The following is a 57,671-nucleotide window of genomic DNA, read 5'->3' as shown; positions in this document are numbered from 1 at the left end:
TCAATAGCTCATCAAGGGGTCCCATATTTCGAACTTGACCTAACTGTTCTAAAAAATCATCAAATGTAAAGCTTGCCGTTCTCATTTTTTGCTCAAGCTCTTTCGCTTTGTCAGCATCAACATTTGATTGGGCTTTTTCAATGAGAGAAAGCACATCGCCCATGCCTAAAATCCGTGAAGCCATTCTTTCAGGATGGAATGCTTCTAGGGCATCAAGCTTTTCTCCGAGACCAACAAATTTAATAGGAGTTTCCGTCACTGAGCGAATGGATAAAGCTGCACCGCCTCGCGTGTCGCCATCTAACTTTGTCAGGACAACTCCTGTTAATCCAAGCTGTTCATTAAAGCTTTGAGCTACATTGACAGCATCCTGCCCAGTCATGGCATCAACAACAAGGAATATTTCATCAGGTTGACTAATATCCTTTACTTGCTGCAATTCGCCCATTAGAGTTTCATCTATGTGAAGACGCCCTGCAGTGTCAATTAACACATAGTCATGATGCTCTTCCTTTGCCTTTTCAATTGCTTTTTTGGCAATCTCCACAGGGCTTACTTGATCACCGAGTGAAAAGACAGGCATGTCAAGCTGCTTCCCTAATGTTTCCAGCTGTTTGATTGCAGCAGGTCGGTAAATGTCGGCAGCAACCAACATCGGTTTACGATTATGCTTTTTTCTAAGTAAGTTAGCCAGTTTGCCAGTGGTCGTTGTTTTCCCTGCCCCCTGCAAACCTACCATCATAATAACTGTCGGAGGCTTTTTTGCAACAGCAATTTTACTTTGCTCTCCGCCCATTAAAGCAGTAAGCTCTTCTTTAACGACTTTGATGACTTGCTGTCCTGGTGTTAAGCTTTGCATAACCTCTTGTCCAACAGCGCGTTCACTCACACGTTTAACAAAATCTTTGACTACCTTGAAGTTAACGTCAGCTTCTAAGAGCGCGAGACGTACTTCCCGCATCATCTCTTTTACATCTTGTTCATTTACTTTTCCTTTGCCGCGAATTTTAGAGATGGTGCTTTGCAGTCGGTCGGCTAATCCTTCAAATGCCATACATTGCCGCCTCCTAATCTAATTTCTTAAGCGCATCAAGCAAAGTGAAAAGCTTATCTTTCGATGCATCATCTGTTATCGTTCGTTCCAATTGAGCAATAATCTGACTGCGTTCTTGAAACTTTTGAAAAAGCAGCAGCTTTTCTTCATATTGTTCAAGCATAGCCTCAGTTCGTTTTATGTTATCATAAACTGCTTGACGGCTAACCTGATATTCTTCTGCAATTTCTCCAAGGGAGTAATCATCCAAATAATATAAGGACATATAACTTTTCTGCTTTGAAGTTAACAACGATTGATAAAAATCAAATAGGTAATTTATTCTCGTTGTTTTCTCTAGCATCATGCTGAGCTCCCCTTTGTTAAGTAAATTACCTTTACAATTACTTAGTGTACTGTTTTACCAAACTTCTGTCAAGTTTTTATCTTAACATAGAATTTGATTGTTTTTTAACTATCTGTCATCTTTAGGGCAGAGTAAAAATAAAAGAAAAATAGGATCATAGATTTTGCGAACCGAAAAAGATTGCAAAGTTATGCCTATCCTTGCCAGGCATAAAATTTCCCCTGGTGAGTGAGAAAATTTAGAAAGGTAAGGAACTCGTTTTTTCGAACAATTGATAGGAGAAATTATTATAATTTAAAAATAACGCGCTAAAAGGCGCGTTATCCATTATTCTACATGTTCTTCATCTACTGCATCTGCAAAAAGGCCATATACATATTGTTCTGCGTCAAATTGCTGCAGGTCATCTACCTTTTCACCAAGACCAACCAGTTTCACTGGTATGCTCAACTCGTTTCTAATGGCAAGAACAATCCCGCCTTTTGCGGTACCATCAAGCTTGGTTAAAACGATACCAGTGACTGAAGTTGCCTGTGAGAATTGCTTTGCTTGCAGCATAGCATTTTGGCCGGTAGTCGCATCAAGAACCAGAAGTACCTCGTGCGGGGCTCCAGGAATTTCCCTTTCAATGACTCGTTTGACTTTTTCCAGCTCTTTCATTAGATTCACTTTGTTTTGCAAACGGCCAGCCGTATCACATAACAAAACATCTACTTTTCTTGCTTTTGCAGCTTGGACAGCATCATACATGACAGCTGCCGGGTCAGAACCTGCTCCCTGTTTAATAACATCAACACCAACACGTTCTCCCCAAACCTCAAGCTGCTCGATCGCTCCTGCACGGAACGTATCTCCAGCAGCAAGCAAGACAGACTTCCCCTCATTTTTCAGCCGATTTGCGAGCTTTCCGATCGTAGTCGTTTTCCCTACTCCATTAACTCCGACCATTAAAATAACATTTAACCTTCCTTCTTCTAGGTTAAGCCTAGGCGATGCATCGTCTTCCCCCTGATAAATTTCAACCAGCTTCTCAGAAATGACAGAATGCACTTCCTTTGTATCCTGAATGTTACGGCGCTTTACTTCCATTTTCAGTGCATCAATTAATTCCATAACTGTCGTGAATCCTACGTCTGCGCCAATTAACACTTCCTCTAATTCCTCAAAAAATTCTTCATCCACTTTCCGGTAACGGGCTACCAGATCATTTACTCTTTCTGAAAAAGAGTTTCTTGTTTTTTCAAGCCCGTCTCTAAATTTGCCTGTTACCTCATCTGTAGACTTCGTGAATTTATCCTTTAACTTTCTAAAAAAGCTCATGATTGTCTTCCCTTCTTTAATTATTAGCGTTTTTGTATCTTTGTTCCTTCTTGAAACAAAGGGAATCACCTCAAAATTTGTGGTATCTTTCTGAGGTGAGCAGTAAAGCTATCTACAATACACCAATTGCCTTTTATTTAAGCACTCTAGTATGTTAAAAGCAAAAATCTCTTAAAATAGATCCCTGTATTATTTAACTAATTCCTTTGTTTCTTCAAGACGGACGGACACTAATTTTGATACCCCTGATTCTTGCATTGTCACTCCATACAACCCATCAGCTTCTTCCATTGTCCCTTTACGGTGGGTAATAACAATGAATTGGGTTTCTTTGCTGTACCGTTTTAAATATTGTGCAAAGCGGTGAACGTTTGCTTCGTCTAGAGCAGCCTCTACTTCATCCAATACGCAAAATGGAACTGGGCGTACTTTTAAAATGGAGAATAATAGTGCGATGGCTGTCAGCGCACGTTCTCCTCCTGAAAGCAGACCCAAATTTTGAAGCTTTTTGCCTGGTGGTTGAGCAACAATATCCACACCTGTATTCAATAAATCCTCAGGATTGGTAAGCCTCAAATCAGCTCTTCCTCCGCCAAACAAGGCTTGGAAAACTGCTTCAAAATGTGACTGGATTTGTGTAAACGTATGATTGAACCGTTTTTTCATTTCATCATCCATTTCACCAATCACCTGATAAAGTGTATCTTTAGCTTCTTGAAGGTCATTTTTTTGTTCCGTTAAGAATTCAAACCGCTCAAATACCCTGTCATATTCATCGATTGCTCCAAGGTTAACAGTACCAAGCTCTTCGATTGCAAGCTTTATGAGTTTTACTCGTTTTCTTGCATCGTTTGCTTCAATGTCAAGCGAGTATTTTTCCTTTGCTCCTTCATAGGTCAAAAGATACTCTTCTCGTAAATGATTCAGCCTGTTATCAAGCTCTACGTCAATTCGAGTAAGCTTTACTTCTTCATCCTTTAACCAATCACTCATTTGTTTATATTTCCGCTTTAATTCTTTTACTTCCAGCTCATCTATTTCTAATTGCTGCTGCATTTGAAGACGTTGTTCTCTGCGAGAGGCAATTAATTCAATCGTTTTGTTCTTATCCTTCAGTTTCTTCCCAGCTGCTTCTTCTAACTGCTCTGCACCAGACGAGTTCGTATTCATTTCATTTGATAACAAAGAAAGATCTTCTTTTGTTTCAGAAAGTCTGTTCTTAACCTCATTAAATTCACTATTCAATCTGCGAACTGCTTCTTTTTGATTTTCAAACACTTGTTCCTTCGAAGCAAGCTCAATCTTTTGCTCCGTAATTTGCTGCTGCATGTCTTCTTTAGATGATTGCTGACTAGTTTTTATTTGGGATAGTTCTTCAATGTTTTTTTCAAAGTTTTTCATATCATTTGAAAGGGTGAGGAGCTTCGCCTCCAGCTCTTCCTTTCTCATGATCATTTTATTTTCCTCGTCTCGATAGGTTTGCATTTCTGCATCATATAATGAGAGATGTTCATTTAAGTTTTGTTCATTTAATTCCATTTCCCTTCGTTCGCTGCGGGCATTTTGTTCATCTATTCTTAATTGTTCCCCTTTGGAACGAAGTTTTTCAAGTGTTTTTTCATTTTCCAAAATTGACGCTTTTAACTGTTTTACTTGATGTTCAAGATCAGCTGTTTTTTGTTCCATTTCTGATAGCTTATCACTAATGGTGTCTATTTCACGATTACGGCTTAATAAGGAATTATTTTTCTGCTTAACTGCCCCGCCGGTCATGGAACCACCGGGATTTACTACATCGCCTTCAAGAGTTACTAGACGGAAACGGTATTTTAAAAGCTTTGCCAGCTCATTTGCACCTTTAAGATCCTTCGTAATAATAACCGCTCCTAAGAGATTAAAGATGATTTGATCATATTGCTTATTATAGCTGGTAAGCTCTGCTGCAATCCCTATAAAGGAAGGATGGCTTTTCATGACGTTTTTCTCATGGTCTGAAATATATCTTCCGTTTACTACCGATAAAGGAAGAAAGGTAGCTCTTCCATATGAGTTTTGTTTTAAAAACGCAATAGCCGACCTTGCCGAAGCTTCATCTTTAACCACGACATGCTGTGCTGCCCCTCCAAGCGCAACCTCAATTGCTGTTTCATATGTTTTCTCAGTTGTGATCAGCTCCGCAATTGCCCCGTAAATTCCTTTAAGACGATCTTTAGCCTTTAACACTTCTTTTACACCTTGAAAGAAGCCAGCATAATCCTCTTGCATTGCTTCAAGCATTTCTTTTCGAGCTCTTGTTTGCTGTAAAAATTGATAAGCTTGATAAAGAGAAGATTCTTTTTTCTGGTATTGATTTCGTTCTCGATCTAACTTTGTTTGAAACTCTCTAAATGATTTTATTTGATCATCTAGTTGACTCGAAAGCAAAGTATGCTTTGCTTGAATCCTTACTTTGCGTTCATCAATGTTCTTCCGTTCAGAAAGATATTTCTGATTGTTTTCGCCTAGTCTGTCAAGCTTGTGTTTTTGCTGCTGCAATTGATCGCGTATGTAATTAATCTCATTTCTTGCTGTAGCTTGTTCATTCAATTTTTCAAAGTATTCACTTTTCAAATCTTCAATTTTACTTCCTAAATCTTCACGATATGAACTCAACTGGCTAAGCTTTTCTTTTAAGCTTCGTTTAATCTCTTCAACTTCCATTTGCAAATGTGAGAGTGTTTCTTCTTCTTTCCTCTTTTCTGTTACAAGGAAATTTTCTCTCACTGTAAGTTCTTCAATCAGATTTTCTAGTTGTTCTCTATTTTGATGGGCATTTTTTTTTCGTTCTTTTAGTACTTCTTTCCGGCCTTCAAGCTTCTCCAGCTCTTCACTAGCCAATAATAAAACTTGTTGAAGTTCATCAATGGACTCATCAAGCGCTGACAACTTGTCCCTCGTCTGTTCAACAAAGGCTTCCTTTTTTTGCAATGTGGATGAGAGATCGAGCTCCTGTTCCTTTCCTGTCTTAACAGTATTTGAGAGGTTTTCCCATTTTTGATGAAGCTCTTCAATTTCATATACAGTGAGAGCAACTTCAATTTGTTCGAGCTCTTCTTTTTTCTCTAAATAGTCTATTGCAATCGAGGCCTGGATTTTTAATGGTTCAACTTGTCCTTCTAATTCATGAAGGATATCTTGGACACGATTTAAGTTTTCTTGTGTTTCTCCTAGCTTATACTCCGCTTTTTTCTTACGGGTTTTATACTTTAAAACCCCAGCAGCTTCTTCAAAGATTGTTCGTCTTTCTTCGGCCTTGCTGCTGAGAATTTCTTCTACCTTTCCTTGGCTGATAATTGAAAACGCTTCTTTCCCCAGCCCAGAGTCTAAAAACAAATCTATTATATCTTTTAGTCTGCAAGATTGTTTATTAATAAAAAATTCACTTTCACCTGATCGGTATACACGTCTAGTGACACTTACCTCATGATAATCAATTGGTAAAAAGTGATCATCATTATCTAAAGTTAGCGTGACCTCGGCAATGTTAAGGCCTTTACGTGTATCACTTCCTGCAAAAATAATATCTTCCATTTTTGCGCCGCGCAATGACCTGGCCGATTGTTCTCCAAGCACCCAGCGAATCGCATCAGTAATATTGCTTTTTCCACTTCCATTTGGACCAACTACAGCTGTTACACCATTATCAAAATCAACACTTACACGTTCTGCAAATGATTTAAAACCAATGATATCCAATCTTTTGAGGAACATCATGATCCCCCTTGCTTTCTAAAAAGTCTAAACTATTTTACCATAAAAACTAAATCCTTTTCATTTGAACAAAAAATAAGGCCGACTCAGGGAACAATTGATTCACTCTAACATGGATAGCCAGAGGTTCAGTAAAGTCTAGAGTCAGCCGTCGATTATGATTTTACGTTTTGCTTTTGCAATTTTGCCAGCGCTTCTTGAGCCGCATGTTGTTCTGCCTCTTTTTTGGAGCGGCCTGTTCCAACTCCGAGAACATCATGATTTAACGAGACATTCGCTATAAACTCTCTGTTGTGAGCTGGCCCTTTCTCTTCGACAATCTTATATTCAAGAGTTCCTTTAACATCACGCTGAACTAATTCCTGAAGCTGACTTTTAAAGTCCATTACATGAGAGAAAGCACCTGAGTTGATTTTAGGAATAACATACTTTTCGAGAAATTCTTCTACAATTGGTAATCCTTGATCTAAATAAAGGGCTCCAATAAAAGCTTCAAATACGTCAGCTAAAAGAGCAGGCCTTTCCCGTCCGCCTGTCATTTCCTCCCCTTTTCCAAGCAATACAAGCTTTCCGAAAGCTAGCGTATTTGCGAACATAACAAGTGAAGGTTCACATACAATTGCAGCCCGAAGTTTTGTCAAGTCCCCTTCGCTCATTGTTGGATACTTTTGAAAGAGAAATTTCGAAATAGTCAGCTCCAGAACAGCATCACCTAAAAATTCCAGTCTTTCATTATCTTCATATGGTTTTTTACGATGTTCATTCACATAGGAGGAATGTGTAAAGGCTTGATAAAGAAGTTTCTCATTATCAAAATGCACGCTTACTTGCTCCTGAAATTTCTTGAATTCTTCAGCTTTTTTGTGAAATAGTCTTTTTTCCTTATAATTGATACGTCTTGGCATCATAACCTCCGATTATCCAACAAACTTTCAAATAGGCTTCTATCATCAGATTTGTTCCAGTCATGTGTAAATATAATCCTAATGAAAGTTTGGAAGTTTCACTTTATCCCACTCTTGACGGGCAGTAACCCACCTTCAAGATTCTGAACACGAAAAGGTTATTGGTAGGGATAACTGCCCTGCAAGGTCCGGAAAAGTGGAACACAGACTATAAGTGCCACGTCTGTGGCAACGTCTGTGTGACTCGCATTCTGTGGGCCTCAGCTAACCAACAGTGGGGCATCCTCCACTGCCTAAAAGTTTCACTTTATAAATGATTAAAAATAGGCTTTTAATGATTTATAAAGGGATAAAGCCCCGCTATTAACGGGACTTTAAACAATTTTACGCTTGGTTTTTTATGTAGTTAACAGCATCTCCAACTGTAGAGATATTTTCTGCATCTTCGTCAGAAATTTCCATATCGAACTCATCTTCAAGTTCCATTACTAACTCAACTACATCTAGGGAATCAGCACCAAGATCATCTTTGAACGAAGATTCTAGTTTTACCTCTTCAGCGTCAACACCGAGACGATCAACAATAATCTTAGTTACACGATCTAAAACTTCTGCCATAACCATTCACCTCCCCTCAAAGTATTATAGTAGATTTTTATTAAAAAAACTAGAAAAAGTGAAACTTACCCGCCTATCTTCATTGATACCTCAGAAAATAAAGAAAGGGGTGTTCATCCATTAAATGGTATTATTTTTTTTGAATAGCTTAAAATTTCCTATTTAACAAACAAAAGCTTTACATGACCATTCCGCCGTCAACATGTAATGTTTGGCCAGTCATATAAGATCCTTTTTCCGAAGCAAGAAATACTACAATATGGGCAATGTCTTCCGGCTGCCCAAATCTTGCAAGAGGAATTTGCTTTAACATTTCGTTTTGGGTCTCCTCATTAAGCTCCCCTGTCATATCTGTTGTAATAAAACCAGGTGCCACAGCATTTACTGTAATATTACGGCTTGCGAGCTCTTTTGCAGTTGTTTTAGTCAAGCCGATTACACCAGCTTTCGCTGCTACATAATTTGCTTGTCCTGGATTACCGCTTACTCCGACGATAGAAGCAATATTAATAATTCTCCCGTATCTTTGTTTCATCATTTGACGTGTGACTGCTTTACTGCAGTTGAATACACCTTTTAAGTTAGTATTAATAACATCATCCCATTCCGATTCCTTCATTCTCATTAATAAATTATCTCTTGTAATGCCCGCATTATTGACAAGAACATCAAGGCTTCCGAAATTTCCAACTGTATCCTTAACCATTTGCTGCACTTCATCAGCAATTGCTACATTTGCTTTATAAGCAATTGCTTCTCTTCCTAATGCTTTAATTTCCTCAACCACTTCACTGGCTTTCGCTTCATTGCCTGCATAATTGACTACTACATTTGCTCCTTGCTTTGCAAGCTCAATCGCAATTGAACGGCCGATCCCGCGGGATGCTCCTGTGACAAGAGCAGTCTTATCAGTCAGCATCTATTTTTCCTCCTTTAACGTTGCTGCTGCAGCTTCGATTGTCTCTAAATCAGAGACAGCAAGAACTTTGATTTTTCGATCCACTTTCTTAACTAAACCTGACAACACCTTACCCGGGCCAATTTCGATAAAAGTTGTAACCCCAGAATCAATCATTACCCTTACAGATTCTTCCCAGCGGACAGGAGAATATAATTGTTCGATCAACTTCTCTTTAATATCTTGTGCATCAGTAATCGGTTTAGCTGTAACGTTTGAAATAACAGGCACCTTTGCTTCACGTAGGGAAAGCTGGTCAAGAACTTCCCTAAGCTGTCCGGCAGCAGGCTTCATAAGTTCCGAGTGAAAAGGTCCGCTCACTACTAATGGGATAACCCTTTTTGCGCCTTTTTCCTTAGCAAGTACTGATGCACGCTCTACACCCTCAGCCGATCCTGAAATAACAATTTGTCCAGGACAGTTTAAGTTTGCTAATTGAACAATGTTTCCTTCATTTGTAACCGTTTTAGTCACATCATCAAGCAAATCCGCTTCCATTCCAAGTACGGCAGCCATTGCTCCTTCTCCGGTCGGAACTGCCTCTTCCATAAACAAGCCGCGCTTATGTACGGCATGAACAGCATCTTCAAAAGCAAGCACACCTGACGCAACTAGCGCCGTATACTCTCCTAAACTATGACCTGCAACATAATCTGGTGTGATACCAGCTTCCTTAAACTTTTCAAGAATAGCCATACTTGTGGTTAACAAAGCAGGCTGTGCATGATAGGTAGCCGTTAACTCATCCTGGGGTCCTTCAAAAATGATGCGGGACAAGCTTAACCCAAGGCGGTCATCTGCTGCTTGAAAGATATGTTTCGATTGTTCCACTTCATCAAATAATTGTTTTCCCATACCTACAGCTTGGGATCCTTGACCAGGAAAAATAAATGCAATTTTACTCATATTATCCCCCTTAATGATGATTTATTAATAATTTTATTCCATTTCTGCGACTGTTTCACGTATCTTTACTGAAACTTGGTGTAAGGCCATTTCTCTTGCTTGCCGGATCGCATTATAAACAGCATTTTGATCGGAGGAGCCATGAGCTTTAATAACAGGTGCTGTTAAGCCAAAAAGGCTTGCTCCACCATATTCTGAGTAATCCATTTTCGTTTTAATTTCTTTAAGCTGGGGCTTTAATACTGCTGCTGCTAATTTAGATGAAAGCGAGCTTGTTAGGGCCTCTTTTAACATCGAAAATACTGAAAGAGCTGTACCTTCAATTGTTTTTAATGCAATATTTCCGGTGAAACCGTCAGTAACAACAACATCAGCTATTCCTTCTAATAAGTCCCTTGATTCAACGTTTCCAATGAAATTCAAATTGGACTGTTTGAGTTTTTCGAAAGCTTGCTTTGTTAGCTCGTTGCCTTTTTTATCTTCTGTTCCGACATTTAATAAACCTATTCTTGGATTTGCTATACCCCGAACTTTTTCTGCATAGATAGAACCCATAATAGCGTATTGCATGAGATGTTCTGGCTTTGCATCGACATTTGCCCCAACATCCAAAAATAAAAAACCTTTTCCATCTAATGTAGGAAGAGTCGGCGATAAAGCTGGACGGTCTATTCCGTTAATTCTTCCAACTACAAATAACCCGGCAGTCATTAAAGCGCCTGTATTACCTGCCGAAATACAAGCATCGGCCTTCCCTTCTTTTACTTCGTTCGCCATTAGAACCATGGATGCTTGCTTTTTCCTTCTAACAGCTCGTACCGGTTCCTCAGTAGCCTCTATTATTTCATTCGTATGTATAACGGTTATTCGTTCATTTGTAGATAAGTATTTGTTAATCTCTTCTTCTTTTCCAATTAACGTAACTTCCAAATCGGAAAAAGTTTGAATCGCTTTTATGACACCTTCCACGATCGCTTTTGGAGCATTGTCCCCTCCCATAGCGTCAACAGCTATTCTCATTCTTTAAATCATCCTTTTTTAGGTTGCTTGGAACGGTACATTTCAAATTCACCCGAAAAAACGAGTTCTGTGCCTACATAGCTAAGAACATCTACAACCGTTCGATCTTTCCCAGAATCAACCTTTTTTACTCTAGCTTTTGCAACAACCCGTTCGTTTTGTTTAACCTGTCTCGTAAAATGAATACGAGCTTTAGCTGTTAGGGCTAATTCATCATTGATAACAGCAACTGCCAATGAATTGGCTTGGGCAAATAAATGATGACCGCGGGCAATTTGATTTCGGCTAAATACATGTTCTTCATTAATTTCCAGCATTGAAATCGCACTCTTGTCCAATTCTATATCAATAATTTCACCAATAATTTCATCTACCGGCAGTGATTTAACTTCATCCTCCATCTTCTTCTCAGCAACGTGCTTTATCCGCTCCCTTAACTCTAGAATCGAGAGCTCAAGACGGTCTAACCGAATTGTTTGAATACTGACCTGGAACTTTTCGGCTAACTCTTCATCTGTAATAAAAGGCGTTTTTTCGATTGTTTCCATCAACATCCGCTGTCTTTCTTTTTTATTCCTTCTCATTTTCGACCACACCGATCAAATTTAATCCCTTTTAATCAAAGACAAGACTTCATACAGGGTTCCTCTATTATCCCTAAAAAAGAGCAGTAAAGCTTTTAAGACTAGGTACTAATAGTAGTATATAGCCAATAAAAACAGATTGCAACAAGGATTTGCAATCTGCTCTTTAGTCTAATTTTTCTCCCTCCAGCACACCTGATTCTTGTAAATAGTTTCGAAGCAGGGCATAATCAGAGGCTTTCCAAAAGGCTTCTGAATGGATAAGCTTGGCCGCATCACTTCTTGCAACTTCGAGTGCTCTGTAATCGTGGACCATATCTGCCACTTTAAATTCCGGCATACCGCTTTGCTTTCTTCCAAAAAAATCTCCAGGCCCTCTTAGTTCAAGGTCTTTTTCCGATAGGACAAATCCATCGGTTGTTTCGGTCATTATTCTCATTCTCTCTTTGCCTGTCTCAGACTTAGGATCAGCCAGCAAAATACAATACGACTGATCGCTTCCCCTGCCAACCCTTCCTCTTAGTTGGTGTAATTGTGACAATCCAAATCTTTCTGCATCATAAATGACCATAATTGTTGCGTTAGGTACATTTACTCCAACCTCCACCACCGTAGTAGAAACGAGGATTTGTGAATTATTTTCACTAAATTTCCGCATAACCTCTTCTTTTTCATCAGGCGGTAATTTACCATGCATAAGCGCCACTTGCATTTGGCTTCCAAAATAAGAGTTAAGCATACTGTGAACATCAATCGCATTTTGTACATCGAGCTTCTCTGATTCTTCTATTAAAGGGCAGATTACGTATGCTTGTCTTCCTTTCCGAACTTCTTTTTCAATAAAGTTTAAAATTCTCTCCAGCATTTGATGCTTTACCCAATATGTTTCAATTTTTTTTCGCCCAGAAGGCATTTCATCGATTATTGACACATCCATTTCTCCAAAAACTGTGATGGCAAGAGTCCTTGGAATGGGTGTAGCTGTCATAAACAAGACATCTGGATTCATTCCTTTTGCTCTTAGCAATCTTCGCTGCCCGACACCAAATCGATGTTGTTCATCGGTAATAACGAGACCTAATTTCAAAAAGTTTACATCCTCCTGAATAAGGGCATGAGTTCCGACTAGGATGTTTATTTCTCCATTCTCAAGACGGCTTACCAATTCTTTTCGCTTTTTACCTTTCACAGAACTCGTAAGCAAGGCGATTTGTATACCGGTATTTTCAAAAAGCGTTGATAGCGATTCTGCATGCTGTTCAGCTAGGATCTCTGTTGGAACCATTAAAGCGCCCTGATGCCCAGATAAAATCACAGCATACAGGCTGATAGCTGCCACTACTGTTTTACCTGAACCCACATCCCCTTGAAGCAAGCGATTCATCCGATATGGAGAAACGAGATCTGATTTAATTTCGTTAATGACTCGTTTTTGGGCAGAAGTAAGAGGAAATGGCAGTTTTTCAATGAAGCTAAGTAACAACGTTTCATCAAAGTGATGAGCGACACCTTTAGAATGTTCACGTTGGATTTTTCTAAGTGCCTGCATTTTTAGCTGAAATAAAAGAAACTCTTCATAGACAAATCTTCTTCGAGACTGTTTCAATTGTTCATGGGATAAAGGTATATGAAGGGTTTTCACCGCTTCTTTTTTAGATTGAAGCTTATAGGTGTGTAAAAGAGAAGCAGGTAAGTTCTCTTGAATTTGCTCTGAATATTGATGAATAGCGGCTGCCACAAACTTTCTCATCATTTTAACAGTCAGCCTTCCTTTGACTGAATATACAGGCTCGATATCATGCTGTTTTTGATGAGGTCCGAAGTTAATCTCTTGAACAGTCACTGTTTGTCGATGCTTGTCCCACTTTCCGCTAATCGTAACAATCGCATTTAATTCTAATTTATTTTTGTAATAAGGACGATTAAAGCATACAGCTTTAATTAAATATCTCCCTGCAAGCAGTCTGAAGGTTAGTCTAGATTTTTTTTTTCCAAAATACGTAAGAGAAGGCTCGCTATGAACCTTCCCTTCTACTGTAACTCTCTCCTCATGTCCTACTTCTGTAAGATCACGAAGCTGATAATCCTCATATCTGTATGGGAAATACCCAAGTAAATCCTGAACCGTGTAGAGCCCCATTTCGTTTAATGTAAGCTGTGTTTCTTGCCCAATCCCTCTTATATTTGATAGGCTATCTTGCAAACTCGTCATTACTTTTGTTCAGCGACACTCCGAAAATCTTCGCTTCAAGCTCCCGCCCAGTAGGAGTCGCTGCTAAACCTCCTTGTGCAGTTTCTTTTAAAGCTGTAGGCATAGATTGACCTATCTTATACATTGCGTCGATTACCTCATCACATGGAATGCGGCTTGTTATTCCTGCTAGTGCCATATCTGCAGCAACCATAGCGTTTGCAGCACCCATGGCATTCCGTTTAACACATGGAACCTCTACTAACCCTGCAACAGGGTCGCACACAAGACCAAGCATATTTTTTAATGTAATAGCCATTGCTTCCGCTGATTGGGAAGGTGTACCTCCAGCAAGCTCGACAATTGCTGCTGCTGCCATACCTGCAGCTGAGCCTACTTCCGCTTGACAACCGCCGGCAGCACCAGAAATGGAAGCATTATTTGCAACAACAAAGCCAAAAGCACCTGCTGTAAAAAGAAATTCAAGCATTTGCTCCTTTGTTGGATTCAATTTATTTTTTACAGCAAATAAAGTACCTGGGACGACCCCGGCTGAACCTGCTGTTGGAGTAGCGCAAATTGTTCCCATTGCAGCATTTACCTCATTTGTAGCAACCGCCTTACTTACGGCGTCCAGCAGTGTTTCTCCTGATAGAAAATTGCCTTTTTCGATATATTTTTGCATTAGGACCGCATCTCCGCCTGTTAAGCCAGAATGCGAGCTTACTCCTGCAATTCCTTTTTCTAATGCCTGTTCCATGACATTCAGGTTTGTTTCCATCTGGCTAAGGACTTCTTTTCTTGACCTTCCGGACACATCCATTTCCTGCTCGATCATGATTTCAGCAATTTTAGTCCCTTTGCTTTCAGCAAGTTCCACAAGCTCCGCTACATTTCTAAACACTCCTATTCCCCCATTCACGTTCGGCGTTAATATTACTCAGTTATTTTTGTTACTTGCAGAATGTTTGGTAAGGTCTTGAGCTCGTCCAAAACAAGAGGATTAATGTTTTGGTCTACTTCTATTGTCATAAGGGCAAGTTGTCCTTTTTCTTTTCTTGATACATCCATGTGGCCGATATTAATCGCATGCTTGGCCAGGACGTTTGCTACCGCAGCAATCGCTCCAAAGCGATCATTATGAACGACCAGAATGGCAGGATGATTGCCTGATATTTTCAATTTAAACCCATTCAACTCAATGATTTCTATTTTCCCTCCGCCAATTGAAATACCAACCAGTTCTAATTGGCCCTGGTCATCTCCAATAATTACTCTTGCCGTATTCGGATGATCAGTAATAGCATCCTCTTCAAAAAAGGTAACCTTAATACCTTGTTCCTTGGCAATTTGCAAGGAGGTTTTAATTCTTTCATCAAATGTATCAAAATCCAGCAATCCCCCGACAATCGCAATATCTGTCCCATGTCCTTTATATGTCTTAGCAAAAGATCCATAAAAAGAAATAGATGCCCATTTAGGCTCCCTGCCAAATAAACTTCTAGCAACACGGCCGATTCTTGCTGCCCCTGCTGTATGTGAGCTTGATGGACCAATCATAACTGGTCCAATAATATCAAAAACTGTTCGATACTTCATAATTTTCCCCTCTCACCTCGTGTCCAATTCCCCTCTAACACTATTTTATCAAAACGTCTTTATAGTTGTAAAAGCTTTCATACAAGGAAAAGCGGAAGCGCCTTGAACAGCCCCGACAAGCGATCTAGAGGGGCTAGGAGCTGGAGCTGGAGCTGGAGCTGGAGCTGGACAATGATACCATTCTTTATTACGTTCATACTTTAATTAACTTAAAATTTCTTAACAGATAAAAATAGAAGGGGAAGCTCCCCTTCTATAATCGCTATTCAATTGCAAAGATATAAGCATAAAGTGGTTGTTCACCATTATGAACCTCAACTTCAATATCCGGAAATTTTTCTTCGATAAAGCTTTCGAGGCTGTCTACTTCGTCATCTTTAGCATCTTGCCCTTGGAGAATAGTAAGGATTTCATCGTCTTCTGTGACCAATTTTTCAAGCAGCTTTTTAGCAGCTTCGAGTTGGTTCTTGTCTTTTGTCACAATCTTCCCATTCGCAATTCCCATAAAATCATCTTTTCCGATATCGATCCCGTCTATATTGGTGTCTCTCACAGCATAAGTGATTTGTCCTGTTTTAACATGCCTAAGGGCTTCTTTCATTGTATGTTCATTTTCTTCAGGACTAGTTTCCGGATTAAATGCCAAAAGTGCTGACATTCCCTGTGGTACAGTTTTTGAAGGGATAACAAAGACATTTTCGTCGACAACAGAAGCAGCCTGCTGGGCAGCCATCACAATATTTGAATTATTAGGAAGGATGATAATATTTTCAGCATGCACATCTTTAATCGCCTGTACAATGTCTTCTGTGCTTGGATTCATGGTTTGGCCGCCTTCAATTACAGAATGTGCACCAATGCTTCTAAATAAATCAGCAATCCCTTTCCCCATCGTCACAGTCACAATACCGTACTGTTGTTTTTCCTTTTTAACAGACTGTTTTTCCTGGGAAGAGGCTTCCCCCACAATGTTGCTGTGCTGCTGCCTCATATTATCAATCTTCATATTGATGAGATTTCCATACTTTTGCCCATAAGAAAGAACTTCTCCTGGGTATTCTGCATGTATATGTACTTTTGCGATCTCTTCATCAGCAATAACAAGTAAAGAATCGCCATACTCACTTAAATCTTCTCTGAATCTCTGTTCATTGAACGTTTCTTTTCCTTCCTCAAAACAAACCATAAATTCCGTACAATATCCAAACTCAATGTCCTCAGTATTTATATGGCTTTGAATATTTTTATGATGTTCTGCGCTTACAAGTTCACTCATAGAAGGAAGGTTTGCTTTTGTTTCAGAAAGCTTTTCCCCTTTTAATTCTGCAAGAAAACCTTCAAATACAAAAAGTAAGCCCTGTCCTCCACTATCAACTACTCCTACTTCCTTTAAAACTGGCAGAAGCTCTGGAGTTCTGTTTAAAGAGGCTTTTGCCTCCTTTACAACAACTTCCATCACTTTTATAATATCTTTTTCATTTTTTGCAGCAGATACAGCGGCCTTTGCAGAATCCTTTGCCACCGTTAAAATCGTACCCTCAACTGGTTTCATCACAGCCTTATACGCTGTATCAACACCTGCTTGAAGTGCATCAGCAAAACCTTTGCTGTCTATCCCTTTTTTTGATTCAATTGATTTAGAAAAGCCTCTGAACAATTGAGACAAGATAACACCTGAGTTGCCGCGTGCCCCCATTAAGAGCCCTTTAGAAAGGGCAGTGCCTACCTTGCCGATATGATCTGTCACGTGTTGTTTTACTTCCTTTGCTCCTGATGACATTGACAAATTCATATTCGTTCCTGTATCACCGTCTGGAACTGGGAATACGTTTAAGGCATCCACAATTTTCGCATTATTGGAAAGATGGCTGGCCCCTTGCAAGATCATTTCAGCAAAACGCTTACCATCTAAAGTTGTAATAGCCACAAATCTTCCTCCTTACTACGGGTTCGCTACTCGAACTCCCTGCACATATATATTGACTGAATCGACAGCTAGTCCGACTGTTTGGTCCAAAGTATATTTTACTTTTGTTTGCACATTATGTGCTATTTCAGAGATTTTCGTGCCATAGCTTACAATAATAAACATATCAATATGCATTTCATCTTCTTCTTGGCGCACAAGGACGCCGCGGCTGAAGTTTTCTTTCCGTAAAATTTCTGTAAGACCGTCTTTGATCTGGTTTTTCGAAGCCATTCCTACAATTCCGTAGCAATCAACTGCAGCACCGCCTGCGACCATTGCAATGACTTCATTTGTAATGTCAATTTGTCCGTACTTTGTTTTTAATTCAATGGACATAGTAGAGCCCCCTCCTGGAAAAAATCACATTGACTATAAATATTTTACTACAAGGCTTCTGCTTTTAAAAGTTTCTGTATCACTTTAGAATATCTTAATTCCTTCGATATTATCTCTTTATAAGAAATTGACGCTTAAAAAGTCTAAAAGAGGACCCCAAAAGCAAATATTTGACCTAATGAATTTCAGCTAGGCTTGGATCTCGACGTTGTGGTAACACTATTTTATACGTTAATTTATTTTAACATTCTGAACTTACTAAAGTAACTTTTCGCTGATAGGGAAGCCTTTCTTTAATTTGATGCATTTGTATAATAATCAGATTAAACGATTAGCGAGATAATTGCAGCTTCCATGAATTATTTGGACCTTTATTAAAATAATTGCACCTTTATTAAATTATTGGCATGCTTAACGAAGTAATTGCATAAAATTCCCCAATCATTCATGTCAAGAGAAAACTCTTGATAGGAAAGAAAAGAAGTATTGCATTAAAATGACAGTTATGATAAATTAGTAAGGTCATGAAGATCATACATGAATTATTTTTGAATGTTGGATGTTGTTGTAGTAAGGAGGGATTCTATTATGGCACGTAAATGTGTTGTTACTGGTAAGAAAACTCGTTCTGGAAACGCTCGTTCTCACGCTATGAACTCAACAAAACGTACTTGGGGTGCAAACCTTCAAAAAGTCCGTATTCTAGTTGACGGTAAACCTAAACGCGTATATGTATCTGCTCGCGCTTTAAAGTCAGGTAAAGTGGAGCGTGTGTAATAAAGTGTCATTACATAAAAAAAGCACCTCATCGGTGCTTTTTTTATGTTAAATCTTCAAATAACATTTTGAACAGGCTTTTTTATAAGCATCACGATATCATGATTTTGAAAACAGAATTTTTACCAGCGATCCCAACACTTAAAAACAAATTCAGTTGTTCACTCTTTTTTGAATGAGCCCAGCATAGCCCGTATAATTCCACCTAAAAACTTTGGCAGCTTAATCGTATAAAATTTCATTGTTTCCCTCCTCAATCCTTCAATCATCATCTTTGTTCAGCTTTAAAGGTGTTTTGAGCAATTTATCCTTAGAAGGACCATTCTGGCATTTTTATATGAAAGCACGATTAATCTTTGCTTCTTATCATCAATAATATGCCAGATGTAAATGAAAAAGTACCTTGAGCATGAATGAGTTCGTTACTAATACATAGTGTGGAACCAAGCTGAATATGACAATTATTTAGAGGGTATTTAAATCCGGTTAATGTAATTCCACTGACCTCTTCAGAGATAGGGATAAACGATATGTATTTATATTCCTCTTTTTTATCTACCTTATAGCAATCAGGCAAAAAAACTTCTGCTTGATTATAACGATCAATCAATTTTATTTGAATGTTTTTATTGTAAAATCTCTTCATTATATGTAAATTGGCAAGTAAATGATCAAGTCTGCCTCCTGTTGCACCAAAAATGCGGATAAGATTTGGGTTTTGTTTAATAGCCCAAGAAAGAGCCAGCTCAGTATCTGTCGCATCCTTCTCTGCTTGAAAGGTAGTAAGCTTGACAGAATGGTTATCTAAAAAAAGCTTCTCTTCAATTGTAACTGAATCAAAATCCCCGAATGCAATGTGAGGGATTATTCCTTGCTCGAGCAAATAAACGGCGCCCTTGTCAATTCCCACCCAAGTAGAGTGACTGTCATGATAATCACCTAATTCAGGCAGCAAATAACTTGGCCCACCTGCAACTAAATTTATTTTCTTCACTAATAATTCTCCTTTCAATCATGGATTTACTATAGCATTCATTACCGAAAATTGAAAAGATAGATCTATTAGTTTACATAATATTATTATGAGTTTTTCTTGACTTTCCTTTAAGAAAAAATAAATGGAAGAAAATCAGGTTGAAAATAATTTCATCATGGAGGTTCCCTACAAGGGCACAGAATTTAAAAAAGTAAAATCAGCTGCACTCCTTTCGTTAATCAAGGGATTTATCTTCGAAAATTTCAATATATCGATTATTCGACATAAATCGCAAAAACAGATTGGTGTACAGGTTTCTTATTTTTTTGATAACATATAAATTTTGAAACTACAAAATAAGACCGATTTCTCGGTCTTATTGTCCTCTTATTTTTTTTATCGCTTCTTTGCGATTTGCTTTATTATAAATCGCAGATCCTGCTACAAGCACGTTTGCACCTGCTTCGACACAGGTTTGAGCTGTTTCGGGATTTATTCCGCCGTCTACTTGAATTTCGACAGAAAGTCCGCGTTCAGTGACGAGCTTTTTAATTTCTTTGATTTTTGGAACTGTATTCTTAATAAATGATTGACCGCCGAATCCTGGATTGACAGTCATCTGCAAAACCAAATCGACGTCATCAATGATATGTTGAATCATATGAACTGGAGTATGCGGGTTTAGTACGACTCCCGCTTTAATTCCCTCCGCTTTAATTTGCTGAATCGTTCTGTGCAGGTGCCTGCATGCTTCAACATGAACAGAAATAATGTCAGCCCCAGCCTTGGCAAAATCTGAAATATAGTTTTCCGGGCTTTCAATCATTAAGTGAACATCCAACGGGAGCTTTGTAATTGGCCTTATCGCCTCAACAATAAGTGGCCCAATTGTAATATTCGGAACAAAGTGTCCATCCATTACATCGACATGTATATAGTCTGCTCCACCATTTTCTACATCTTTAATCTCTTCTTCAAGTCTTGCAAAATTCGCTGATAGAATCGACGGGGCGATCTTAATCATTTTAGTACCTCGGCTTTCTGTCCTTTATTTCTTCCATAAAAGATAAATAGTGTTCATAACGATATGTTTTTATTTCTTCTGCCTCTACTGCGGCTTTTACAGCACATTTAGGCTCTTTCACATGGGTACATCCTCTAAACTTACAGTCTGCACTTTTTTCACTTATCTCAGGGAAATAAGCAGAAAGTTCTTCTGCCTCAATACCGAGAAAATCAAGCGAACTAAAGCCTGGTGTATCTGCAACTAATCCTTGGCCAACCATTAACAGCTCCACATGTCTTGTCGTATGTTTTCCCCTGCCAAGGTGTGTAGATATATTACTTGTTTTTAAATCAAGTTCAGGTTTTAATACATTTAATAAGGATGACTTTCCCACACCTGATTGTCCGGCAAAGACTGATGTTTTGTGTTTAAACAAAGGAAGAAGATCATGAATTCCTTCCTTTGAAATAGTGGAAGTGAGTATCACTTCATATCCGATCGCCTCATAATCTTTTGCAAACTCATAAATGGCTTCTTTCTTTTCTCCATCAGCAAGATCTACCTTACTTATGCAGATTACTGGTGTAATGTTGTTTGCTTCAATCAGGACAAGGAATCTATCTAATAAGAGTGAACTAAAGCCAGGTTCGACTGCAGAAAAAACCAAAATAGCTTGATCAATATTCGCAATAGGAGGGCGTATGAGTTCGTTTTTTCGATTTCCAATTTCTAAAATATAGCCCTCCCGGTCATTTTCTGCCTGGTACACTACCTCATCTCCGACGAGGGGAGTAACCTTATTTTTGCGAAATACTCCTCTTCCCCTGCATTGGAAAACATGATCATTGTCCAAAACATAGTAAAAACCGCTTAAAGCTTTCATTATTTTGCCTTGAGGCATAGAGTTCCTCCTTGATATTATCCATCTTCAGGGTATGGTATCGTTTCTCGTTTCACGATTGTATCTTTAATCATCACTTGATAATAAGCTGTAGAATCCGGGGCAATATTAAATTCAACGGTTCTGGTTGTAGGCTCTGTAATTTTAAATTGTTCATAAGGTGTTGAAACCGAATGCTCAGCATCATCGACAGAAAGGATAACCTCGATTTCTTCTCCTTCTTCTGCTGGTTCGTAAGGAATTTCAATTTCTTTCGTTACCGTTTTAACAGGTTTTTCTTCTACTCCTAGGGAGTATACAACTTCAATGGTGCTCCCAGGGTCCAATTGTTCGCCTGGATTTGGTGATTGCGAAATGACTTGGCCTGCTGGGACTTCTGAAGAGTACTGTGCTTCCCCTTCATTTAATTTAAAACCATTTTCTTCAATATAGGCATCAACAGCATCCTTTGAGTAGCCGCTTAGGTCTCTTAGTGAAATTTTTGCAGGACCAACACTATAAGTGAGAGTAATCTCATCTTCACTTGGAATGACAGCTTCTCCATCTAAAGGTTCCTGATTTACAATAACCCCTTCTCCCTCTTCACTATGAACCTCTTCTATTGTTATCTTTTCAAAACCTCGCCGTTCCAGCAACTCTTTTACCTGTTCAATATCTTGTCCGACATAGTCATTAAGCGTTACTTTTTTCTTTCCGGAGCTTTCATATATCGTAATCGTTGAGCCTTCTTTTGCCATTTTACCTGCGTTTGGATTGGTCTTTACGACAAGTCCTTCTTCTATTTCTTCATCCTCAACTAATGTCGTTTCATCGTCTACCTTAAAGCCAAGCTCGGTCAATTGATTATAGGCAGCCTGATAATTTTCCCCTTGAAGATCCGGTACCATTACATCCTTCGGCAGGAAAATCGCGGGAACAATTGTTACAGCAGCAACCCCGGCAAGAATTAAAATGATGAATGCAGCAATAATAAATTTTGCAAACCTGCTTCTTTTCTTTTTAGGCTTGTCTTTTTTCTTTTTGACTTTTTGTTTTTTGCTGGGAATCGCTGTAGGTGTTTCCGGCGGTGGACCAGGTCCGTGAACAAGTGTGTCATCCCCATTACTAATCTTGTCATCTGTAATGATCGGGATGGCTTTTGTTGCATCTAAATCGTCTGGAATCACAAACTTTTGTTCATTCAGCCGATTCGTGTTAAAAGCTGTTTCGATATCCTCTAACATGTTCTCTGCTGTTTCATACCGATGAAACGGATCTTTTGCCATCGCTTTTAAAATAATGTTCTCCACACTTTGAGGGATCATCGCATTCCATCTCTTAGGGGATGGAGTATCTGATTGTAAGTGTTTTAACGCAATCGAAATGGCTGACTCACCGTCGAAAGGAAGTCTGCCTGTTAAAAGCTCAAACAACACAATACCTATCGCATATATATCCGATTTTTTGGTTGCAAGCCCGCCTCTAGCTTGCTCAGGAGACAAATAATGAACTGAACCTAGAACAGAGTTCGTTTGCGTAATCGTTGTTGAGCTCAGCGCCATGGCAATTCCAAAATCAGTAACCTTTACATTTCCATGATGATCAATAAGAATATTATGCGGCTTAATATCGCGGTGGACAATTTGATTTTCATGTGCGTGAGCAATGGCTGATACAATTTGTTCAATGATATTTAAAGCTTCTCTTGGATGCAATGGAGCGTTCTGCTGGATGTATTGTTTAAGCGTTTGGCCCTCTACATATTCCATTACGATATAATAAATATCCTCTTCTTCCCCTACATCATAAATACTTACAATATTAGGATGAGCGAGGCTGGTAGCAGATTGCGCTTCTCTTCGAAAACGGCGGATAAACTCTTCATCGTTTGCAAAATCAAACCGCAGCACTTTTACTGCGACCTCACGTTCAAGGATTACATCCCTCGCTAAATAAACGTTGGCCATTCCTCCGCCGCCAATTACTTCTTGAATTTTATAACGGCCATGTAGGCGTTTGCCAACTAACACGCCTCATCACCTTTTTCACTGCCTGGTGAATATTCAACCAATACTAATGAAATATTATCTTCCCCGCCGTTTTCATTTGCTAATTGAACTAATGTTTCAGCTTTGTTTAACAATTCTTGTTGTTCACTATTTAGAATCGATTGCATATGTTCCTCTGATACTTTATTTGATAAACCGTCTGAACATAGCAATAGAATATCCGATTGCTCAGCACCAATAGATGTCACATCAAAATGCACCTGCTGTTCAGTACCTAAAGCTCTAAGCAAAACATTTTTTCGTGGATGATGCTCTGCATCTTCTTTAGTTATCTGTCCTGAACGGACAAGTTCATTGACTAATGAATGATCTTGGGTCATTAATTTAAAGCCACTCTCATTATGTAAATAGCAACGGCTGTCACCAATATGACAGATTGTTGCAAAGGCATCAGTACAAATGACACCAACAAAAGTCGTCCCCATTCCCTGACATTCAGGATTATTTAAAGCATGTTTAAACAGCATCATATTAACAAGCTCAAGATGCTCACCAAACCACTTCTCTGCTGAATCAGGTGAATCAAACCCGCCTGTTTCATCCCAAATTTTCTTGAAAGAAGAGATTGTCATTTGGCTTGCAACATCCCCGGCAAGGTGCCCGCCCATCCCATCAGCCACTATTGCTAATACGATACCATTTTTATTTGTAAAAACTCCAACGCTATCTTCGTTATGCTGCCTTACTCTTCCCTTGTCAGATAATTGAACTGTTTTCAAACGTTTCACCTCGTCTCCTCTTTACGCTCCTTCGCACGCAGCTGTCCGCATGCAGCATCAATATCATGGCCTTGCTCACGACGAATGGTCACATTTACTCCGCGATTCTTTAATACTTTCTCGAACCGGAATATTTGTTCTTTAGGTGTTCGAACATAATCTCTTTCTGGTACATAGTTTACTGGTATTAAGTTTATATGACATTTCACATTTTTGACAAGGTTCGCCAATTCCTCTGCATGTTCAATCTGATCATTTACACCGCCAAACAACCCATATTCAAAGCTTACCCGGCGGCCCGTTTTATCAATATAATATTGAACAGCTTTCATTAATTCCGGCAGCTTATAAGCACGATTGATCGGCATTAAACGGCTTCTAATTTCTGTATTCGGAGCATGCAGGGAGATCGCAAAATTGATTTGCAGCTTTTCATCGGCAAACTGATAAATTTTTGGAATAATCCCGCTTGTAGAAACGGTTATATGTCTTGCTCCGATATTTAAACCATCATCATGGTTAATAATTTTTAAGAAAGACAGCATTTCATCAAAATTATCAAAAGGTTCGCCAATTCCCATAATGACAACAGAGCTTACTCTTTCTCCAAATTCATCTAATGCCTTCTGTACTTTTACGACTTGAGCTACGATTTCTCCTGCCTCTAAATTTCTTTTTAGGCCGCCAAGTGTTGAAGCACAAAAAGTACATCCGATTCTGCAGCCAACTTGGGTTGTTACACATACAGAATTCCCATATTCATGTTTCATAAGAACTGTTTCAATTGTATAGCCATCATGCAATTCAAAAAGAAACTTCATCGTTCCGTCTTGAGAGGTTTGCTGAATAGCCGTTTTTAGAGTCGTTAAAACAAAATGTTCGGCAAGCAGCTCTCGTAAATTTTTTGAAAGATTGGTCATATCTTCGAACGCTGTTACCCGTTTTATATAAAGCCAATCAAAAATTTGGCCAGCTCGGAAGGATTTCTCACCATGTTCCTTCAGCCAACTCTTCAGTTCATCCAATTCCATTGAATAGATGGACGGTTTCACTGACTCTTTTTTTTCTGTTTGTCTTGATGATTTTGTTTGTTCCATTTTTTACACCTTCTTTCTCATACTTGCAATATAAAATCCATCTGTATTGAAGTAATGAGGGAGTATTTGTAATTGTCCATTCTTTATATAAGGCTTTATTTTGTCTGGTAGGCGTTTAGCTAATGAATGATCTGCTTCAAACTCTGGATGGTTTTGGATGAAAGTGTCAACCACCTCATTATTTTCTTCCTTGTCAATTGTACAAGTGCTGTAAACAAGGGTACCGCCTTTTTTTAATAGGGGTGAAACAGATGAGAGAATATCATACTGAATTTTCGCAAGCATCTTTATATCGTTTGCGTTTTTCGTATATTTAATATCAGGCTTTCTTCTGATTACACCGAATCCGGAACAAGGAGCATCAACTAATATGCGATCAAACGATTCTTCTTGAAATTCATTTGAAGCCTTCCTTGCATCAACTGTCCTTGCTTCTATATTAGTAAGTTCTAACCGTTTTGCTTGATCCTTAATCAACTTTACTTTATGCTCATGCAAATCAAGGGAATAAACTTTACCTGATTGCTCCAGCAGTTCAGCTATATGTGTCGTTTTTCCTCCAGGGGCTGCACATGCATCCAGGATAATATCTCCCCTAGTCGCGCCAAGTGCTCTTCCTACCAGCATGGAGCTTTCATCCTGAACAGTCAAATAACCTTGCTTAAATGCATCCGTTAAAGCAACGTTTCCACTTCTGCTTTTAATGGCATCAATTGCTAAATCTCCTTTTTCAGCTGTGATACCGTGATGACTTAGAAGTTCGATTACCTCAGATTCATTGCTTTTCATTTTGTTAACTCGGGCTGTCTGAACAGGTGGTAACAGGTTTGTTTGACACATTTTAGCTGTTGTCTCTTCTCCATATTGTTTCATCCATTTCTCAACTAACCATTTCGGATGGCTGCTCTCAATTGAAATCCGTTCGACGGGATTGGTGATTTCATCAAATGAAGGCATTCCTTCTCTTTGAAAATTCCTTAGAATTCCATTAACAAAAGAAGATATCCCTCTGTGTCCTTTTCGTTTTGCAATTTCAACTGCTTCAAATAAAATGGCACGATCAGGAATTCTGTCCAAGTAAACCATTTGGTATATCGACATTCTAAGCAAAACCTTTACCCAATCTTCGACTTTCTTTGGTTTTTGAAGGTATTTACTTAGAATATAATCAAGTGTCATCTTCCTTTGCAGTGTACCATATACTAATTCCGTTAATAATGGAACATCTTTTGCATCCAGCTGGTTTGATTTAATAAGAGAGTTTAAAAGCAAATTACTGAACGCTTGATTTTTTTCTATTTTTAATAGCGCTTCAACGGCGACTTCTCTGACATTAGCTTTCTTCATTTTCTTCGCCTAACTTTATGCCATTGTTTAATTGAGTACCGCGGAGAAAATCCTCACCTGTCATTTTCTTTTTGCCGGCAGGTTGAAGCTGTGTAAGCTTGATCGCAGTCTGATTGCCTGTTGCCACAACTGGACCATCTGTATCAAATCCGATAACAGTACCTGGTTCTGCTTTCGTCTTATTAGGCATTTTTTCTCCCCACCAAACTTTCAATACTTGGCCGTTTAGGAGTGTATAAGCAACAGGCCACGGATTTAAGCCGCGAATATGATTGTAAATTTCCTCTCCAGATAGACTCCAGTTAATTTTTTCTTGTTCACGTTTAATATTGTATGCAAAAGTGACCTTTGATTCATCCTGCTTTACCGGAGTGATTTCAGCATTTAATAGTTTTGGCAAAGTATCGGATAACAACCTGGCACCAGCTTTGCTAAGCTTGTCATGAAGAGATCCGACATGATCATTTTCTTCAATCTGAACTTCCGCTTGTGATAAAATGTCACCTGCATCAAGCTTTTCGACCATATACATGATCGTAATTCCGGTCTTCTCTTTTCCCTGAAGGATGGAATAGTGAATAGGTGCTCCCCCCCTTAACTCAGGCAGTAAGGAAGCATGTACATTAACACAGCCAAACTTCGGAGCTTCCAGCAGCCCTTTTGGCAAAATTTGGCCAAATGCTGCTGTAACAATTAAATCAGGCTCTAACGAAAGAATTTTCTCAAGCTCCTTTTTCTCTTTAATCTTCTCTGGTTGAAAAACAGGTATTTTGTGCTGCTCTGCTTCAACTTTTACAGGGGGCGGCGTAAGTATTTTTTTCCGTCCTTTAGGCCGGTCAGGCTGTGTTACTACTCCAACTACTTCGTATCCATCAATCAGTAATTGTCTTAATACAGGAACTGAAAAATCTGGCGTTCCCATAAAAACGATCTTCGTCATGCTATCATCCTTCCGTCTCCAGCTCATCTTCTTCTATATATCTCAGGACTTTTGATGTAAACAGGATGCCATGTAAATGATCAATTTCATGTTGCATGGCTCTCGCTAAAAACCCTCTCGCTTCCATTACAAATGGCCGTCCTTTTCTATTTTGTGCATGAACCTTCACATAATCCGCCCGCTCTACTTCACCAAAAAGGCCCGGAAAGCTTAAGCAGCCTTCGGGGCCTACCTGCTCGCCTCTTTGCTCGATAACCTTTGGATTTATGAGCTCGATTCTTCCATGTTCATCTCCAATATCAACAATGGCAATTTGCTGCGTGTGACCAACCTGAGGTGCTGCAAGCCCCACTCCATCAAATTCAATCATTGTATCATACATATCATCTAAAAACACGGCAAGTTTGCGGTCAAAGATCTTTACGCGCTCACATCGTTTTTCTAATACTTCAGCAGGATATAATACTAACTTCATAATTGACAATATGATGCCTCCAAGTCTAGCTGTTTGCTTTTGTATGATTTACTATGTACCGTATAAAACTCTTTTGAACCCTATCAGCAGAAAAGAAAAACACTGATGAATTTATGAACGAGATGTTTGCCAAGGCAATCGGCTTTTCGCCGATTGCTTCAAGTCTCACCTCTCACTTCTCTCGTCAAGAGATACACCCATTCTCGTTGATTTTGTTCTTTGGTCAATAGCTAGAAAGTATGCGAGGGCACTATCACAGCATGACATACGGGTTCATATCAATAGTGATTTGCAGGGAATTTTGATGAACATCCTTTTGATAATGTTCTAGAATATTTTTCAATGTGCCATGAAGGTTTTTTTCCTTTTTGTATTTTATCATGCATTGATAGCGATATCTATCTTTGATCTTTGGGATCGGTGATGTGACAGGACCAAGGATAATCGATTGCTGACTAAGATTTGACTTTAAAAAAGTTGAAATATTCTCAGTCACTATCGCAACTTTTAAAACATCAGGATGAGAGATGGTCAACAAGCAGATGTAATAATAAGGAGGATATTCGTGTAATTTGCGAACTGCAAGCTCTTGTCTGAAAAATTCATCATAATGATGTTCCTTTGTCAGCTCAATACTATAATGCTCAGGTGTATAGGATTGTATGATAACTTCTCCCGGCAGCTCATGTCTCCCAGCCCTTCCGCTTACTTGGGTTAATAATTGAAAGGTCTTTTCTGCAGCGCGAAAATCTGGCAAGTGCAGCATCGTGTCAGCACTTAAAACTCCAACGAGGGTTACCTTTGGAAAATCCAATCCCTTTGCTATCATTTGTGTACCTAATAAAATATCTGCCCCGCCTTCACCAAATTTAGTTAATAACCGTTCATGAGACCCTTTTTTTGATGTAGTATCCACATCCATCCTTATGACACTGGCTTCCGGCAATACTTTAGCAAGCTCCTCCTCAACCTTTTGCGTTCCTGTTCCGAAATACCGAATATGTTCACTCTGACATTCTGGACAAACCTTAGGCATGATTTCTTCATGCCCGCAATAGTGGCATTTAAGCTGCTGGCCAAAGCGGTGATAGGTTAACGAAATGTCGCAATGAGGACATTGGATCACATATCCGCAGTCTCGGCACATCACAAAGGAGGAATACCCTCTTTTATTTAAAAACAATACGGTCTGTTCTTTCTTTTCGATTCTGCTTTGCAATGCTTCGAGGAGAGTTTCAGAGAACATTGATCTGTTTCCATTTCGCAGTTCTTCTCTCATATCAATAATTTCAACAGCTGGCATCGCCCGGTTGTTTACCCTTTCTTTCAGAGTTAACAACGTATAAACTCCTTTTTGTGCTCTTGCAAAAGATTCTAATGTAGGGGTGGCGCTTCCTAATACTACAGGGCAATTATGATAATCCCCTCTTTTAATCGCAACATCTCGTGCATGATATCTAGGTGTTTCTTCTTGTTTATAGCTTGTTTCATGCTCCTCATCAATAATGATCATCCCGAGGTTTTCAAAAGGGGCGAATATCGCTGAACGGGCTCCGACAACAAGCTTAACTTCTTTTCGTTGAATTTTACGCCATTCATCATATTTTTCACCAATAGATAGACCGCTGTGAAGAACGGCTACCATTGAGCCAAACCTGCTTTTAAATCGATTTACCATTTGCGGGGTTAGAGAGATTTCGGGAACGAGAACAATCGCTTCTTTTCCTTTATTTAATACAGCTTCAATCGATTGTAAGTACACTTCGGTTTTACCACTGCCTGTTACACCATACATTAAAAAAACCTTATGGAGCTTATTTTCAACGCTTTCTAAGATTGGTGAAATTGATTGTTGCTGTTCCGTTGTCAAAGGGAGGGGCAGCGATTTTTTAAAGTGACGGCCTTCATAAGGGTCCCGATAAATTTCCACCCATTTTTCTGTTATTATTCCTTTTTGAATTAAGCCTTTTAAAGAAGATTCACTGCCGTTAGTTAAGCTTAGAAAGTCACTTGCCGGCATTTCCTTTGATCCAATATGCTCCACTGCAAACTGAGCCATTTCTTTTTGTTTTTTGGCTTGAGAGGGTAAAAGATCTAAAGGAGAGTTCCTATCTGTTTGAATTTGTGCCAATTGAACTACTCTTTTTTTCTTTTGCTTTGTTTTTTGCGAGACTCGGTAAACAACTTCTAAGCTTCCTTTTTGAATTTCTTTTTGAATTTGCTTTAACAGATCATCATCTTCAAAAGTACTCCAAGGAATTTCTGCTTGCTTTTCAAAATATTTTTTTAGTGTAGGTTCCAGTTCCTTTCTTTTTTCTTCTGAGATGAGGGTGATCATTTTATCATATTTTGCTTTCATAGCTGCAGGGAGCATCGCTTGCAAAGCAGAAATATTAAAGCATAATGTTGTTTCTGTAAGCCAACTTCCTAATTGCAGCAACTCGGGTGTTACTGAAGGTGTTAAGTCTTGAAGTCCTTCAATCGATTTCAGCTTTTTAAAGGAAGATTCTTCTTTCACCTCTATCACAAATCCCTGCAGCTTTCGCTGTCCAAACGGAACGATAACCCTCATTCCCTGTAAGATCATCCCTTGCCATTTTTCTGGAATCTTATAATCAAATGTGCGATCTGTTTGCATTGTAGGAACATCAACAATCACACTTGCATATTTCATGATTAAACCCCTTTATAGTAGTGATGCTATTTCTTTTAGAACTTTCTCTGCAACTTCATCTTTTGTTAATAAAGGTAAAGCGGTTTTTTCTCCCGACCGCTTATAAATGGTTACAATATTTGTATCAGTACCAAAACCCGCTCCATTTTCTTTAACATTATTTGCTACGATCATATCAAGATTTTTTGATTCAAGCTTCTTACGTGCGTAAGTTTCTACATCATTTGTTTCTGCAGCAAAGCCTATTAGCAGCTGATGCTCCTTCCTTGCTCCGAGCTCTTTTAGGATATCTTTTGTCCGCTCCATTTCAATGCTTAAATCTCCATCTTGTTTTTTCATTTTTTGATCATAGACTATTTTCGGTCGATAATCGGCAACTGCTGCGGTCTTTATCACTACATCTGCTTGTTGATAGACTTTCATTACCTCATCAAACATTTCGTCGGCTGTTTCAACAGGGACATAGTGGGCTTCCTCGGGTTCTTTTAAATGAACAGGTCCTGAAATCAGGGTTACTTTTGCACCCGATTTTATCGCATGCTCCGCTAATGCATACCCCATCTTTCCAGAAGAGCGATTTGTAAAAAACCTTACTGGATCAATAGTTTCTCTTGTTGGACCTGCCGTAATAACAATGTGCCGGTCTTTTAAAATATCGTCTGTATTTTTAGAAAAGTATGATCTTACAATCTCAACTATTTTTTCTGGTTCTTCTAACCTTCCTTTCCCAACATAACCGCATGCTAAATACCCTTCACCTGGCTCAATAAATTGATAGCCATCCTCATGCAGGGTAGCCAGATTACGTTTTACAGCAGGATGATCATACATATGAACATTCATTGCTGGTGCCAGCCAAACAGGGGCAGTTGTTGCTAATAGTGTTGTCGTTACCATATCATCTGCAAGGCCGCCGGCCATTTTACCGATTACATTCGCTGTAGCAGGAGCAACGATTACTAAATCAGCCCAATCAGCCAAATCTATATGAGCGATTACGCTTGGATCCTTTTCATCAAATGTATCAGTAAAAACTTCATTTCTAGATAGGGCTTGAAAAGTTAAAGGTGTGACAAACTGCCGCGCTGATTCGCTCATGATCACTTTTATATTCGCTCCTGCTTGTACTAATTTACTAGTTAGTTGAGCGGCTTTATAAACGGCAATACCCCCTGTTACACAAAGAAGGATATTTTTTTTAATCATTATGTGGCCACCTTTCTAGAAGTCAGAGGTCGGAGGTTGGAATAGAGGAAATCGGCGAAAGAGCCGATTTCTTTTTCAACTGATCTCCTGTTCTCTTTTACACTTTAGTGAACTTAAAATATCTGAAATTAAGGAATCGGTGAAAGAGCCAATGGCGCTTAGAGGTGAACAACGATATCACTCTTTAACACGTTAATACTTTAATTAAATTAAACTTTCTGATCTTATTAAAAAAATAACAACCCCAGCAAGGTTGTTATCTTTATTCTATCCCACTCTTAACGGGCAGTAAAACCCCTTTTTAATTTTCAGTGAAAGCAAAGTAGGATTGGTCACTGGACTGGAACTGCCCGTAAAGGTCCGATTGGTTCAACTAACCAACAGTGGGTACCCCACTGTTGGAAGTTTCACTTTATCCCACTCTTAACGGGCAGTAAAACCCCTTTTTAATTTTCAGTGAAAGCAAAGTAGGATTGGTCACTGGACTGGAACTGCCCGTAAAGGTCCCCATAGAGGAACACAGACTAAAAGCGTCACGTTTTTGACAACGTCTGTGTGCCCCACATTCTGTGGGCCTTTGGCTAACCAACTATCCCACTGCTTAAAAGTTTCACTTATCCTTTTTGCTCTTCTTTCTCAAAGTATAGCAAACCGGCATTGATTTCCTCTAACGCTTTGCCTACATATTTATGAGAAATCGGTTTTTCTATTTGTTGATTTTGATGTAACTGCATTTCCCGTGCGCGTTTTGCTGCGACAGTAACAAGGGTGTATTTTGAATCTAATTTATTCATTAAAACATCAATTGATGGATAGAGCATTCTATTCAACCTCCAGCATTTTTTTATAAAGATGGGCGATTCTTTCTCTTCGGCAATGTTCTGCCTGAACAATTGCTTTGATTCTCTCACAAGCAAGCTCCACATGATCGTTCTCAACTACATAGTCGTAAGCATCCATAAGCTCAATTTCCTCTTTTGCTACTTTCATCCGGTTCTCAATCAACTCGTTGGTCTCCGTACCCCTTGTAACAATTCTGCTTTTCAGCTCACTAAGGCTTGGGGGCATCAAGAAAATAAACAACCCTTCAGCAAAAGCCTTTCTAACTTGTATAGCTCCTTGAACTTCAATTTCCAGGAAAACATCTTTTCCTTCACTCAATGTTTTTTCCACATAATCAATCGGTGTACCATAGTAGTTTCCTACATATTCAGCCCACTCTAATAGTTTGTCATGTTTAATCATTTCTTCAAATTCCTCTCTGGACTTAAAGAAATAATCAACGCCATCCACTTCACCTTCGCGGGGCTTTCGTGTAGTAACAGAAATGGAATATTCAAAGTTTGTATCATTTTGCGAAAAAATTGTTTTACGGACAGTGCCTTTGCCTACACCTGAAGGGCCGGATAAAACAATTAAGAGTCCTCTTTCTTTTTTCACTTCTTTCAAAACCTACCCTTCTTCTGACAATTCATCTTTATTGGATAAGCGATGAGCAACTGTTTCCGGTTGTACCGCTGATAATATAATATGGTCGCTATCCATAATTACTACAGCTCGAGTTCTTCTTCCATAGGTAGCGTCAATTAACATCCCGCGGTCTCTTGCGTCTTGAATGATTCGCTTAATTGGTGCAGACTCTGGACTTACGATTGAAATAATGCGATTTGCTGAAACAATATTTCCAAAGCCAATGTTAATTAGCTTAATACTCAATAAACTCTCCCCCTTTTTATGCAGGCAAAACTATTTTAGCCTTAAAAAGTTTAGGTTAATCAAAGGTGCCCCTTATTATTCAATATTTTGGACTTGTTCCTTCATTTTTTCGATTATGCTTTTCATTTCTACCACCATTTTCGCAATTTGACTGTCGTTTGCTTTTGAACCAATAGTGTTTGCTTCTCTATTAAGTTCTTGAACTAAGAAATCCAATTTCCGGCCAATGGGTTCTTTTTCAACCAGGATTTCTTGGAATTGATAAATGTGGCTTTTTATTCTGGTCAATTCTTCTGAAATATCAGAACGATCGGCAAAAACGGCTACTTCTGTAAGAATTCGATCTTCATCAATGGTTCCGGACATATACTCCGATACACGCTTATAAATTCGGTTTTGATAATTTTGAATAACAGATGGTGCTAGCTTTTCAACGTTCAAAGTTAAATCGGAAAGCGTTTGTAAACGGTCTTTAATGTCCAGCACTAACTGCGCTCCCTCAACGAGTCTCATTTGAAAAAGCTTTTCAGTCGCATCGATGACTGCTTGAGTAATAAGTTCTTCCGCAAAAGTATTCTCCTTAGCTTTTTCCTCAATTTGCAGCATATTTTCCAGTTGAAGCAGCTGGTTAATGCTTGGTTGGTCTTCTTGAAGTTCATACTTACCATTTATTGAATGAAAAGCATTTATGTATTGATCAAGCAAGATCCAGTCAATAGAAAGTGAACGATCTGTAAGAGGCTGACCTTCAATCGATATAAACATCTCTACTCGGCCTCGATTTACTTTCTTTTGGACAATCTTCTTGATTTTATCTTCAAGTGTTACTAACTGTCTAGGCAATCTTATACTAATTTCAGTAAATCGATGATTAACAGATTTCATTTCAACCGTTACGGTCATTTGTTCCTTTGAAAGAACAGACCTTCCAAATCCGGTCATACTTACTACCATCATGTTCACTCCTTTCTAGAGGTGGGAGGTCAGAGGTGGAAATCGATAAAATCGGTGAAAGAGCCGATTTCTTTTTATAAATTCATAACCAGTGCTCTTTAGCACTTTAGTGAATTTAAACACTTTATCGTTTAAACTGTTCTAAAAACACAAAGAAAAAGGTAATAGATCGCTCTATTACCTCCTGAATTATATCACAAACAATTAAGATTTTCTTGTTAAAAGTGAGCCTGCTAATAAAAAAGTTGGTAAAGCTGACATACCAAGTACTAAAAGCCAATCTTGCGGCAAAATAGCTACCGTGTGGAATATTGGTTGAAGCGGCGGATAGTAAATCACAATTAACATTAATAATATAGATGAAGCAACTGCGCCAATTAAATAGATGTTCCCAAATGGATTCCGGTCAAAAATGGATCGTTCACTTCGACAGTCAAAAACATGGATTAATTGTGCCATGACGAGTGTTGCAAAGGCGATTGTCTGGGCATAGATCAAATTATCAGGCTGTCTATTATAAATGATTATGAACGCTGCGAGTGTTGCAATTCCAATGAGAAAGCCTCTTGATATTACTTTCCATGCAAGCCCTCTTGCAAACACTCCCTCCCTTGGATGTCTTGGTTTACGATTCATTAAATTTCCCTCAGGTTTATCCAAACCCAATGCCATTGCAGGCAATCCATCTGTCACTAAATTGACCCATAAGATTTGAATCGGGACAAGAGGCAGGGGAAGAGCAAGCAGCATAGCAAAAAGCATGACTAATATTTCTCCTACATTTGAGGCGAGCAGGTACCTAACAAACTTTCGAATATTCTCGTAAATGTTCCTGCCTTCCCGAATGGCGGATTTAATGGTGGCAAAGTTATCATCTACTAATACAAGTGAAGATGCTTCCTTTGCGACATCTGTTCCGGTGATACCCATTGAGATCCCTATATCTGCAGCTTTGATAGCAGGTGCATCATTAACTCCATCACCTGTCATTGCTACTATATGCCCTTTATTTTGGAGAGCTTTGACAATTTTCAGCTTATGTTCAGGAGAAACACGCGCAAATACATAAATATCGTCAACAACATTCTCCAACTCATCGATAGACAAACTGGAAAGTGTTTGCCCATCCATTACTTTGCCTTTTGCTGGCATTAGATCTAATTGCTTTGCGATAGCGCTAGCTGTCAATAGATGATCACCAGTAATCATAACCGTTTTAATACCTGCAGCCCGGCATTCTTTTATCGCTTGCTTCACTTCAGGACGAGGTGGATCAATCATTCCCTGCAATCCGATAAATGTTAAATCCTTCTCTGCTTCCATATAAGAATTTACGATTTGTCCGCTTCTTAAAGGCCTAAAAGCAACAGCTATAGTTCGTAAAGCTTTTGAAGCAAGTGATTCTATTGATTCTTTAATTCGGTTTTCAAATTGAGCAGAAAGTACTTTTTGTTTTTCATCCCATAAAATAAACTCGGACACCTTCATTAGTACATCTGGAGCTCCCTTAGTAATGACAAACCGTTTTCCTGATTTATCTTCAACTATCACACTCATCATTTTTCTTGTAGAATCAAAGGGGAACTCCTCAATTATCGTAAAGCTCTGCTGCAGAATGTCTCTTGTAAAACCAGCCTTCATAGCTGACACTAAAAGGGCACCTTCAGTAGGGTCTCCATCTAATTGGAACTGACCATCCCTTTCAAAAATTCTTGCTGTGTTGCAAAGCATTCCAAAGGTAAGAATTTGCTGAAGTGATTTTTGCTGCTTCGGTTGAACAGTTCGATCCTTATAGGAAAAATCTCCTTGCGGCACATAGCCTGTACCGGTAACCTCCCAAGTCTTTCCTTCAGCCCAGATATGTGTTACTGTCATTTTGTTTTGTGTCATAGTGCCTGTTTTATCTGAACAAATAACACTCGCGCAGCCGAGCGTTTCAACAGCAGGCAGCTTTCTGACAATGGAATGTTGTTTGATCATTCTTTGTACACCCAGTGACAAAGCAACCGTGACAATTGCCGGCAGCCCCTCAGGAATGGCAGCTACAGCTAACGATACTCCTGCAAGGAACATATCGTATAATTCATGGCCTTGGATAACACCAACTGCAACCACTAAAACTGTTAAAAGAAGGGCAAGAACAATTAATATTTTACCAAGCTGCTCAAGCCTTCTTTGCAGAGGAGTCATCATCGTCTCTGCAGTTTGAAGTAAATCTGCAATTTGCCCCATTGCCGTTTTCATTCCAGTTCCAACCACAACCCCTGTCCCGTTTCCCCGTGTGACAAGGGTTCCCATGAATGCCATATTAGTTAAATCGCCAATTCCAATGTTTTCCCCAACAATTGCCTCCATTGATTTTTGAACAGGCAACGATTCACCTGTTAAAGCCGATTCTTCGATCTCTAAGCTTTTTGTCTCCAGCAATCGAACATCCGCTCCAATTCGGTCGCCGCTTGTGAATTTTACGATATCTCCTGGAACAAGTTCCTTGGATAATAGCTTTACCCATTCCCCGTCCCTAAGAACAACAACCTGTGGTGCAGATAATTCTTTTAATGCATGCAAAGACTTTTCCGCTTTCCGTTCTTGAAAAAAACCTAAAATTCCATTGATCAATACAATCGCTATTATGGCAACAGCATCAATGTATTCTCCCAATATCCCAGAAATGAGAGTGGCTCCAAGTAAGACAAGGACCATAAAATCTTTAAATTGAGCGAGGAATTGGAGTAAAGCTGATGGTTTTTCCCCTTCCTGAAGCTCATTAGGCCCATATTGCTGCCTTCTTTTATGGACATCTGAGTCTGATAAGCCTTGTTTTTCATTTGTGTTTGTAGCCCTTATAACATCTGAATGTCCCATCTCATGCCATTTCATGATTGATCCTAACACCCCTTTTACCCAATAAATGCTCTAACACAGCTTATTCATCCTTGTCCGAAATAATGATATAATTCTACTTGGAAAAGAATTTGCATTGGGTTAAAAAGGAGACAAATCCCCTTTACTTGCCGAATAAGCGGTCGATTTGGTCGGATTGATCCTCATTTTGGTCGAATAAGCGACTAAATTGGACGGATTGATTCACGTATTGAACGGATTATCCCTAAATTAGCCTGATAATCAACCAAATTCGGCGGATAAAGTCTGCGATATTTACCTTCAAGCTGAGATATTTCTTTGATTTGTCTCTAACCTGATGATTTTATAAATAGGACTGTACCTAAGAGAAAAGGGTGTTTTAAAATGTCTTTTGATGGCATGTTTACATACGCAATGACAAAAGAATTGAAAGATAAATTGGAAAATGGGCGGATTTCGAAAATTCATCAGCCTTACAAAAATGAACTTATCCTGCAGATTCGTGCAAATGGGGAAAATCTGCGGCTGATAATTTCTGCTCATCCAAGCTATTCAAGGATCCACTTAACCCAGCAGCCTTTTGATAATCCAAATGAGCCGCCCATGTTTTGTATGCTGCTTAGAAAACACCTCGAGGGTGGGATCATAGAAAAAATTGAACAGGTTGATATGGAAAGAATTATGACAATTACGATTCGCAGCAGGAACGAAATTGGGGACCTATCCTATAAAAAGCTCTTCATAGAAGTTATGGGAAAGCACAGCAATATTATTTTAACGGATGTTGACAGAAATATGATTTTAGACAGCATCAAACACATATCTCCTGCAGTGAACAGACATAGAACCGTCTTGCCAGGCCATGAATACGTCCTTCCACCGGAACAGAATAAAGCGAATCCGCTTACAGCTGATGAAGAAACCGTTTTAAGAAAAATTGATTTTCAATCTGGAAAGCTGGATTCACAGTTGGTACAAAGCTTTTCAGGGATATCTCCTTTATTTGCAAAAGAAGTTATTTATCAGGCAAAGCTTGCAAATCGGGTCACTGTTCCACAGGAGTTTATCTCTTTAGTGTCAAAGGTGAAAGAAGAAAATTTTATCCCAACCCTTATTGAAACCGAGCGCAAAGTCTTTTTCTATTTTATTGAATTAGCGCATCTAAAAGGAACGGTCAAAACCTTTCCTAGCTTAAGCATCCTTTTAGATCGGTTCTATTATGGCAAAGCAGAGCGTGATCGAGTTAAGCAACAAGCTTTCGATTTAGAACGGTTTATTGGAAATGAAGGCAAAAAGAACAGAAATAAAATTAAAAAGCTGCAATCTACTTTAAAAAATGCAGAAAATGCTGATGTCTACAAACTTTATGGAGAATTAATAACAGCAAATATGTATGGAATCAAAAAAGGAGATCAACAAACAGAAGTTCTTAACTATTATGAGGATGATCATAGAATGGTCACCATTCCTTTAAATCCTCTGAAGTCTCCTTCCGAAAATGCCCAAGCCTATTTCCAAAAGTATCAAAAAGCTAAAAATTCTATTTCGATCGTAAAGGAACAAATAAGGCTTGCTGCTGAAGAGGTTACATACTTTGATAACCTGCTTCAGCAATTGGAATCCGCCTCTCCCAAAGATATTGAAGAGATAAGAGAGGAATTAACGGAAGGAGGCTATTTGAAAAAAAGAGAGCGAAAAAGCACCAAGAAAAACAAACAGAAATTGCCAACTCTCGAAAAATATCAAGCCACTGACGGTACAGAAATACTAGTAGGAAAAAACAATAAACAAAACGAATATTTAACTAACAAAGTCGCCTCCCGCGATGATATCTGGCTTCATACAAAAGATATTCCCGGTTCTCATGTAGTCATTAGAAAGAAGGAACCAAACGAGCACACGATTCTTGAAGCCGCTGCCCTCGCTGCTTATTTCAGTAAGGCTAAAAATTCAAGTTCAGTACCAGTTGATTTCACAAAAGTCCGTCATGTAAAAAAACCAAGCGGCGCAAAACCAGGCTTCGTCATCTACGACCAGCAACAAACAGTTTATGTCACACCCAAAGAGGAAACTGTTATAAAACTAAAAAAGAGCTAGAGATATCAAGAGCTGGCGATTAAAAACCAGGTTATCGGAAGTGGAATCATTTGCAAGCTTATCGGATTATTTGCCCGCTCATTGAATTAATTGCACGGTTACCAGATTAAATGCTCCCTTTTTGCTATATTGCACGATCATCGAATTAAATGCTCGCTCATGAAAATATTTGGCGGTTACCTGACTAATTGCTCAAAATTTTTGCCAATAAAGCCTGAATTTTGAGATACCTGCTAATCAAACACTGTCCGGCTAAATAATTTAACATTAGGAAAATAAAAATACTTATCTGAAAAATAATATCGAAAATTCGGACAGAAAGGTTCACGATAGGGAAAGAAAGACGGTCGATGCTGACAAAAAACAAGTGGTACGGCAAAATAAATAGGTGAAGGGATGAATCCTCAGAGGTTCATTCCTGCTAAAATAAAATCTTGATTACATGCATCGGTATTGAAGGGATTGGTGAGCACGTTAAAAACATTTAAAATTCACCAAAAATCAAATAAGAAAATCCCTGATCTTTACCTTAAATCAGGGATTTTCGCTGTTTTAAGAGCTAAAAACGATGAATATTAACTCTTTTCATGTCCTTTCATCATTCTGCGGTATAATAATTAGTCTGTCTTTCAACCACTTGTAAAAGATTATCCTCTAATAATGAGGTAGTCTTTCGTTTTCATTCTGACAATTTCCCCTTTTAAAGCTTTTGCAAGATCGGCTGTCATTTCTTTTTGTTCCTCTTCGTTCTGTGCTAATAAAGTTAAAGGTTTTCCCGAAAGAACTCGATCTTTATTAAGGGTTATAACAGCTAAAATATCATAGTTTGGCTTTATGTTTGATTCTCTTGCCATATCATTGTTTTCCTCCCAAATTTGTCTTCATAACCGATTGTGATTTTTTGATACTTTCTAGTAATGGGCATTTTTTGATCACTTCAATTAAAGCATCCATATCTTTTTTTATAGGAACAAGGGCAACGACAACTCTTCCGTTTTCAAAGTCTTTCCGAGTAAAATGGTAACGTTTTACACCTAATGATCTGGTTGCTTCAAATACGGCTGCTTGTCGTTGACCGAAATTGTCCAAGTTAATACGATAATAGTTTTCATTTGGGTAAATGACAACCGCCATTCCTTCTTCTTTAAATAGCTTTTGTGCTCGGTCACTTCCTAATTGATTGCTAATGTACATCCCATCAACAAATAGCTCAGATCCAATGACTTCAACTTTCCCTGGTTTAACTTGAGCGATATCCCCTATCGTTTTTCCTTTCGATATTCTAACTAATAAAAACAGGACAACGAGGCCAACAGCAATTCCAATTATAGTACCAGCCCATCCATTAACTGGTTCTATTTGAATCGTAATGGATGTCACTAATGCTACTACTAAGGAAAAATAATTTCTTGCTTCAAACGTCTTGGAAATTCCATCAATATAAGCTTTTCCTCTGTATGTAAATTCGGTTTCTTCTAAGTCAGTTAAACTTTCTTTTTCCATCTTACGAACATCTCGAAACTGTTGAATTGCTAAGGTCAAAAAGGTTACGGCTACAAAGTTTTTACTCATCAATGCCGGCAGGGCAACAGCCCCTAAAGAGGCAGCGACAAATCCAGTTATTAAATGAATTAGATAACCATTTGGATAACTTGGGTACTGGCGAAAATCCTCTTTTAAAGTGACGATACGAGCAAACGTTCCAATAATAATGGCTGTAATAATAATGTTTAAATCCGATGCAGCCAACAATTCTTTTCCTGTCATCTTTACACCTACATTTGACTATTTATTTGGCTGATTCAACAAATATTATTCCTATCTTCAACACTAAAAATCAGTTTTTCTTGAAGATTAAAAATTAGCTCTTTCGCTGATTTCATCAATTCTCACCTCAGGCCCCTCACTTCTAAATTTCCCATCTCAATCAAATTTCTATCCAAATTGTCATATATTAAGTTCATAAACCTAAAAAGCATAAAGGAGAGAAATAATTATGCGAATTGAAACGGTATCAACCGTTGAAGAAATCACCACTGAACATGTAAACGGCCGAACGGTAATCGTAATTGATGTACTCAGAGCCTCAAGCACAATGGTAACTGCTTTAACCTCAGGTTTCGATTCTATTACTCCAGTTGGAACCGTTAATGAGGCATTTGCTTTGCAATCAAAAAACACTGTTCTTGCCGGGGAGTGGCATTGCGAAAAAATTGATGGTTTTGACTACAATAACTCTCCTACCGTTATTAGAAAAAAGGACCATACTGGAAAACACCTTGTTCTGACAACAACAAATGGGACAAAAGCAGTTGAAAAAGCCGCCAAAGCAGACATGCTTTTAATAGGCTGTTTTTTGAACGCCACAGCTTGTATAACAGAAGCATTGGTTCAAAACGGTGATATAACCATTTATTGTGCAGGTTCCCGAAATGAATTTGCATTAGAAGATGGACTTGCCGCAGGCTTGATGGTCCATTTAGCGAAAAAACAGGCCCCTTCAATCGAGACCTGTGATTTTTCTAAAGCAATGGAAGCTTGCTTTCTTCAACTTTCCAAGGGGCTTCCTGACCTACTTTTTACGACTACTACTGGAAAGCGTTTAACGTCGCACAACTATACGGATGATATCAAATATTGCGGTCAAATAGACATCTTACAAATAGTTCCAATCAAAAAGGAAAATAGAATACTTTCTAAAACCAACACATAAACCTGTAATAGGAAAAATGGGACAGGGGTTGGATGAAATAATGAATATTTCTTCAGGTGAAATAGCGCTCGTCATTCTGATTGTTATCGGCTTAATTGGCCGCTCTCCGATTATTGCCACAGCTGCAAGCATATTGTTAGTATTGAAATTATCCTCGCTGGAGCGATTTTTTCCGATGTTAGAAAGACGCGGATTAGAACTCGGGCTTATGTTTTTGACGATATCCGTTTTAGTACCATTCGCAAGCGGAAAAATTACCGGGAAAGACATCTTACTCCTCCTTACAACACTTTCAGGAGCGGTGGCGCTCGCAGGTGGTGCGCTCGCTACATATATGAATGGAAAGGGATTAGAAATGCTTCGAGTTGAACCGCATATGATCGTTGGTCTTGTTGTTGGTTCTATCATCGGAATCATTTTTTTGCGTGGTATTCCAGTCGGCCCTCTGATGGCCGCTGCAATCACTGCTTTGTTAATGAAAATTATCTATTTTCTATCAAAAGTTTTTTAATATTAGGTTGAAGGTACCTTTTCCCTCTTCCTAAAAAGAGTGGCCAATTTTTGTTCACTGCCTGTTTCTCCTTTTTTACTTTTTCCCGGTTTAATGAATAAAAAGGCAATAATTAATGTTACTAGGCTTAAACCGGCCATGCTGAAAAATACGATCTGGTGGGAAATTTTCATTAACCAGCTAAAAAGAGGAGGACCAAAAGCCACACCGAGAAAACGCACACTTCCATATAAAGAAGTGATCATTCCTCTCTCGGCTTTTTCAACTGCACCTGTGATTAATGTGTTCAAACAAGGCAGCAAAAGACCAGTTCCTATACTACCCAAAGTTAAAAGCCCAACCATGAGAAAGATTTGCTGAAAGAAGGATACTGCGAGCATAGCCCCAGTTAACAAGAGGAGCCCCGTGACCATTATTTTTCGAATTAAAGGTTTGTTTTGTTTTATTTTCGCTCCTGTAATATAGGCTGTAACCACCATTCCGAGCAATGGAATAGCTAGAATACATCCTTTTATAATTCCATCAATTTTAAACGATTCTTCCAAAATATCTGACAAATAAAATAAAACTCCAAAAAGGATAAATAAGCCTACTGATCCAACTAAAAAGGCAGGAATCAGCCATCTTCCCTTCTGTTTAAATATTTGCTTTAACGCTCCAAGATACTCAGGCAGAGGCTTCCCCTTCTTTTTTTTCTTTTCCTTTACCCCAAACCATACAAAAACAGCTGTTGCGAAGCAAAGAATCGGAAAAGTAAAAAATACTGCAAACCAGATGATAAGTGCTATGAGAGATCCAAATATAGGAGAAAGGATTTTCCCCAATCCATTTGTAGATTCAATAATACCAAGTGCTTTACTTTCCTTGGCACCTGAATAAACATCACCAATTAAAGCCATAGCTATCGGTGAGGTACCCGCGGCTCCTATTCCTTGAATGATTCTTCCGATAAGAATCATTCCATAAGAATTATCCATTAACCAAGCAGCTAATCCTGAAACGACTCCACCAATTCCATAAATAACTAATGATGCAACAATAATCCACTTTCGACCATACCGATCAGATAAATAACCAACTAAAGGAATAATTAATCCTGCTGCAAGTGAAAACATTGTAATGATGAGACTGACTTGAAAACCGGATAAATCTAACTTTGATTTCATGGTGGGAAGTACAGGTACTAACATAGAATTTCCTAAAACCATTACTAAAGGGATCAGGGCAATTGCAACTATGTTTGCCTTTCCTTGTTTTGCTTCCATTTTCCTTCCTCCATTTTCATATCTGTTCTCTGTTTACCTTTTCCTTTTCCTTACTATTTGATTCAATCAGATGTGTTGGTACATGTTTATTAATTTTTTCCGTAACCTAATTATGTATAAATCACCCTCAGTTGGATTGGCTTTTTTCAAAAAAATGGGGCTAAAGATAAATCGCAAGCTGTGAAACACGGTCACCTCGAGTCTCCCAAATAACCTTCCGACTCGGGGGAGGTAAACTTAACTCTCTAAGACATAGACTTTGCTATAGAAAAGCAGTTAGTAAATAAAAAGGCAGGTAATTCATTTGAGAATTGAAAAAGTAGAAATTTTTCCGTTGCTGTATAAACTTACTAAACCCTATGGTGATGCCAATGGATATAAGAAGTACCGAACATGTTTTTTATTTAAAATAACGACATATTCGGGGATACATGGATGGGGAGAATGTATCGACTGGCTGCCTACGTTAGAAAAAGGATTTTCTGAACGTATTATTCCATATTTATTAGGTAAGAAAGCGACAGATCGGACGCATATTTGCGGTGTTATAAAAAAATGGCATAAGAGGGCGGCCGCAGGAATTAGTATGGCGCTTACGGAAATTATTGCCAAATCAGCTGGACTTTCAGTATGCGACCTATGGGGAGGGAAATTGAGAGATTCAATACCAGTATATGCTTCATTTCAATCGTACTCGGAAGAAGAAGATTGGTTGAAACATTCTTTGGAGTTGATTGATCAAGCGGTATGCAGGGGATTTAAAATGATAAAAGTGAAGATTGGCGGAAGAACACTTCAGGAAGATCAAGCTCATATTCACTCTGTACAAAGGTTGTTGGAAGAAAAAATTGGCCTTGCCCTGGATGCGAACCAAAGTTACGACGCTGCGACTGCGCGTATATGGGATCGATATTTTAGGGAATGGTCAAATATGTTATGGTTTGAAGAACCAATTCCAATGGACCAGCTGGCAGACTATAAGCTCCTGAGAAGCAATCTGTCAATTCCGGTCGCGGGTGGAGAGAATCTAAAGACCACCGCACAGTTTCTTCCTCTTTTAAAGGAAGGGGCAATTGATATTATTCAACCGGATGTCATGCATGTAAACGGAATTAACGAATATCGTGAAACGGTGCAGCTCTCCCGATCCTTTGGAGTAAGGAGTTCCCCACACTCATTTGACGGACCGATTTCAAGATTATATTCTTTATTTGTCCAAGCCTGTCTGCCTCCATGGAGTAAAATGGATCATGAGCAAATTGAACCAGTGGAATGGGATGTGATGGAAAATCCGTTTACTTCCCTTTTATCAGTTCAACCAACAAACGGAATAGTAAAAATACCTGATGAAATTGGGATTGGAGCGGAAATTGATATGGATAAATTGAAAAAATATCAATGGGATGGAACCATATACCATTAAGCCTTTTAACGAAAAATGTGAGTCGCTGGTCGTTCGGTGACCATACATACGATGCCCCGCATTAATATAGTTCTTTCATCTTTTGAAGATGATTGGCTTAGACCTTTGGGAGATATTGTTCAAAAGCTGGTAAAGATAGTTTTCTTTATTACGTTAATCACAATGAGAAGCTGGAGTGAAATACCTTCCACTCCAGTTTTTTACCTATTTTTAATCTGGCTGCAAAATCTGTCCTGGCCGGTTTAATAAAAATGTATCAAATCTTAAACCCCTTCTGAGGCATTCCAGGTTATAGGCATCTTCGAATTGAATATTTCCCATATTGACGTTTCTTCCCCAAAAATGAATTAATTCAATTTGCTGGTTTTTTTGTGGTGCTTCCCAAATCAGATATTTCCTCATATTGGAAGGGATTGTCTTTTCGATATCTTGAAGGAATTCTTTATCAATATGCCCTTCCTCATTAAAAATGCCGACATTTTCGCCCGATTCTCTTCCTTCTACAATCACGTAAGATGCGCCGCATTCAAGATCTGAGTATAGGGTTTGTTCTAATTCTTTTACTTCAAAATGGCTGCCAAGAGCTTTTTTACCGCACTCCGTTATGACAGTAAATCCTTTTTCAACTGCCTCCTGAATAATTTTTTGCCTTTTTTTAGCAGGCAGCTCAATCGTTCCGTCGGAAATTTCAAGATGATCAAAGCCTATTAATTGCATATAATCGAAGTACTCTTTTAATACATCCTGGTGGCAGGCAATTTCAAATAATGTTCCTCCCGGGTATAAGGTAACATTTTCTTTTTTTGCCAAGAGAAGCTTTTTTTTCAATAGTTCTGGCGGATACAGCATCGTTGTACCGAAGCCAAGTTTTATATAATCAACATATTGACCTCCAAGCTGCAGGTGTTCTTCAAATAAAGCTATACTTATTCCTTTATCTATTAACATAGTTAAACCAAGTTCTTCTGACTTACTGGCCCTTTCACCTGATGGATCAATAAGTTGTGGATGACAAATATTGTGCAGATGATTCACAGAACGGTCCCTCCTAATGGGTAATTGTCTATGTAAACCATCCTATGCATAGTTATATGCGGAGGTTCTTAGGGAATCCTTTACCCACTTTCCTCATCCTTGGTTTTGTCTATATCCATTGCCTCACCGCCGAGATGGATAAAAAGATTCGGTTCATTCTCTCCGTTTCCGAGAATAGATTTTTTGAGACCATCAATGTAATTAGATGTCATGTCAATAAAGTTCTGCTTCTCACCTGGATTATCCAACTGCCCCATAATATATAGGTCTTTTTCATCTTTATACAAATAGGCAAGGTACCCTACAGCTTTACCGTTCGTATCGACCACATTTATGATTTCTCCCTGCTCAGTGCGAAACTCTGGTTGAAAAAATATCACTTGTCAGTACTCCTTTCCGATATATAATCAACTTTTCACTAAGATTTTATTTGTAAGTAAAAAAGCAGTTTCTCTTTATGGTGGCTAAAATATATAAAAAAAATACGCGACCGGTTTGGTATGCGTAATTATTTCAGTATTCTGCTCAGAGATCTATACTAGATAGTAATCGGTGAATCGCCGACTGCTTTTAGCCACACAATCTAACCTCTCACCTCGAGATAATTTCATTTTGAGGTGAGAAACTTTGTTGTAGGAGGCAGACCAAAATGTTCAGGTAACAGTCTTCTGTTATAATAGCTTGATTCCGCTTATAAGAATCAATACCGCGATCACAGTTCGCAGCGGTCTTGCCGGTATTTTGGCAGAGAATGTGCTGCCAATCATTGCCCCGGGTACCGAACCTGCTAAAAGGTTAATTAGTAGAGGATAATCGATATGTCCTGTTCCTAAATAAAGCAAGCCGGCAACTGTTACTAACAAAAAGGCATGTGCAATATCTGTACCCACTAATTCAGATGCCTTTAGCTGATACACGTAAAGCATCGCAACGGCAAACAATGAGCCTGATCCAATGGACGTGAGCCCTACAATAAAGCCTAAAATAACACCAATTAAAATTGTCAGCCCTTTCTTTTGTTCAATGGTCTTTAATTGCAACCGGTTCGGCCGTAACTTTTTATCCATAAACAAGCGGATAATAATTGAGATAGCAACTAATACAAGAACATAACCAAGGGCATTTTTAATGATCTGATCTTGATTAAGATGACTGTCGTTAAAGAAATTCAACAAGCTGATTGCTGCAACTGCACTTGGAATACTCCCAATCGCAAGATATTTTACTAATTTGAAATTAATTGTTTTTTGTCTCCAATGTTGGACAGCTCCAGAAAGCTTGGTGATTGAATTGTAGACAAGATCTGTACCTACAGCAATCGTTGGATTAATACCTGAGGCAATTAAGATGGGAGTCAAAAGGGCAGCGTCTCCTACTCCCGTTAAACCTATTAATAACCCAACAAAGAACCCCATTATGATTATTTCTATGCTCATCATTTTCAACTCGCTTACCTTTTTTGCTGGAATGGATTTGCTCTACTATACAAGAGAAAAAACTGTCTCAGTAGATTATAGTTATTGATATATGCCTAGACGAGGAAAATGGTACCCGTCATAGCTAGCAACCATAACTTAAAATTCCGCTTATTAATTTTGTTTTTTTATTAAAATAAAGGGCTCTACATTTAAAAAAATTGTTTTCATGATCGATCAATTAAAAAACTCAAGCTCATAATAGTACATACAAAATTAGATCCACTTAAAAATTTTTTCATTCACCATTGATAAAGACCGATAGTTTGAAAAGAAGGAATACAGTTTTCTTAAATAGAGAAACTATTTTTTGGGGAGATTCGCCAAAGGATTTTAACCGAAATTATTAAAATCTCAAAATAGATTTAATTGATTAAATGTTGAGAAAATTTCACTCGCATCTGTATAATGCAAAAGTGCCGGTTTGCACCTGGCACTTAAAGTTTGTCAAGATCCAATTTTTGTTTTAATGCCTTCTTCCTTTCTTCTTCAGAAAGATTCGAGGACTTCAATTGTTCCCTATACTGATGGTATTCTTCTAATTTTTTTTCAATGTCTTTATCAATTAATGAGGCAAATTTTTCGCTAAACTCTTTTGCAAGCAATGGGCTTGCACCTGAGGTAGAAACTGAAAAGATTAGCTTGCCCTTTTTCACGATTTTAGGAACCTGTACATTTCCTATTTCAGCTTTATGAACAACATTTATTAACTGATGGCCAGAAACTTGTCCTGCAATCCATTCGTTTATATTCGGGTCATTTGTTGCAGCTATTATTAAAAAAGCTTGCTTAATATCTTCAGTACATACTTCCTTTTTCTTCCACACAATCTTGCCGCTTGCCGCTAAATTTTTTATTTCATCATTTACTTGCGGACTTACTACAGTAAGGTGTGCACCTTCTTCTTTTAAGAGCCGGAGGCGTCTAAGGGCTATTTTTCCTCCTCCCACAATGACAACCTGTTTATTTTTCATATCGATCATCAATGGGAGCAATTTATTTCCTCTTTCCGAAACGAAAATTGCTGGTCTTCATTAAGAACCGTTTCGTTTACTCTATCTAAAAATATTTTTTCTAAATGCGGGTGGAATCCAATATAATTGGTTAAAAACAAATTGTCTTTTACCTCATTAATGGCCCTTACCTCTTTCTCTATATCCTTCATTAACAACCCTGTAAAAAGTAAATATGGGACAAGATAGACCGGTTTCGTTTCCATTTTTAATACTTCCAGCATTTCATGAAAGCTTGGTTTAGCAGCGGTCAAAAAACATACATTTACTTCTGGAAAAAAAGATTTTTTTTGAACAAAGGCAGCAATTTCTTGTAAATCTTTTTTAACAGCTGGATCAGAGCTGCCTCTTCCAATTAAAACTACTTTTCCATCCGGCGTTGCTTGAATTCGTTCATTGATTCGATCAATGACGACTTCAGGAATTAAAGGGTGGACCCCAATTGGTCTTCCATAGGTCACATGGATTCCTGGATAATTCTCCATACAACTAAGGATCTCCTTAGGTATATCTTTTTTTGCATGGACTGCCGTTAATAGAAGTAAAGGAACGACAGCTATATGAGTCGCTCCTTTCTCCACACATTGTTTAAATCCTTCTTCAATAGTGGGTGGTGATAATTCGAGAAAAGTAGTAATTTGAATAGGTGCGCCAGCAAAAGGCTTGACCTTATCAATAAACTGGCATGCTTCCTGACACGCTTCTTTTAACCGGCTTCCATGGCAAACATATAAAATAGCTTGTTTCATTATAAAGCCTCTCCTGCGAGTTTAGAAATCTCTTCTTTTGATTCAAACCAACTTAGTTGGTTATGAAATTTCACCACTTCTCCAATGACAATCATACTCGGATTTCCGATCCGATGTTTTATCACTTCTTGCTCAATCGTTTCTAAGGTTCCAGTTATTGTTTGCTGCTTTTCAGATGTGCCCCAATGGACAACTGCTATAGGAGTCTGTTTACTTTTCCCGTTTAAAATCAGCTTCTCAAGAATATAAGAAAGGTTGCTCATGCCCATGTAAATAGCTAAGGTATCGATTCCATTAGCTAAAGCTTCCCATTTAATATCTTCTTCGGTCCCTTTTCGTTTATGACCTGTTATAAATGCCACACTCCCGCTTACTTCACGGTGAGTGACAGGAATTCCTGCATAAGCTGCTGCCGCGACTCCTGATGTAACCCCAGGCACGACCTCAAATGGTATTTGATGACGGACAAGATATTCTGCTTCCTCCCCGCCTCTTCCAAATACAAAAGGGTCTCCACCTTTCAAGCGTGTGACAACCTTTCCTGCTTTTGCAAACTTTACTAAAAAATGATGAATGGTTTCTTGCTTCATGATATGGTAGTTTGGCAGCTTTCCACAGTAGATTAGATCAGCATCTGGTTTTGCGTATTCAAGCAGATCTTTATTTACTAAACGGTCATATAAGACAACATCTGCTTTTTTAATTGCCTTCATTCCCTTTACTGTTATCAGATCTGAATCTCCAGGACCCGCTCCAACAAGATACACCTTTCCCATATAAGCTTCCCCCTCTTGATTAAGATGTGGTTTCTGGTTTATCTAAGACGAATCCAGATCCGTTTCGGATTTTTTTTCTTTCATATAGAGAAATATCTTGAATGTTTGGCAGCTTAAGATAAAACTTCTCTAACTCTACTTCTACTGCTGAAAATGCTTTTTCATCATTTTCAGCAGCAACTACCACATGTGTAACTTTTTTTTCAATTGTAACCTCAAAGCGATACAAATTCAAAAGGAAAATCCTCCTTATACTGCCTGCCCTTGGGTTAAAATTTCATTCAACTCGTTCTGTAATGGTTCCAGACCAATTCGATTCATAAAATCGTAGAACGTTTCTTTTTCTTGTTTCGTGTTTTTATAATAGATAAGCAATTGTTTTAGTACGCCCGGAAGGTCTTCACCATCAATTTTCCCTTTAAGTTTTTCGTTGAATTTTCCGCCGTCTAACAATGTCCCGCCTACATATATTTCAAATGCTTCAATCATGCCTTTTTCTTTTGTTTTCATTTTGATTCCTTGAAGACCAATGTCGGCGATCGCTCTTTGTCCGCAGGAATTTGGACAGCCCACCATATGAATCCTAACTGGCACATCAAGTGAGACCTCTTCGTCTAAGAACTCTGCAATTCTTCTCATTCTTTCTTTCGTTTCGACTAAAGCTAGATTACAATATTCAATTCCTGTACAAGAAACAGAATAGCCAATAAAAGGTTTAGGATGAACCGTTATTCTTTCAAAGATTTTCTCACTTAAAAGTTCGTCCACTAAATGATCAGGTATGTTCGGGATGATGAGATTTTGCGAATTACAGTTGCGGATTTCACCGTTTCCATATTTTTTTGAAATTCTTGCAAGCTCTAACACTTCATTTGAATTTAATCTTCCAACAGGTACGTTCAAGCCAACATAATTTAAGCCCTCTTGTTTTTGAGGGTTCACACCATAGAAATACCCAGCATTCCACGTATCATCTTCATCCGTTCCTTTTGCTTCAAGAGGACCAGTCATTTCAATAATCTTTTCTTTGAATTTTTCAGGACCCCAGTCTGCCACTAAAAATTTCAGTCTTGCAAGATGACGTTTTTCTCGATATCCATAATCACGGAAAATGGTTGTGACAGCAATTGCCACGTCCTTCACTTGTTCAGGAAGAATAAACAAATCAAGTGTTTGGGCTAAATATGGCTTTGCAGAAAGGCCGCCGCCCAGCTTTAAATGAAAACCGGCTACACGTTCTCCAGCAATGACTTTTGTTGCAGGTGTAAAAGAGATGCAATTAATCTCTGCATTTGAAGCATTCTGTTTGTTTGTGCTAATTGACATCTTATATTTACGAGGTAAATTTGAGAAATCCTCATTGTGTTGGAAAAACTCATACACTTCTTTTACAATTTCAGTTGTATCAAATAATTCATGAGGGTCAATTCCTGCTAATGGATTTCCTACAATGGTTCTTGTTATATCGCCGCACGCGCCTGCGGAAGAAAGGCCTACTGCTTCTAAACGGTTAAAGATATCTGGTATTTCTTCAATTCGAAGCCAATGAAATTGGATTGCCTGTCTAGTTGTAATATCATAAACATCTCTTCCATAATCCTTTGCAATGTTTGCAAGTGTAACAACTTGATCGTTATTTAAAATTCCAGATGGAATATTTACTCTCATCATGAAGTAGCCGTCTTCTTTAGGGCGTTGGAGGTAACAGCCAGCCCATTTAAAAAGATCCCACTGATCTTTAGGGATTGACTCAAAGCCCTTTTCAGCATAATTTGGAATGTCTTTAAAGATTTCTAAGCCGTCTTTTTCAAGTTTTACTAGTTCTGTTTTATTCAATTTTTCATTATTTTTCCAAATTTTCTCATATCCCATTATTTTAACCCTCTTATATTTTGTTTTGGAGCTGCAAGAATTGAATAATTTCTTTCACACAATCTTCAATGGAATTCTTTTGTGTATCAACAACCAATTCAGGAGCAAGAGGCTCTTCATAGGGTGAATCAACACCTGTAAATTGTTTAATCTCACCTTTTCTCACTTTTTCATAAAGTCCTTTTGGATCCCTTTTTTCGCATTCTTGTAAAGAGCATTTTATATAAACTTCAATAAATTCGTCTTTATCAAGGATGGAGCGTGCAAGCTCACGGTCTTCCCTAAACGGAGAAATGAATGCTGTCACTACGATTTGTCCGCTGTCAACAAATAGCTTTGATACTTCTCCAATCCGACGAATATTCTCTTTCCGGTCTTCCTCTGAAAAGCCTAAATCTTTATTTAACCCATGTCTTACATTATCTCCGTCTAACACAAACACTTGTTTGTTTTCTTCGTATAATTTTTGTGCAAGTGCGTTTGCGATTGTAGATTTTCCGGAACCGGATAAGCCGGTAAACCAGAGAACAAAGCTTCCATGTCCGTTCTTGTTTCTTCTGTCTTCTTTTTGAATAGAAGTTTGATGCCAAACGATATTTGTTGATTTACTCACTTTGTTTCCTCTCTTTCTATACCGGCTGTTTGCTTAAACCTTTTATTAATACCTCGACTACTTCTGGGCGGCTGAATGTGCTTGGTGGTGTTACCCCGCTTCTTAACATCCCTCTAACTTTTGTACCCGATAATATTTCATGATGCTCTTTATCATGCGGACATGTTTTAGTTGTAGCCATTCCTTCACATTTTTTGCAGTAGAAGCTATGTTCAAATTTTAATGGAACAATTCCTAATTCTTCAGGAGAAAATTGATCGAACATGAGCTGTGCATCATATGTTCCGTAATAGTCGCCAACACCTGCATGATCTCTGCCGACGATAAAATGAGTGCACCCGTAATTTTTTCGAACTAATGCATGAAAGATTGCTTCTCTTGGTCCTGCATATCTCATTGCTGCTAAGAAAACTCCAAAAAATACATTGTTTTTAGGATAATAGTTTTGTAATAACACTTGATAGCTTTCCATTCTTATGTCAGCTGGAATATCATCTGACTTTGTTTCCCCAACAAGAGGATTTAAGAATAATCCGTCAACTGTTTCTAAAGCTGTTTTCTGGATATATTCATGAGCGCGATGGACAGGGTTTCTCGTTTGAAATCCGACAATCGTTTTCCATCCCCGCTGTTTAAAGGCTTCTCTTGTTTCTTTTGGATCATAGGTGTGTTCTTCAAAAAGCTTAGCAGTACGTTTCGTCAGGATAATTTCTCCGCCAAGATAAACATCCCCTCGATCATAAAGCTTTTTTACTCCTGGATGATTCGTATCATTCGTCTGATAGACTTGCAGTGCTTCTAATTCTTTATCTGGCTTGAAGCGGTCTTGCAAGTTAAGGACTCCGAATACTTTCCCTTTGTAAGACAGCTTTACAGCATCTCCAATTTGCAGGTGAGAAGCTGTCTCCTCTCCCACTGGAAGAGTGATGGGAATACTCCAAACAGTTCCGTTTGCAAGTCTCATGTTTTTCACAACAGATTTATAGTCTTCTTGATTTAAGAAGCCTTCTAACGGACTGTATGCCCCTATTCCGATTAATTCTAAATCACTTAATGATGTTGCATCTATTTCAATTTCCTGATCGATTTGATCGATTGGATAATCGGGTTGATATTTTTGAATTAATGTTCCACCATGCGGTTGTAAACTCATGAAAAAATTCCTCCTAATCTAATCTTTTTACTGTGTTTTATTGGTTGAGTATATCTATTAAATTGTTGGTTTTGAAGTATAAGCAAGTCGAAGAAAGGCAATCGGTGTGTCACCGATTGGTCTCGCCCTCTCACCTGACGGATAGATAAAAGACTAACTACGATTCAATAACAACAAGTTACAAATACAACCTATTTACTTGGGTTTAAATGCCTCCGCCTTGCTCCTGGATAGCACGTTTTTCATCCATTACCATTTTCTTTAGACTAATTGCTCCTGTGGTCGCAATCATTACACTTATTAAGACAACAAGTGAGTAATAGTGCTGAAGGAGCCATAATTGCACAAGGAAGTATGAGATCGTTAATGAGAAAAGTGGAGAGACAATCCACACTTTTAACATTTTTTGAACGATTTGCTTATGAAATACCCCTCTTCCTTTTTTTGCCATCCCAATACCGATGATGGATGAGGTTGTTACTTGAGTTAAAGGTACAGGTAAGCCAAATATCGAGCTAATAATGACTAAGCCTGCTCCTGTACTTGATAGCAGGATCCCCTCACCTTTTGTAAATTGTGTGATCTTCTTTCCGTTTGTTTCAAGTACTTTACCGCCAAGCACGATTGCGCCAATACCAACTGCCAGACCGCCAATCAATGTACCTGTTGTGGTAGACATCACTCCAGCTCCGACCAAAGGTCCAACAGCATTTGCAACATTGTTCATTCCTGCTGAAAAAGCTTCAAGAAATCCGGCCGCTATTAGAATGATGGTTAGAAATTTAGGAGCCTTTTTTATGCTTGGTCTTGAAAAAATCAGCTTCCCTGAAATATACGTTACTAAAAATCCAATTACCGGAACAATCACCCAAAATGCCATGATAAAAAGCAGAGAATTGACATAAAGTACTTCATAGGCAATTCCAATTCCTACGACTGCCCCAACTGTGACTTCACTAGTTGAGAGCGGAATCCCCATTAAGTTTGCCAAAAATAAAGAAAGCGTGGCAGACGACAGGATAATAATGACTACCTCCATTGACATCATCGAAGAAGGCATAATTCCTGAGCTGATCGTTTTTACAACTTCTCCACCGCCAATAACTGCGCCCATGATGACTCCCAAAGCACATATCCATAGTGCAATGCGTCTTTTTCGAATCGCACCAGAACCATAAGCAATTCCCATTGAAGCAGCAGCACCACTTGCTCCGATATTCATGGCGAAAAATAAACTGATGATGACTGCTACGATTTCAACCATTACCTTTCACCACTATCCATGCAAACCGCATTCTGTTTTTTGATTTCCTGTCCATCTGCCTGAACGAAGATCATCCATCGTGTAGGCTGGTTTGGTGCATGGAGCGCAGCCAATGCTCGGATAGCCTTGATCATGTAGAGGATTATAAGGGAGGTCATGCTTGTGAGCATAGCGCCAAATATCCTTCCATGTCCAATGGATGAGCGGACAAACCTTAATGGATTGGAATCGATCATCTTTATTAATAAATTGAACATTCTTTCTCGTTTCTGATTGTTCTCTTCTTAGCCCTGAGAGCCAAGCGCTGTAACCGCTGAGGGCCTGCTCGAGCGGAAGCACTTTACGCAAACGGCAGCATTCATTTGGGTTTGTTTTCCAAAGTTCTTCACCGTAAAGTTTAGATTGTTCCTCTAAAGTAAGGGAAGGTTGTTTTAGCTCAATCTGAAGGTCCGGATATTTTTCTTTCACTTTATCAATCGTTTCGTACGTTTCTTTAAAATGTACATTTGTATCAAGAAAAACAATTTTCGCCTTCGGATTTACTTGATGAATCAAATCAATCAATACAATTCCTTCAATCCCGAAGCTGCATGCATAAATAATATCTTCCCCATATTCTTTATAAGCCCACTTTAGGGCATTAAGCGCTCCTTTATCAGGATTGTCAATTTCAACTTGGAGTTCTTCCTGTTCCCATTCTTGATAAGTAATCATAAACTTTCACCTCTTTTCAATAGTCTCTTTTCTAATAGATCGTTGTTTTTGAGATGAAATAGAAAGTTGGTTATAGGCAATCGGTGAATCGCCGATTGCTTCTAGTCTCATCTCCGACCTCTCACCTCAGGAAAATACACTAACTCAACAAGGGATTTAAAAACAGTTTTTCCATCAAAAAGAGACGGGGTTAACAAACTGCTCGGGTACATCCTTCTCACACTTATTTAGAGGAATTTAAGCGATTATGTGAGCTGATGTTTAACGCAATATGGTTAACCCCGCCTCTAGTTTGTCTAGTTAGCAATCTTATTACTTTAATCTTACTTTTTCACTTTTTTCTAATTGAATTACTTTTCCATCTTGAATAATTAACGTAATACTTCCGAACTTCATTTGTTGAAGCATCTCTTTCAGTTTATGGATGACTTCATCAATGTGTTCATCTCGCCCCATTGAAGTCCCCCCTCACTTCAAATCGAGATTACAAACTTCTTTCGTTCCAAATCCATTATCAACTTAAAAAATCTTTCCAATTTGGAAAGATTGTTAAGGTTATAGTTTCATAACCTTATCTTCCAAAATGGCTGACATTTTGCTGGATGTAGCACCTTACACACATGTATATGCAGGTTGCCGGGTTTCGATGGGCCAGTTCCCTCCACCTCTCTGGATAAGAAAGTTCCTATTGAATTCAAATTTTAGCACAATTCGAACAAAAGTCAACCCGAGTTTTTTGATAGGATTAATTATTTTTAAAAAATCAGGCTTTTTTCCTAATTTTATCCCTCATTCAAAAGAATTTATATTAGACTAATTATGATAAATATTTGATGAAAAAAGCTTCGTTACTTACTGGAATTAAGCGTTATAGCCTGAAGCGTATAGAAGCCAGCTTCTTACATTGTATTGACCTTTAATTTTTTGTTAGATGATGAATTAAGAATCAATTATTCCGACTTAGGAACTTGGAATATTTGCAAATAAAAATGTAAAATGGGAGGAATAGATACTTACGTAAAATAAAGAAGTGCACGAAAGGTTTTAAGTGATGTTTACCGTAATCAAGCTTCTGCGACTTTTCTTTCAATATGTGAAGCTAAAAAATAGAGAGATTTATAAATAGATAGAGGTGTTTTTTGTGCTCCAGTCAGTTATTTTATCTTTTATTGCCCTCTTTACAGGGAGTTTTGCTGTCGCATTATCTCTAATTCACGAGCCGAACGAACAGCTATTTGAAGAAATTCAACAGTCATCAAATGGATCACTTTCATTATTCGGATGGATTGGAAAAATGGCTTGGAGTCTTCTTTACAAGGTTGCCCCAAGCCGTATTGCATTTGTATTTAAGCTTGTCTTTTTTATCATTGCGATGCTTTCTTTTATTACTTTACTCTTCCAATGGTTGTAGATAGAGTCATTTAAACAAAGCTGTAAAGTCGAACAGCTCAAGCGTCTAGGGAAAAATAGAAAAGTGGGAAGAAAAATATGGAAGAAAACTTTGATTGTCACTTGAAACCTTTAATGGGGGATGAAAAAACCCCGCTGATGGAAGTTTCACTTTATCCCACTCTTAACGGGCAGTAAAACCCCAACTTTAATTTTCTGTTAAAAACGTAGGTAGGGGGGATAACTGCCCGTATAGGTCCGATTGGTTCAACTAACCATCAGTGGGGCAAAACACCCCACTGATGGATGTTTCACTTTAACCGTTTAACCAGTCAGAGGACTCAGGATTTGA

General features: G+C 38.5%; 55 protein-coding genes and 1 riboswitch (2 of these 56 running past the window's edge). Of the genes, 6 read left to right on the top strand and 49 right to left on the bottom strand.

The window, feature by feature from the left end; all coding sequences use genetic code 11:
- The 15 genes from ffh to IC621_RS07190 form a co-directional block, all read right to left on the bottom strand.
- Nucleotides 1–1,054: the 5' portion of a signal recognition particle protein gene (ffh, locus tag IC621_RS07260; RefSeq protein ID WP_191157189.1), read on the bottom strand. It extends 290 nt beyond the left edge of the window; 1,054 of the gene's 1,344 nt are visible here — the first part of the coding sequence; its start codon is at nt 1,052–1,054; its stop codon lies beyond the left edge, outside the window.
- A 13-nt stretch (nt 1,055–1,067) separates the two neighbouring features.
- A complete protein-coding gene (locus tag IC621_RS07255) occupies nt 1,068–1,400 on the bottom strand; it encodes a putative DNA-binding protein (protein WP_191157186.1) in 333 nt (110 codons plus the stop codon).
- A 327-nt stretch (nt 1,401–1,727) separates the two neighbouring features.
- A complete protein-coding gene (ftsY, locus tag IC621_RS07250; RefSeq protein WP_191157184.1) occupies nt 1,728–2,720 on the bottom strand; it encodes a signal recognition particle-docking protein FtsY in 993 nt (330 codons plus the stop codon).
- Between the two features lie 189 nt (nt 2,721–2,909).
- Entirely contained in the window at nt 2,910–6,470 is a 3,561-nt protein-coding gene (smc, locus tag IC621_RS07245) for a chromosome segregation protein SMC (protein WP_191157183.1), read from the bottom strand.
- 155 nt (nt 6,471–6,625) lie between these two features.
- Complete coding sequence (gene rnc / locus IC621_RS07240) at nt 6,626–7,375, bottom strand: ribonuclease III (RefSeq protein WP_191157181.1); 750 nt, start codon at nt 7,373–7,375, stop codon at nt 6,626–6,628.
- A gap of 384 nt (nt 7,376–7,759) precedes the next feature.
- Nucleotides 7,760–7,993 (bottom strand): acyl carrier protein, encoded by a 234-nt coding sequence (gene acpP / locus IC621_RS07235; RefSeq protein WP_191157179.1) that lies wholly within the window; start codon nt 7,991–7,993, stop codon nt 7,760–7,762.
- 178 nt (nt 7,994–8,171) lie between these two features.
- On the bottom strand, nt 8,172–8,912 hold the full coding sequence (fabG, locus tag IC621_RS07230) for a 3-oxoacyl-[acyl-carrier-protein] reductase (RefSeq protein ID WP_191157177.1): 741 nt from the start codon (nt 8,910–8,912) through the stop codon (nt 8,172–8,174).
- Nucleotides 8,913–9,857, bottom strand: coding sequence for an ACP S-malonyltransferase (fabD, locus tag IC621_RS07225; protein ID WP_191157175.1), 945 nt, complete (start codon nt 9,855–9,857; stop codon nt 8,913–8,915).
- Nucleotides 9,858–9,890: 33 nt separating this feature from the next.
- The gene (plsX, locus tag IC621_RS07220) at nt 9,891–10,877 is read right to left on the bottom strand and encodes a phosphate acyltransferase PlsX (RefSeq protein WP_191157173.1); all 987 of its coding nucleotides are present in this window, start codon (nt 10,875–10,877) and stop codon (nt 9,891–9,893) included.
- A gap of 8 nt (nt 10,878–10,885) precedes the next feature.
- Entirely contained in the window at nt 10,886–11,461 is a 576-nt protein-coding gene (gene fapR / locus IC621_RS07215) for a transcription factor FapR (protein WP_191157171.1), read from the bottom strand.
- A 166-nt stretch (nt 11,462–11,627) separates the two neighbouring features.
- Nucleotides 11,628–13,673, bottom strand: coding sequence for an ATP-dependent DNA helicase RecG (gene recG / locus IC621_RS07210; protein WP_191157169.1), 2,046 nt, complete (start codon nt 13,671–13,673; stop codon nt 11,628–11,630).
- A complete protein-coding gene (gene sdaAA, locus IC621_RS07205) occupies nt 13,654–14,556 on the bottom strand; it encodes an L-serine ammonia-lyase, iron-sulfur-dependent, subunit alpha (protein ID WP_191157167.1) in 903 nt (300 codons plus the stop codon). The genes recG and sdaAA overlap by 20 nt, the downstream gene beginning before the upstream one ends.
- A 32-nt stretch (nt 14,557–14,588) precedes the next feature.
- Entirely contained in the window at nt 14,589–15,251 is a 663-nt protein-coding gene (gene sdaAB / locus IC621_RS07200) for an L-serine ammonia-lyase, iron-sulfur-dependent subunit beta (protein ID WP_191157165.1), read from the bottom strand.
- Between the two features lie 262 nt (nt 15,252–15,513).
- Nucleotides 15,514–17,178 (bottom strand): DAK2 domain-containing protein, encoded by a 1,665-nt coding sequence (locus tag IC621_RS07195; RefSeq protein WP_191157163.1) that lies wholly within the window; start codon nt 17,176–17,178, stop codon nt 15,514–15,516.
- A gap of 15 nt (nt 17,179–17,193) precedes the next feature.
- Nucleotides 17,194–17,556: an Asp23/Gls24 family envelope stress response protein gene (locus tag IC621_RS07190; RefSeq protein WP_191157162.1), complete on the bottom strand. Its 363-nt coding sequence runs from the start codon at nt 17,554–17,556 to the stop codon at nt 17,194–17,196.
- Nucleotides 17,557–18,144: 588 nt separating this feature from the next.
- Between IC621_RS07190 and rpmB the strand changes: the two genes are divergently transcribed.
- Nucleotides 18,145–18,333, top strand: coding sequence for a 50S ribosomal protein L28 (gene rpmB, locus IC621_RS07185; protein ID WP_191157160.1), 189 nt, complete (start codon nt 18,145–18,147; stop codon nt 18,331–18,333).
- A gap of 161 nt (nt 18,334–18,494) precedes the next feature.
- Here rpmB and spoVM read toward each other — a convergent pair whose 3' ends face one another.
- The 17 genes from spoVM to IC621_RS07100 all read right to left on the bottom strand — a co-directional run bounded on the left by spoVM (nt 18,495) and on the right by IC621_RS07100 (nt 37,272).
- Nucleotides 18,495–18,575 (bottom strand): stage V sporulation protein SpoVM, encoded by an 81-nt coding sequence (spoVM, locus tag IC621_RS07180; protein ID WP_191157303.1) that lies wholly within the window; start codon nt 18,573–18,575, stop codon nt 18,495–18,497.
- Nucleotides 18,576–18,682: 107 nt separating this feature from the next.
- Nucleotides 18,683–19,327 (bottom strand): thiamine diphosphokinase, encoded by a 645-nt coding sequence (locus IC621_RS07175; protein WP_191157158.1) that lies wholly within the window; start codon nt 19,325–19,327, stop codon nt 18,683–18,685.
- A gap of 358 nt (nt 19,328–19,685) precedes the next feature.
- Nucleotides 19,686–20,333, bottom strand: a complete 648-nt coding sequence (gene rpe, locus IC621_RS07170) for a ribulose-phosphate 3-epimerase (RefSeq protein ID WP_191157156.1) — start codon at nt 20,331–20,333, stop codon at nt 19,686–19,688.
- A gap of 1 nt (nt 20,334) precedes the next feature.
- On the bottom strand, nt 20,335–21,216 hold the full coding sequence (gene rsgA, locus IC621_RS07165) for a ribosome small subunit-dependent GTPase A (protein WP_191157154.1): 882 nt from the start codon (nt 21,214–21,216) through the stop codon (nt 20,335–20,337).
- A 17-nt stretch (nt 21,217–21,233) separates the two neighbouring features.
- A complete protein-coding gene (gene pknB / locus IC621_RS07160) occupies nt 21,234–23,225 on the bottom strand; it encodes a Stk1 family PASTA domain-containing Ser/Thr kinase (protein WP_191157152.1) in 1,992 nt (663 codons plus the stop codon).
- A complete protein-coding gene (locus IC621_RS07155; RefSeq protein ID WP_191157301.1) occupies nt 23,219–23,983 on the bottom strand; it encodes a Stp1/IreP family PP2C-type Ser/Thr phosphatase in 765 nt (254 codons plus the stop codon). Before IC621_RS07155 ends, pknB begins: the two co-directional genes overlap by 7 nt.
- Before the next feature lie 5 nt (nt 23,984–23,988).
- Complete coding sequence (gene rlmN / locus IC621_RS07150; RefSeq protein WP_191157150.1) at nt 23,989–25,080, bottom strand: 23S rRNA (adenine(2503)-C(2))-methyltransferase RlmN; 1,092 nt, start codon at nt 25,078–25,080, stop codon at nt 23,989–23,991.
- 3 nt (nt 25,081–25,083) lie between these two features.
- Nucleotides 25,084–26,427 (bottom strand): 16S rRNA (cytosine(967)-C(5))-methyltransferase RsmB, encoded by a 1,344-nt coding sequence (rsmB, locus tag IC621_RS07145; protein ID WP_191157148.1) that lies wholly within the window; start codon nt 26,425–26,427, stop codon nt 25,084–25,086.
- Nucleotides 26,414–27,367 carry a methionyl-tRNA formyltransferase gene (fmt, locus tag IC621_RS07140; protein WP_191157146.1) on the bottom strand — a complete coding sequence of 318 codons (954 nt, stop codon included), beginning with the start codon at nt 27,365–27,367 and terminating at the stop codon, nt 26,414–26,416. Before fmt ends, rsmB begins: the two co-directional genes overlap by 14 nt.
- A gap of 4 nt (nt 27,368–27,371) precedes the next feature.
- A complete protein-coding gene (gene def, locus IC621_RS07135; protein ID WP_191157144.1) occupies nt 27,372–27,851 on the bottom strand; it encodes a peptide deformylase in 480 nt (159 codons plus the stop codon).
- A gap of 244 nt (nt 27,852–28,095) precedes the next feature.
- The gene (gene priA / locus IC621_RS07130) at nt 28,096–30,516 is read right to left on the bottom strand and encodes a primosomal protein N' (protein WP_191157142.1); all 2,421 of its coding nucleotides are present in this window, start codon (nt 30,514–30,516) and stop codon (nt 28,096–28,098) included.
- 12 nt (nt 30,517–30,528) lie between these two features.
- Nucleotides 30,529–31,725 (bottom strand): bifunctional phosphopantothenoylcysteine decarboxylase/phosphopantothenate--cysteine ligase CoaBC, encoded by a 1,197-nt coding sequence (gene coaBC / locus IC621_RS07125; protein WP_191157299.1) that lies wholly within the window; start codon nt 31,723–31,725, stop codon nt 30,529–30,531.
- 611 nt (nt 31,726–32,336) lie between these two features.
- On the bottom strand, nt 32,337–32,543 hold the full coding sequence (rpoZ, locus tag IC621_RS07120; RefSeq protein WP_191157140.1) for a DNA-directed RNA polymerase subunit omega: 207 nt from the start codon (nt 32,541–32,543) through the stop codon (nt 32,337–32,339).
- A gap of 1 nt (nt 32,544) precedes the next feature.
- A complete protein-coding gene (gene gmk / locus IC621_RS07115; RefSeq protein WP_191157297.1) occupies nt 32,545–33,162 on the bottom strand; it encodes a guanylate kinase in 618 nt (205 codons plus the stop codon).
- Nucleotides 33,163–33,174: 12 nt separating this feature from the next.
- Nucleotides 33,175–33,438 carry an extracellular matrix/biofilm regulator RemA gene (gene remA, locus IC621_RS07110; protein ID WP_191157138.1) on the bottom strand — a complete coding sequence of 88 codons (264 nt, stop codon included), beginning with the start codon at nt 33,436–33,438 and terminating at the stop codon, nt 33,175–33,177.
- A 75-nt stretch (nt 33,439–33,513) separates the two neighbouring features.
- Nucleotides 33,514–34,392 (bottom strand): YicC/YloC family endoribonuclease, encoded by an 879-nt coding sequence (locus IC621_RS07105; RefSeq protein WP_191157136.1) that lies wholly within the window; start codon nt 34,390–34,392, stop codon nt 33,514–33,516.
- Nucleotides 34,393–34,596: 204 nt separating this feature from the next.
- Entirely contained in the window at nt 34,597–37,272 is a 2,676-nt protein-coding gene (locus IC621_RS07100; protein ID WP_191157134.1) for a cation-translocating P-type ATPase, read from the bottom strand.
- 369 nt (nt 37,273–37,641) lie between these two features.
- Here IC621_RS07100 and IC621_RS07095 point away from each other — a divergent pair, with 369 nt between their 5' ends.
- Nucleotides 37,642–39,354: an Rqc2 family fibronectin-binding protein gene (locus IC621_RS07095; protein ID WP_191157132.1), complete on the top strand. Its 1,713-nt coding sequence runs from the start codon at nt 37,642–37,644 to the stop codon at nt 39,352–39,354.
- Between the two features lie 647 nt (nt 39,355–40,001).
- On the opposite strand, the gene IC621_RS07090 is transcribed toward IC621_RS07095, so the two are convergent.
- The gene (locus IC621_RS07090; RefSeq protein WP_191157130.1) at nt 40,002–40,208 is read right to left on the bottom strand and encodes a capping complex subunit for YIEGIA; all 207 of its coding nucleotides are present in this window, start codon (nt 40,206–40,208) and stop codon (nt 40,002–40,004) included.
- Nucleotide 40,209: 1 nt separating this feature from the next.
- Nucleotides 40,210–41,121, bottom strand: a complete 912-nt coding sequence (locus tag IC621_RS07085) for a YIEGIA domain-containing protein (protein WP_191157128.1) — start codon at nt 41,119–41,121, stop codon at nt 40,210–40,212.
- 229 nt (nt 41,122–41,350) lie between these two features.
- Here IC621_RS07085 and IC621_RS07080 point away from each other — a divergent pair, with 229 nt between their 5' ends.
- Nucleotides 41,351–42,067, top strand: a complete 717-nt coding sequence (locus IC621_RS07080; RefSeq protein WP_191157127.1) for a 2-phosphosulfolactate phosphatase — start codon at nt 41,351–41,353, stop codon at nt 42,065–42,067.
- Nucleotides 42,068–42,113: 46 nt separating this feature from the next.
- On the top strand, nt 42,114–42,578 hold the full coding sequence (locus tag IC621_RS07075) for a DUF441 domain-containing protein (protein WP_191157295.1): 465 nt from the start codon (nt 42,114–42,116) through the stop codon (nt 42,576–42,578).
- Nucleotides 42,579–42,580: 2 nt separating this feature from the next.
- Here the strand turns inward: IC621_RS07075 and IC621_RS07070 are convergent, their stop codons facing one another.
- The gene (locus tag IC621_RS07070) at nt 42,581–43,843 is read right to left on the bottom strand and encodes an MFS transporter (protein WP_191157125.1); all 1,263 of its coding nucleotides are present in this window, start codon (nt 43,841–43,843) and stop codon (nt 42,581–42,583) included.
- 304 nt (nt 43,844–44,147) lie between these two features.
- On the opposite strand from IC621_RS07070, the gene IC621_RS07065 reads away from it, so the two are divergent.
- Nucleotides 44,148–45,266, top strand: coding sequence for a mandelate racemase/muconate lactonizing enzyme family protein (locus IC621_RS07065; RefSeq protein WP_191157123.1), 1,119 nt, complete (start codon nt 44,148–44,150; stop codon nt 45,264–45,266).
- A gap of 210 nt (nt 45,267–45,476) precedes the next feature.
- Here the strand turns inward: IC621_RS07065 and IC621_RS07060 are convergent, their stop codons facing one another.
- The 13 genes from IC621_RS07060 to IC621_RS07000 form a co-directional block, all read right to left on the bottom strand.
- Nucleotides 45,477–46,301, bottom strand: a complete 825-nt coding sequence (locus tag IC621_RS07060) for a phosphosulfolactate synthase (protein WP_191157121.1) — start codon at nt 46,299–46,301, stop codon at nt 45,477–45,479.
- 80 nt (nt 46,302–46,381) lie between these two features.
- Nucleotides 46,382–46,681, bottom strand: a complete 300-nt coding sequence (locus tag IC621_RS07055; RefSeq protein WP_191157119.1) for a hypothetical protein — start codon at nt 46,679–46,681, stop codon at nt 46,382–46,384.
- Between the two features lie 291 nt (nt 46,682–46,972).
- A complete protein-coding gene (locus IC621_RS07050) occupies nt 46,973–47,737 on the bottom strand; it encodes a sulfite exporter TauE/SafE family protein (RefSeq protein ID WP_191157117.1) in 765 nt (254 codons plus the stop codon).
- A gap of 476 nt (nt 47,738–48,213) precedes the next feature.
- Nucleotides 48,214–48,771: a precorrin-2 dehydrogenase/sirohydrochlorin ferrochelatase family protein gene (locus IC621_RS07045; protein ID WP_191157115.1), complete on the bottom strand. Its 558-nt coding sequence runs from the start codon at nt 48,769–48,771 to the stop codon at nt 48,214–48,216.
- On the bottom strand, nt 48,759–49,538 hold the full coding sequence (locus IC621_RS07040; protein ID WP_191157113.1) for a sirohydrochlorin chelatase: 780 nt from the start codon (nt 49,536–49,538) through the stop codon (nt 48,759–48,761). The genes IC621_RS07045 and IC621_RS07040 overlap by 13 nt, the downstream gene beginning before the upstream one ends.
- Nucleotides 49,538–50,314 (bottom strand): uroporphyrinogen-III C-methyltransferase, encoded by a 777-nt coding sequence (cobA, locus tag IC621_RS07035; RefSeq protein ID WP_191157111.1) that lies wholly within the window; start codon nt 50,312–50,314, stop codon nt 49,538–49,540. The genes IC621_RS07040 and cobA overlap by 1 nt, the downstream gene beginning before the upstream one ends.
- A gap of 19 nt (nt 50,315–50,333) precedes the next feature.
- Nucleotides 50,334–50,549 (bottom strand): DUF3906 family protein, encoded by a 216-nt coding sequence (locus IC621_RS07030; protein ID WP_191157109.1) that lies wholly within the window; start codon nt 50,547–50,549, stop codon nt 50,334–50,336.
- Nucleotides 50,550–50,563: 14 nt separating this feature from the next.
- A complete protein-coding gene (locus IC621_RS07025; protein ID WP_191157107.1) occupies nt 50,564–52,186 on the bottom strand; it encodes a nitrite/sulfite reductase in 1,623 nt (540 codons plus the stop codon).
- 13 nt (nt 52,187–52,199) lie between these two features.
- Nucleotides 52,200–52,799, bottom strand: a complete 600-nt coding sequence (gene cysC / locus IC621_RS07020; RefSeq protein ID WP_191157105.1) for an adenylyl-sulfate kinase — start codon at nt 52,797–52,799, stop codon at nt 52,200–52,202.
- 16 nt (nt 52,800–52,815) lie between these two features.
- On the bottom strand, nt 52,816–53,952 hold the full coding sequence (sat, locus tag IC621_RS07015; protein ID WP_191157103.1) for a sulfate adenylyltransferase: 1,137 nt from the start codon (nt 53,950–53,952) through the stop codon (nt 52,816–52,818).
- Between the two features lie 205 nt (nt 53,953–54,157).
- Entirely contained in the window at nt 54,158–55,216 is a 1,059-nt protein-coding gene (locus tag IC621_RS07010; protein WP_191157101.1) for an inorganic phosphate transporter, read from the bottom strand.
- A gap of 12 nt (nt 55,217–55,228) precedes the next feature.
- Nucleotides 55,229–55,930, bottom strand: a complete 702-nt coding sequence (locus tag IC621_RS07005; RefSeq protein WP_191157099.1) for a phosphoadenylyl-sulfate reductase — start codon at nt 55,928–55,930, stop codon at nt 55,229–55,231.
- Between the two features lie 312 nt (nt 55,931–56,242).
- Entirely contained in the window at nt 56,243–56,386 is a 144-nt protein-coding gene (locus tag IC621_RS07000; protein ID WP_191157097.1) for a YezD family protein, read from the bottom strand.
- A gap of 112 nt (nt 56,387–56,498) precedes the next feature.
- A riboswitch (SAM riboswitch) is annotated at nt 56,499–56,610 on the bottom strand.
- Between the two features lie 461 nt (nt 56,611–57,071).
- Between IC621_RS07000 and IC621_RS06995 the strand changes: the two genes are divergently transcribed.
- Nucleotides 57,072–57,341, top strand: coding sequence for a hypothetical protein (locus IC621_RS06995; protein WP_191157095.1), 270 nt, complete (start codon nt 57,072–57,074; stop codon nt 57,339–57,341).
- A gap of 294 nt (nt 57,342–57,635) precedes the next feature.
- On the opposite strand, the gene pyrE is transcribed toward IC621_RS06995, so the two are convergent.
- Nucleotides 57,636–57,671, bottom strand: partial view of an orotate phosphoribosyltransferase gene (gene pyrE / locus IC621_RS06990; RefSeq protein WP_191157291.1) — the end only. It continues 597 nt past the right edge of the window; the window shows 36 of its 633 coding nt (coding positions 598–633); its start codon lies off the right edge, out of view; the stop codon is at nt 57,636–57,638.

It is taken from the genome of Metabacillus arenae (assembly GCF_014773385.1).
Lineage (GTDB): Bacteria > Bacillota > Bacilli > Bacillales > Bacillaceae > Metabacillus_D > Metabacillus_D arenae.
The sequence above is the reverse complement of the archived record's forward strand: the minus strand, read 5'-3'. Positions and strand labels throughout refer to the sequence as shown.

Coding starts and splice junctions, on each gene's coding strand:
- IC621_RS07255 (WP_191157186.1), bottom strand. CDS start 1,400: ATGATGCTAGAGAAAACAACGAGAATAAATTACCTATTTGATTTTTAT.
- ftsY (WP_191157184.1), bottom strand. CDS start 2,720: ATGAGCTTTTTTAGAAAGTTAAAGGATAAATTCACGAAGTCTACAGAT.
- smc (WP_191157183.1), bottom strand. CDS start 6,470: ATGTTCCTCAAAAGATTGGATATCATTGGTTTTAAATCATTTGCAGAA.
- rnc (WP_191157181.1), bottom strand. CDS start 7,375: ATGCCAAGACGTATCAATTATAAGGAAAAAAGACTATTTCACAAAAAA.
- acpP (WP_191157179.1), bottom strand. CDS start 7,993: ATGGCAGAAGTTTTAGATCGTGTAACTAAGATTATTGTTGATCGTCTC.
- fabG (WP_191157177.1), bottom strand. CDS start 8,912: ATGCTGACTGATAAGACTGCTCTTGTCACAGGAGCATCCCGCGGGATC.
- fabD (WP_191157175.1), bottom strand. CDS start 9,857: ATGAGTAAAATTGCATTTATTTTTCCTGGTCAAGGATCCCAAGCTGTA.
- plsX (WP_191157173.1), bottom strand. CDS start 10,877: ATGAGAATAGCTGTTGACGCTATGGGAGGGGACAATGCTCCAAAAGCG.
- fapR (WP_191157171.1), bottom strand. CDS start 11,461: ATGAGAAGGAATAAAAAAGAAAGACAGCGGATGTTGATGGAAACAATC.
- recG (WP_191157169.1), bottom strand. CDS start 13,673: ATGACGAGTTTGCAAGATAGCCTATCAAATATAAGAGGGATTGGGCAA.
- sdaAB (WP_191157165.1), bottom strand. CDS start 15,251: ATGAAGTATCGAACAGTTTTTGATATTATTGGACCAGTTATGATTGGT.
- IC621_RS07190 (WP_191157162.1), bottom strand. CDS start 17,556: ATGTCCATTGAATTAAAAACAAAGTACGGACAAATTGACATTACAAAT.
- rpmB (WP_191157160.1), top strand. CDS start 18,145: ATGGCACGTAAATGTGTTGTTACTGGTAAGAAAACTCGTTCTGGAAAC.
- spoVM (WP_191157303.1), bottom strand. CDS start 18,575: ATGAAATTTTATACGATTAAGCTGCCAAAGTTTTTAGGTGGAATTATA.
- rpe (WP_191157156.1), bottom strand. CDS start 20,333: ATGATTAAGATCGCCCCGTCGATTCTATCAGCGAATTTTGCAAGACTT.
- rsgA (WP_191157154.1), bottom strand. CDS start 21,216: ATGCCTCAAGGCAAAATAATGAAAGCTTTAAGCGGTTTTTACTATGTT.
- rlmN (WP_191157150.1), bottom strand. CDS start 25,080: ATGGAACAAACAAAATCATCAAGACAAACAGAAAAAAAAGAGTCAGTG.
- rsmB (WP_191157148.1), bottom strand. CDS start 26,427: ATGAAGAAAGCTAATGTCAGAGAAGTCGCCGTTGAAGCGCTATTAAAA.
- fmt (WP_191157146.1), bottom strand. CDS start 27,367: ATGACGAAGATCGTTTTTATGGGAACGCCAGATTTTTCAGTTCCTGTA.
- priA (WP_191157142.1), bottom strand. CDS start 30,516: ATGAAATATGCAAGTGTGATTGTTGATGTTCCTACAATGCAAACAGAT.
- rpoZ (WP_191157140.1), bottom strand. CDS start 32,543: ATGCTCTATCCATCAATTGATGTTTTAATGAATAAATTAGATTCAAAA.
- IC621_RS07105 (WP_191157136.1), bottom strand. CDS start 34,392: ATGGTAGTAAGTATGACCGGATTTGGAAGGTCTGTTCTTTCAAAGGAA.
- IC621_RS07100 (WP_191157134.1), bottom strand. CDS start 37,272: ATGAAATGGCATGAGATGGGACATTCAGATGTTATAAGGGCTACAAAC.
- IC621_RS07095 (WP_191157132.1), top strand. CDS start 37,642: ATGTCTTTTGATGGCATGTTTACATACGCAATGACAAAAGAATTGAAA.
- IC621_RS07090 (WP_191157130.1), bottom strand. CDS start 40,208: ATGGCAAGAGAATCAAACATAAAGCCAAACTATGATATTTTAGCTGTT.
- IC621_RS07085 (WP_191157128.1), bottom strand. CDS start 41,121: ATGACAGGAAAAGAATTGTTGGCTGCATCGGATTTAAACATTATTATT.
- IC621_RS07080 (WP_191157127.1), top strand. CDS start 41,351: ATGCGAATTGAAACGGTATCAACCGTTGAAGAAATCACCACTGAACAT.
- IC621_RS07070 (WP_191157125.1), bottom strand. CDS start 43,843: ATGGAAGCAAAACAAGGAAAGGCAAACATAGTTGCAATTGCCCTGATC.
- IC621_RS07050 (WP_191157117.1), bottom strand. CDS start 47,737: ATGAGCATAGAAATAATCATAATGGGGTTCTTTGTTGGGTTATTAATA.
- IC621_RS07040 (WP_191157113.1), bottom strand. CDS start 49,538: ATGAAACAAGCTATTTTATATGTTTGCCATGGAAGCCGGTTAAAAGAA.
- cobA (WP_191157111.1), bottom strand. CDS start 50,314: ATGGGAAAGGTGTATCTTGTTGGAGCGGGTCCTGGAGATTCAGATCTG.
- IC621_RS07025 (WP_191157107.1), bottom strand. CDS start 52,186: ATGGGATATGAGAAAATTTGGAAAAATAATGAAAAATTGAATAAAACA.
- sat (WP_191157103.1), bottom strand. CDS start 53,952: ATGAGTTTACAACCGCATGGTGGAACATTAATTCAAAAATATCAACCC.
- IC621_RS07010 (WP_191157101.1), bottom strand. CDS start 55,216: ATGGTTGAAATCGTAGCAGTCATCATCAGTTTATTTTTCGCCATGAAT.
- IC621_RS07005 (WP_191157099.1), bottom strand. CDS start 55,930: ATGATTACTTATCAAGAATGGGAACAGGAAGAACTCCAAGTTGAAATT.
- IC621_RS07000 (WP_191157097.1), bottom strand. CDS start 56,386: ATGGGGCGAGATGAACACATTGATGAAGTCATCCATAAACTGAAAGAG.